Below are 57,671 nucleotides of genomic sequence, written 5' to 3'. Positions count from 1 at the left end.
CCTGGAGCAAGTGGCGCCGGAAAAAACCGCGCCCAAGCTCGCAGCCGTCGCGACTCCACGCGGTTAAGGGATACGACTCAAGATGAATTTTTCCAAGTTCTTCATTTCGCGGCCGATCTTCGCAGCGGTGCTCTCGCTGTTGATCCTGATCGCTGGCGCGATCTCGCTGTTCCAACTGCCGATCAGCGAATACCCGGAAGTGGTGCCGCCGACCGTGGTGGTGCGTGCCAACTTCCCTGGCGCCAACCCCAAAGTCATCGGCGAAACCGTCGCCGCGCCGCTGGAACAGGCGATCACCGGCGTCGAGAACATGCTGTACATGTCCTCGCAGTCGACCGCCGACGGCAAACTGACCCTGACCATCACCTTCGCCCTGGGCACCGACCTGGACAACGCGCAGGTGCAGGTGCAAAACCGTGTGACGCGCACGCAACCCAAGCTGCCCGAGGAAGTGACGCGCATCGGTATCACCGTGGACAAGGCCTCCCCCGACCTGACCATGGTGGTGCATTTGACCTCCCCGGATCAGCGTTACGACATGCTTTACCTGTCCAACTACGCCTTGCTCAACATCAAGGACGAGTTGGCGCGCCTGGGCGGCGTGGGTGATGTGCAGCTGTTCGGCATGGGCGACTACTCCCTGCGCGTCTGGCTGGACCCGAACAAGACCGCTTCGCGCAACCTGACCGCCACCGATGTGGTGACCGCGATTCGCGAGCAGAACCGTCAAGTGGCCGCCGGTGCGCTGGGTGCGCCGCCTGCACCGAATGCCACCAGCTTCCAGTTGTCGGTGAACACCCAGGGCCGCCTGGTCACGGAAGAAGAGTTCGAGAACATCATCATTCGCTCCGGCGATAACGGTGAAATCACGCGCCTCAAAGACATCGCGCGGGTCGAGCTGGGTTCGAGCCAATACGCCCTGCGTTCGTTGCTCAACAACCAGCCGGCCGTGGCGATCCCGATCTTCCAGCGCCCAGGCTCGAACGCGATCCAGATCTCCAACGAAGTGCGCGACAAGATGGCGGAGCTGAAGAAGAGCTTCCCCGAAGGCATGGACTTCAGCATCGTCTACGACCCGACCATCTTCGTGCGCGGCTCCATCGAGGCGGTGGTGCATACCCTGTTCGAAGCGCTGATCCTCGTGGTGCTGGTGGTGATCCTGTTCCTGCAGACCTGGCGCGCCTCGATCATTCCGTTGGTGGCGGTGCCGGTCTCGCTGATCGGTACGTTTGCGGTGATGCACCTGTTCGGCTTCTCGCTCAACGCACTGTCCTTGTTCGGCCTGGTACTCGCCATCGGCATCGTGGTGGATGACGCCATCGTGGTGGTGGAGAACGTCGAGCGCAACATCGAGCTGGGCCTGGAACCGTTCCAGGCGACTGAAAAGGCCATGAGCGAAGTGACCGGGCCGATCATCGCCACGGCACTGGTGCTGTGCGCCGTGTTCATTCCCGCGGCCTTCATCAGCGGCTTGACCGGGCAGTTCTACAAGCAGTTCGCCTTGACCATTGCGATTTCGACGGTGATCTCGGCCTTCAACTCGCTGACCTTGTCCCCCGCCCTGGCTGCCGTGTTGCTGCGCAGCCATGACGCGCCGAAGGATCGCTTCTCCAAGGTGCTCGACAAGCTGTTGGGGGGCTGGTTGTTCCGGCCGTTCAACCGCTTCTTCGAAAAAGCCAGCCATGGCTACGTCGGCACCGTGCGCCGGGTGATCCGCGGCAGCGGCATCGCGCTGTTCCTGTACGCTGGCCTGATGGTGCTGACGTGGTTCGGGTTTGCCCACACCCCGACCGGTTTCGTACCGGCCCAGGACAAGCAATACCTGGTGGCTTTCGCCCAATTGCCGGACGCCGCGAGCCTGGATCGCACCGAAGACGTGATCAAGCGCATGTCCGACATCGCCCTGAAACAGCCGGGCGTGGAAAGCGCCGTGGCCTTCCCGGGCCTGTCGATCAACGGGTTCACCAACAGCCCGAACAGCGGCATCGTGTTCGTGACCCTCAAACCGTTCGACGAGCGTAAAGACCCGAGCATGTCCGCCGGTGCGATTGCCGGTGCGCTGAACGGCAAGTACAGCGACATCCAGGAAGCCTACATGGCGATCTTCCCACCGCCGCCGGTACAGGGCCTGGGCACCATCGGCGGGTTCCGCCTGCAGATCGAAGACCGTGGCAACCTGGGTTACGAAGAGCTGTACAAAGAAGTGCAGAACGTCATCACCAAGAGCCGCACCACGCCGGAGCTGTTCGGCCTGTTCACCAGCTACACGGTCAACGTGCCCCAGGTCGATGCCGCCATCGACCGCGAAAAGGCCAAGACCCACGGCGTGGCGATCAGCGACATCTTCGACACCCTGCAGATCTACCTGGGTTCGTTGTATGCCAACGACTTCAACCGCTTCGGCCGCACCTACCAGGTCAACGTGCAGGCTGAGCAGCAGTTCCGCCTGGATGAAGACCAGATCGGCCAGTTGAAAGTGCGCAACAACAAAGGCGAGATGATCCCGCTGGCGACCTTCATCAAGGTCAGCGACACCTCCGGCCCGGACCGCGTAATGCACTACAACGGCTTCATCACCGCGGAAATCAACGGCAACGCTGCACCGGGCTACAGCTCCGGCCAGGCCCAGGCCGCGATTGAAAAACTGCTGAAGGATGAACTGCCCAACGGCATGACCTACGAGTGGACCGACCTGACGTATCAGCAAATCCTCTCGGGCAACACCGCGCTGTTCGTGTTCCCGCTCTGTGTGCTGCTGGCGTTCCTGGTACTGGCCGCCCAATACGAAAGCTGGAGCCTGCCGCTGGCGGTGATCCTGATCGTACCGATGACGCTGCTGTCGGCCATCACCGGGGTGATCATCTCGGGCGGCGACAACAACATCTTCACCCAGATCGGCCTGATCGTGCTGGTGGGCCTGGCCTGTAAGAACGCGATTCTGATCGTAGAGTTCGCCAAGGATAAACAGCAGGAAGGCCTCGACCCGCTCGCCGCGGTGCTGGAAGCCTGCCGCCTGCGGCTGCGGCCGATCCTGATGACCTCGTTCGCCTTCATCATGGGTGTGGTGCCCCTGGTGCTGTCCAGCGGTGCCGGTGCCGAAATGCGGCATGCCATGGGCGTGGCGGTGTTCTCCGGGATGATCGGGGTGACCTTCTTCGGGCTGTTGCTGACACCAGTGTTCTACGTACTGATCCGTCGCTATGTGGAGCGCCAGGACGCGCGCAAAGCGGCCAAGGCCTTGAAGCTGGAGACACAGCAATGAGTGTGAAAGTCTTTCTGCCGAGCTTGCTGGTCCTGGCGCTGAGCGCCTGTGCCGTGGGCCCGGACTACACAACCCAGACCCCGGAGGCGGCCAATATCACGGCTGCCGCCGATGCCAAAAAATACGACCACGGGAAATTCGAAGGCATCTGGTGGCAGCAATTCGACGACCCGACTCTGAACCAGTTGGTGACCCAGTCGCTGAGCGGTAACCGCGACCTGCGTGTGGCGTTTGCCCGCCTGCGGGCCGCACGGGCGATCCGCGATGACGCCAGCAACGACGCGATGCCGACCATCACCAGCCGCGCCAGCAGTGACCTGGCCAAGGGGCAAATCCCTGGCCAGACCACCAAGCGCGTCAACAGCGAGCGTTATGACCTGGGCCTGGACATGGCCTGGGAGCTGGACCTGTTCGGCCGCATCCAGCGCAACCTGGAAGCCACCGACGCCGACCAGCAAGCGGCCGAAGCCGACCTGTACCAGTTGCAAGTCACGCTGATTGCCGAACTGGTGGACGCCTACGGTCAACTGCGCGGCGCGCAACTGCGTGAACGCATCGCCCTGGACAACCTGAAGAACCAGCAGGAGTCGCGCACCATCACCGTCAGCCTGCGCGATGCCGGTGTGGGCGACCAACTCGACGTGGAACGTGCCGACGCCCGCCTCGCGGCGGTGGAAGCCAGCGTGCCGCAACTGCAGGCCGAACAAGTGCGCGAGCGCAACCGCATCGCCACTCTCCTCGGCCAGCGCCCCGACAAGCTGAGCGTGGACCTGAGCCCGAAAGACTTGCCGGCGATTGCCAAGGCGCTGCCGATCGGCGATCCAGGGCAACTGCTGCAACGGCGCCCGGACATTCTGAGTGCCGAACGCAAACTGGCATCCGCCACCGCGCGCATCGGCGTGGCCAAGGCCGACCTGTTCCCACGGGTCAGCCTCAGCGGCTTCCTCGGCTTCACCGCCGGGCGCGGTTCGCAGATCGGTTCATCCGCGGCGAATGCCTGGGCCCTCGGCCCGAGCATCACCTGGGCCGCGTTTGACCTGGGCAGCGTGCGTGCGCGCCTGCGCGGTGCCGATGCCGAGGCCGATGGCGCCCTGGCCAACTACGAGCAGCAAGTGTTGCTGGCGTTGGAAGAATCCGAGAACGCCTTCAGCGACTACGGCAAGCGTCAGCAACGCCTGGTCTCGCTGATCCGCCAAAGCGAATCCAGCCGCGCCGCCGCCGACCTCGCCGCGATCCGCTACCGCGAAGGCACCGTGGACTTCCTCGTGCTGCTCGACGCACAACGCGAACGCCTGGCCGCCGAAGACTCCCAGGCCCAGGCCGAGGTTGATCTGTATCGCGGGATTGTTGCGATCTACAAGGCGCTGGGTGGCGGTTGGCAGCCGGATACGGTGGTCGCTACGGCCAAGTGATGTAAAGAGCTCCTTTGGTTGGTCGCATCCAGCCAATTTTTAGCCCCGTGGTCCGTTTGGTCATGGGGCTTTTTTTTGTGTCGCAGTTACTGATGTAGCCACTTATACAAGATGTCAGCGGTGGCACTCATTAGAAAAAGCACTCCAACAAGCAGGGTTCCCTGAAGCAATCGCTTGAGGTTACGAGGAAAGGCTTGTACCTGCTGCCAATCCACTGCACCTCGTTTTACGTTCCACTTTGGTAGAACAACCGCTGCGGTGACGGCAGATAGTCGAATCATTCTTCCTCGAATCGAATTACCCCAAACACGTTGATTGGGTGTGATAAGACTGCATTTGTTTAGAAGATATTCCATTTCGTCGAGTCTTCGATAAGCCAGGTATATCAAAACCACAAAGGCGATGAAGACCAAAAAAAACAGAGTCAAATCGAACCAGAGCTTCAGCGGATGATAAATAAAACAATCAATACTCATATAGTTTCTCTCCTAAATGCTCGCCCAGATCCCCTCCACGACTGCCCATGACAGCGCCTACGGTCCCGCCGCCGATCAACAAACAACTTAATGATAGCGGTCCTGTAGTGGGCCCCAACACAACGAAACATAACGTGGCCGCCGCATAGCCCCCCACTAAACCACCAGCAACCCCGCCTACTAACCTACTCGTTTCCACATACTTAGCCTTCGTACACTGCTCCTCCCTCCCCGTGGAACAGGCTTCCTTGATCTCCAGCCCAGTGGACGCAGCGCTCAAAGCAATCCCCAACGGCGTCCCTGCCTTGAGCACTTTCGCCACCCTGGAAATCCGCGCAATCCTCTCGGCATACCGGCTGATCTCTCCAGTATGCAAATAACTCTTGGTGGAAATACCGAGCATTTTCTTGATCGAGCCTTCATTACGCAAACCCGTGCCGTAACGGGCAAACCCGCGCAGTTGTGCCTCCAGTTTGGCGAACAGCGTTTGGCGACGCGCCAAAAACTCATCCCGCGCTGCGCCACCGCCTCGGCGCAATGCCTGTTTATGCAGGGCATCGATTTCTTCCAGGGTTTTGACGATCGCCTTCAAGTGGTGATTCCACGCATCTCCCGCCGTGCCGATACCGAGCGACGTGTAGCCGAGCAGTTTCTGCAACAAATCGTAGTTTTGCAAAGCAAAGGCGTCGCCCCCTTCGGCCATCACGCTATGGCGGATACGCCAGGCGGATTGCATCAGCAGATGCTCTTCCGGCTTGCACAACACCGTGGAGTCATCACCGATGATGACCAACTGCCCCGGCAGCACCACAACGTTCCGGATATGGGTATTGAGCCTGTCGAACTTGGCTTCGGCGTGCTGGCTCAAGCGCAATCTTGCCTTGAGTTCAACTGAGGTTTGTTGCCAATCATTGATAAACGCGTAGGGCTGAGACATTAAAAACCTCTCAGCAGCAGTGGGCGAAGGGAACCGGTTGATGTGAGCCTGTTGCTTGCCATGCATGCATTCCTGATTGAATGAAGATGGCGTCGTAATCTAATTAACGGCTCAAGCGCTGTCGCGGATTTACCAGATAAATTCGCGCATCGTCGATCAACTTGGGAAATGGACTTCCCCTCGCCTACCAATAGCTGTCAGACACTTCCTAATAGCTATTCCAATGGAATATTTTCGTTAACCAATATGACTGCGGCAACGCAAATGACGCGAAACGTTACTAGTACCAGACAATGTAAAGAGTCTCTTTGGTTGGTCGCATCCAGCCAGTTTTTTACCCCGTACTCCATTCGATCACGGGGCTTTTTTGGCTCAACAACTTAAGAAAAAACATTCCTACTGAATACTATTTCATTTACGCAGCCAAAAAAACGACGCCGCACATAAAGACAACGACGATGACGAAATAGATACCACGAAACAAGTTTTTCAGGCTGCGAGGAAACTCCTGGACTTGCTGCCAGTCAATGACACCGCGCTTCAGATTCCATGTTGGCAGTAATACGGCTACTGCAACCGCAGATAACCGCATCATTCTTCCTCGCGGCGAGTTGCCCCAAAACTGAGAGTGGAAGGTAACGAGACTGCATTTGTTCAAAAGGCGCTCCATGTAGTCGAGACGTCGGTAGGCCAGAAAAACGCCTATTAGTACAACGATATTGATAGAGAGTATTAACGCCACCAGAAACCAAAACATAACGCGAGAATTTAAGAAATAGTCAATACCTAACACTATTTGCAAAGCCAAAAATAGGTACCAAAGGCAAAGAAAACCACACCAACGAAGAGCATTCCCCTGAACAGGTTTTTAAGGCCACGAGGAAATTCCTGAACTTGCTGCCAGTCAATAACGCCGCGCTTCAAATTCCTCTTTGGCTGTAGTACTGCCACTGTAATTGCAGACAACCGCATCATTCTTCCTCGCGCGGAGTTTCCCCAAAACCGGGAGTGAAATACGACGAGACTGCATTTATTCAAAAGCCGCTCCATGTATTCCAGCCGTCGATAGGCCAGGAAAACACCTATTAGTACGACAACGACGACCGAAACACACAAGGCTAATTCAATCCAAAAAAAGATGAGAGGATTTAGAAAGTTGTCAATACTCATAGAGTTTTTCACCCACCATTTCCCCACCTCTGCTGCCAATCCCCGCCGCCCATTCGATCACGGGGCTTTTTGGCTCGGCAACTTAAGAAAAATATTCCTACTAAACACTATTTCATTTAGGCAGCCAAAAAACGATGCCGTACATAAAGACAACGACGATGACGAAATAGATACCACGGAACAAGTTTTTCAGGCAGCGAGGAAATTCCTGGACTTGCTGCCAGTCAATGACACCACGTTTTAAGTTCCGCTTTGGCAGCAATACTGCTACTGCGACCGCGCCGAATCGCATCATTCTCCCTCGCGGTGAGTTGCCCCAAAACTGGGCGTGAAACACAACGAAACTGCATTTATTCAGAAGGCGCTCCATGTATTCCAAACGCCGATAGGCCAGAAAAACATAGATCAGCAAGGCAACGCCGAGTGAAATACACAACGCTATTTCAAACCAGAAAATGATATGAGAACTTAGGAAATCGTTAATATTCATAGATCTTTTCACCCACTAATTCCCCACCCCTACTGCCAAGCGCGCCTCCTGCGACGCCGCCCACCGCGCCACCGATTAATAGACAAGCCAGCGAACCTGGACCCGTTGTTGGTACCAGTACGGCAAGACACAAACTCGATCCAATCAACCCTCCGGCAGCGCCTAATGAAACGCCTCCTGCCAGCTTCCCCACCTCCACATACTTAGCCTTCGTACACTGCTCTTCCCTCCCCGTGGAACAGGCTTCCTTGATCTCCAGCCCAGTGGACGCAGCGCTCAAAGCAATCCCCAACGGCGTCCCTGCCTTGAGCACTTTCGCCACCCTGGAAATCCGCGCAATCCTCTCGGCATATCGACTGATCTCCCCGGTATGCAAATAACTCTTGGTGGAAATACCGAGCATTTTCTTGATCGAGCCTTCATTACGCAAACCCGTGCCGTAACGGGCGAACCCGCGCAGTTGTGCCTCCAGTTTGGCGAACAGCGTTTGGCGACGCGCCAAAAACTCCTCCCGCGCTGCGCCACCGCCTCGGCGCAACGCCTGTTTATGCAGGGCATCGATTTCTTCCAGGGTTTTGACGATCGCCTTCAAGTGGCGATTCCAAGCATCCCCCGCCGTGCCGATACCGAGCGACGTGTAGCCGAGCAGTTTCTGCAACAAATCGTAGTTTTGCAGGGCAAAGGCGTCGCCCCCTTCGGCCATCACGCTATGGCGGATACGCCAGGCGGATTGCATCAGCAGATGCTCTTCCGGCTTGCACAACGCCGTGGAGTCATCACCGATGATGACCAACTGCCCCGGCAGCACCACAACGTTTCGAATATGGGTATTGAGCCTGTCGAACTTGGCTTCGGCGTGCTGGCTCAAGCGCAATCTTGCCTTGAGTTCAACTGAGGTTTGTTGCCAATCATTGATAAACGCGTAGGGCTGAGACATTAAAAAACTCTCAGCCGCAGTGGGCGAAGGGAACCGGTTGATGTGAGCCTGTTGCTTGCCATGCATGCATTCCTGATTGAATGAAGATGGCGTCGTAATCTAATTAACGGCTCAAGCGCTGTCGCGGATTTAGCCGGTGGATTTGCACGCGGTAGATCAATTTGGGAAATAGACTACCCCTCGCAAGCTAATCGCTGTCAGACACTTCCTCGCATCTATTCCAACAGACTGTTTTCGTTAAATAACATGACCACAGTAATGCAACGGGCACGAAGGCCATCAGCGCCTTCTGATGTAAAAATCTCCTTGGATTGGTCGCATCCAGCCAATTCTTTGCCCCACGGCCCATTCGGTCACGGCACTTTTTTAAAGTAGGTACAAGAGTGGCCCGATATAAAAGTGTACGTTTCGACTAATGAAGGATTTCACTATGGCCGTTTTATTGACCGCGGAACAAATGAGGTACACCAAAGCGTCTAACCCGTTCCAGATAAAGAACCCGAAACAGGTTATCAATACATTCACGATAACGGAAGAATCAAAAGCTTCGGACACGTTGAAGCTTCGAAAACAAGAGTTGATTGATGATCTGAAAGCATTTTTGAAAGACTACGACATGACATCGATCACCACCAACGAACTAAAAAAGTCGGCAGACGGTTTTATGAAAACGACGTAATTGATGGCGAGGCGTTTCATATGTTCATATCTGGTCTGGGTGCTTTTGATGCCAACGGCCAGCAAGCTGAAACAGACGTAAAATACAAGGCAATCGCCTTATTTAACGAAAGCTGGACGATTGCCTTTCGTTTCTTGAAAGCCATCCCAACGTGAAGCGGTCACAAGGCATCCCCGAATATGTTCGAGGCATGTTCGCTGCCAATCATGCAATCAATGCACGGGCATTTTTTGTTAATTCTTCCCGCAGTGATCTCTCGATAGAGGAGCGTGCCTGAGTTTGGCTCTTTATCCCGTACACCCACTCCATCACAGGCGATTTGTCTCGTTCAAAATCAAACTACGATAATGCCCCGGATTCGACCCGATCCATTTACGAAACGCCTTGTAGAACGAACTGGCATCGGCAAATCCCAATCGCGTGGCAATTTCGGCAAAGCTGATCTGCGGTTCGGCCAGCCAGACAATCGCCAACTCTTTGCGCACGCTGTCCTTGAGCCCCTGATACGTTTGCCCCTCTTCCGCCAAGCGGCGGCGCAGGGTCGAGGCGGAGATGCACAGGTTGGCGGCCAGGCCGTCGGTTTCCGGCCAGATGTCGGGCGGCATCTGGCGCAGGTCGTGCTTGATGCGCGTGGCCAGGCTGTCGGGGTCGCGGTATTTGACCAGGATATTGGCCGGTGCGTGGCCAAGGAAACGCTTGAGTTCTTCGGCGCTGCGCTTGATCGGTAGGTCGAGGCAATCGGCGGAGAAGATCATGCGCGTGCGCGGCCGGTCGAAACGCAGGTTGTCGGAGAACATCACCCGGTAATCGTCACAAAAATCCGGTTGTGGACAGCGCAGTTCGATGGCCAGGATCGGTATACGCCGCCCCGCGAGCCAACAGGCGACGCCGTGGACGATCATCCAATAAGTGAAATAGCTGAACGCCCGGCGCGGCTCGGGCTCGGTTTCGAGCAGCACGATTTCCGCCAGGCTTTGCTGGCGCACCAGTTGGGCAGGCAAATGCTCGAACATCAATGACAGGAACGCCAAGCCGGTTTCCAGCCCGGCCGCCACCGTCGGTTGAGCCATGGCCACGCGGCACAGAAACGCCAGGCTGCCGGACTTGAGCGGGCGCGGGTCCATGCCAAAAAACTCATCGTCCAGGCGCCGCGCCAACAGGCGCCACAACCGAGCGTAGGTCGTGGCCGAGACACGTGCACCAGGCTGCAACAGCAGCTCGGGAGCAATGCCCGCCTTGCTCAAGGCCTCAACGCTCGCTGCTCCCGACGCGCAGCTCTGCAACAGGGCTTCGCGCACAAGATGGATGGAGATGGTGTCTTTTTCCGACATGGGTGTGGGGCAATCCAACGGCACAAAAGGTGGGGTGCATCATAAGGGCGCTTGAGCTTTGCCACCACCGTTCAGCCGCCGTTCAGTAAAGGTCAATGTTTCTTGTTTGGCAATGAGTATCATTATGTTACAACTTAGCTTCCTATCCAGTTTCCCTGCGGTGTCGAATGCTTGTTCCCTTTCTCATCATGTTGCGCGAAGGCATTGAAGCCGCATTGATCGTTGGCATCATCGCCAGTTACTTGCAACAGACCGGCCGTGGCCAGTGGATGCCCGCCGTGTGGGTCGGTGTCTTCCTCGCCGCGGCCCTGGCCTTGCTGGTCGGTGGCGGCCTGGAACTGATGAGTGCCGAATTTCCGCAAAAGCAGCAGGAATTGTTCGAAGGCGTGGTCGGCCTGGTCGCCGTGGGCATACTCAGTTCCATGGTGTTCTGGATGCGCAAGGTCGCACGCTCGATCAAACATTCGCTGCACCAATCCCTCGACCATGCCCTGGCCGGCTCGCGCCACCAAGTCACCGCGCTGATCCTGATGGTGTTTTTCGCCGTGGCCCGTGAAGGCCTGGAAACCGTGTTCTTCCTGTTGGCGGTGTTCCAGCAGAGTGAAGGCCCCGGCGCACCGCTGGGTGCCCTGCTCGGCCTGGTGCTGGCGATCATCGTCGGGTTCCTGATCTACAGCGGCAGCATGCGCCTGAACCTCGGCGCGTTTTTCCGCTGGACCGGCCTGTTCATCCTGGTGGTGGCCGCCGGCATCCTCGCCAACTCCGTGCAGGCCCTGCATGAAGCCGGCGTGTGGAACCACCTGCAAAGCGTGCTGTTCGATGTCAGCGCGACGTTGCCGATGGATGGCCCGGTGGGCTCGGTACTCGCCGGGATGTTCGGCTATCAGGATGCGCCGACCGTCAGCACGCTGGGGGCCTACCTGATCTACCTGGTGGTGGCCCTGGCGATGTTCTTCCTGCCCGCGGCACCCGCCAAGCCGGTCGCCGCGCCCTCTTCCGTTTCTCACCCGTAAGGACCGTCCCTTGTCCAACCCAACTCCTCAACCGGCCTCGCCGCCACGCGCCCTGCGCTGGGCGGTAGCCGGCTCGGCGATCGTGATGATCGCCGCCGGCGGCCTGTTCTACTATGCCTCGCAGCTGGCAGCGACCAAGCGCCAGACCCACCAAGATGAAACCGTCGTGACCATTCACGGCCACGCCTGCGAACCCAACGCGCTGACTGTTGCGGCCGGGCGCGCGAGTTTTCGCATCATCAACCGCTCCGACCGCGCGGTGGAATGGGAGATCCTCGACGGCGTGCTGGTGGTCGAAGAACGCGAAAACATCGCGCCGGGCCTGAGCCAGGTGATCAATGCCAATCTGTTGCCCGGCGACTATGCAATTACCTGCGGCCTGTTAAGCAACCCGCGCGGCACCTTGCACGTAACGCCGACGGCGGCATCCGACGCCCAAGCCAAGGCCAAGCCGTCGATGGTGGCGTTTATCGGGCCGTTGTCGGAATTCCGTGTGTACCTGAGCAGCCAGGCCAGCGCTCTGATCAAGGCCACGACCGCCTTGCAACAAGCGATCGACGCCGGTGACCTGGCCCAGGCTCAGGCGCTGTATGTGCCGGCCCGCGAGGCTTATCAGCGTCTCGCCGCGGCGTCGCAACGCCTGGCGCAACTGGACAACGCGATCAACGCCCGCGCCGATTATTTCGAAAAACGCGAGCAGGACCCAGCCTTCAGCGGCTTCCACCGCCTCGAATACGGCCTGTTCCAGCAACGCAGCCTCGATGGCCTGGCCCCGCTGGCGCAGCGCCTGGTGAGCGACGTCGGCACCCTCAAACAACAATTGCTGGCGCAGTCGCTGCCACCGGAACAACTGGTGAGCATCGTGGTGCGCAACCTCAATAGCCTGGCCGACGTGCGCGCCGTCAGTGGCGAAGAGGAGCGCTACAGCCATATCGACCTGAACGGTTTCGCCGCCAACCTGGATGCCGCGCGCAAGGTGGTCGACCTGATGCGTCCGCTGCTGAGCAAGTCCGCCGCCGACCTGTTGCCAAACATCGACACGGCCCTCGCCGCGTTCGAGACGGCGCTCGATGGTTTGAAAGTCGACGGCCAATTCAGCCGCTACGACCGTGTTACCGCCGATCAGCGCAAGCAGATCGCCGACAAGGCCAAGGTACTGGCCGCCGCACTCGATGGAATCGACCCCGCCCTTGGCCTCTCCGGCCTACAGTGAAGACGACCGCATACATGAGTGATTTACCACCGTTAGACCTTCAACGCCGTCGCGTCCTGCTGGGCATGGCCGCCACCGGTGCCGCGCTTGCCGGCAGCACCTTGAGCTGCCCGGCCATGGCTGCTGCCGCCGAGCAAGTGACCACCGCCCCGCGCAGCGACAAGACCCAGGACCATCACGATTTTTTCGGCAAGCACCAAAGCGGCATCGTCACCCCGCGCCCGGCCTGCGGCATGCTGGTGGCCTTCGATGTCCTGGCTGCTGATCGCGACGACTTGGAGCGGCTGTTCCGCACCCTCAACGAGCGCATCAGCTTCCTGATGACCGGCGGCAGCGTGCCGCAGGTCGACCCGAAACTGCCGCCCACCGATTCGGGCATCCTCGGCCCGGTGGTTACGCCGGATAACCTGACCATCACCGTATCGGTCGGCGAATCGCTGTTCGATGAGCGTTTCGGCCTCAGCGCAGCCAAACCCAAGCGCCTGATCCGCATGGTCGGTTTCCCCAACGATGCGTTGGAAGCGGCGCAGTGCCACGGCGACCTGAGCCTGCAATTTTGCTCCAACACCCCGGATACCAATATCCACGCCCTGCGCGACATCGTGAAGAACCTGCCCGACCTGCTGCTGGTGCGCTGGAAGCAGGAAGGCAGCGTGCCGCCGCAGGCGCCCGCCCGCCCCGGCGAGCCTGCGCAGAGTGCGCGCAACTTCCTGGGCTTTCGTGACGGTTCGGCCAACCCGAACTCCAACGATGCCAAGACCATGGACCAAGTGGTCTGGGTGCAGCCCGGCAGTGACGAACCGGCCTGGGCGGCCAATGGCAGCTATCAGGCGGTGCGGATCATTCGCAATTTTGTCGAGCGTTGGGACCGCACGCCGCTGCAGGAACAGGAAAGCATCATCGGCCGCATCAAGCCCACCGGCGCGCCCATGGGTGGCCAGCACGAAGCCCAAGTGCCCGATTACAGCAAAGACCCGCAAGGCAAGCTGACCAAGCTCGATGCCCATATCCGCCTGGCCAACCCGCGCACCCCGCAGACCCAGGCCAACCTGATCCTGCGCCGGCCGTTCAACTACTCCAACGGCGTCAACAAAAACGGTCAGCTGGACATGGGGCTGCTGTTCATCTGCTACCAGGCCGACCTGGAAAAAGGTTTTATCAGCGTACAAACCCGGCTCAACGGCGAGCCCCTGGAGGAGTACCTCAAGCCAGTCGGCGGCGGGTATTTCTTCACCTTGCCGGGGGCAACGGGACCGAAGGATTTCATCGGGCGCACGCTACTTGCTGCAACGCACGTTCAACCCCCTGCCAACACTTAAAGCGGAAACTGTCCCATGAACAAGTCGACTCTCGCGCTGTCGCTGTTAATCACCCTCTCGCCCCTGGCGGCCTTCGCCGCCACGGCGCCGCTGGACCTGGTAGGCCCGGTGTCGGACTACAAGATCTACGTCACCGAACAAATCGCTGAGCTGGCGACCCAGACCCAGGCGTTCACCGACGCGGTGAAAAAAGGCGACCTGGCCACCGCCAAGCAGCTGTATGCGCCGACCCGTGTGCACTATGAAGCCATCGAACCGATCGCCGAGCTGTTCAGCGACCTCGACGCGGCCATCGACTCGCGGGTCGACGACCACGAAAAAGGCGTGAAGGCCGACGACTTCACCGGCTTTCACCGTATCGAGTACAGCCTGTTCGCCGAAAACACCACCCACGGCCTCGACGCCTTGGCCGACGGCCTGAACAACAACGTCAAGGACCTGCAGACGCGCGTGGCCGGCCTGACCTTCCCGCCGGAAAAAGTCGTGGGCGGCGCCGCAGCCCTGCTCGAAGAAGTCGCCGCCACCAAGATCTCCGGCGAGGAAGACCGCTACAGCCACACCGACCTGTATGACTTCCAGGGCAACATCGACGGCGCGAAGAAAATCGTCGACCTGTTCCGCGGCCAGATCGAGAAACAGGACACGGCCTTCCTGGCCAAGGTCGACAAGAACTTCGCCAGCGTGGACACGATCCTGGCCAAGTACAAGACGGCGGACGGCGGTTTCCAGACCTACGACAAGGTCAAGGAAAACGACCGCAAAGCCTTGGTCGGCCCGGTCAATACCCTGGCTGAAGACCTGTCGACCCTGCGCGGCAAACTGGGTTTGAACTGAGCCCTCTAGGTCTCGCTCAACGGTCGGTACCCTTCCAACGGCGTACCGACCGGCAAGCCGCTTTCAGGATTGGCCGCATACCAATGCGCGCCCATCTGCACCGCTCGAATGGGCACGCCTTGATGGTGCCCATTGTGCGTTGCCACCGCGCGATCTATTGCCGCGTGTACGCCGAAGAATGTGCGCAACTTTTCCTGCGCCGCGAGCATGTTCGCGAACGCCGACACGTTGGGCGCGCTGTTCAACGCGCGAGGCAAGGCGAGCACGCCTTTGGCACTGTTGACCAACAGATCGGCAGCGCCATCTACCGGATTCAAAAACGCGCTGACCACGCTCACGCCCTTTTCCAGCACGCGGAATGCCTTGGCGCCAAAAGGCGCGACAACCTTGGTGGATTTGACCAACGAGCGCACCGCCGTTCCCGCGCCACCTAGAAACGCACCGGCCGTATCGATCAACAAGCCCCGCGTACCCTCGATGATATTGCCCTTGGCCAGGTCCACGATGGCCCCGACAAACGGAATCATGCTCAGCAAAATACTGTCGTTGCGTTGCGACACTTCTCGTTGTTGCTCAAGGGGTAATTGGCCCTGGGCATACTTGAGCACACTGTCGCGGTGATGAATGAAATTGCCCTGCAGGATCCGGTCGACAATCGCTTGGCTGCGGGGCGATGCAAAGCTGTTGGGCACCGCCGCGCTCACGCGGCCATTCGCAGCCGCGGGAGCGGCCGGCAAGGTATCACCGAGCTTATCGATAATGATGCCGGCGGACGAAACGTCCGAACGCGGCAAGGCATCGGAGGTGTAGGCGGTGAAGTCGAACGGCTCCACTGCGCCGTTCTGCAACAGGACCGTCGAGGGCGCCCAACGTCCGTAGGTGCGCTGCGTCTCTTCGAGGGTGCCGCCCAGCACCAGTTGCTCGGGTAAGTCCGTGCGCTTAACGATCATCATCTTGGCCGGGAACACTTCAAAGTAGCTGATCTGCCCGTTGTAGTCACAGCGGATCAGCGTGCCTTTGCGCCCTCGTCGCGCTTCGACTTGCGCGGATGTCTGGTCCAGCGTGGGCACCCCGTCGATCTGTTCGCGCAGGGTAAACAGCTCGACGGCGCCATACTCCAGGGCCTGGCGATCAGCCAGGGGCAAGTTGGCGATCATGCGCTTGGTGGTAATGCCCAAGCCTTGCTTGAGGCTCGCCAGGTAGCCGTCGACTTCGCTCACCACTTGCCCCGGCAGGCTGGGCAAACGGTTGATCCTGGCATTCAGGGCGCGCACGTTTTTGACGATGGCGGCTTGTTCGGTGCGACTTGGGCGTGTATTTGAAAAGGGCGTTCTTGCAGCGCCAGTGGCGCCGGGAGTGTCAGCCTCCAGCAGCATCCAGCGGTCCCTGACCAGGTCGCCGGTCATATAGGTCTCGATCAGCGAACGGATCTTGGGTTCCGAGACCTTCATGTTGCGGCGCTCGTCCGGGTCCGCAACGTAGACCTGCAACGCTTGCAACTGGGGCCCGCTGAGTTCCGGGAACACCTTCTGCAGGTTCGCGACCGCCTGGTCCCGGCGTGTCGGCAGCGGCGTCTTGAACGCCATCAGGGCCTGCAGGAGTTGCTCGCGCTGGGCCTGAAAGGCTTCACTGGCCTGCTGGTAGTGCTGCGGTGTATAGCGACCGTCGGCGGTCTTGGCGTAAACCCCTTGCATCAAGCCCCAGTCCAGCAACACGTCGACGCCGTGGTTATCCAGCACTGCCGCCTCGTCGGCAGTGCGTGCATCCAGTCGGGCAAGCGCCATGATTTCCGGGTAACTCATCGCCCGCGAGCTGCCCGCGCCGCCTTGACGTTCGGCAAAGGTCACACCCAGGCGCAAATCCGCCCATTCCGCAGACCCCATGCGCAGCGTGGAAGGAACATCCCGAATCAGAAACTCAGGGGCGGCAGCGGCCAGAAACAGGTGGGCCAACAGGGGCGCGACCTTGGGGTCCAGTGAGGTTTTTTTCCACAGGTGCGTTTCGATATCCGTGCGTACCGAGGCCAGCGTCCGCCCATTGTTGGCAGGTTGGTAGATGTCATAGCCGGCAATGGTCCCGGGGCGTCCCGGGGCGTCGGGGTCGATTTGCAGCATGATGGCCGCCAGCACCCACTGCTTGGCTTCGAGCGTCGAGAGTTGATCGCTGCCGGACGCGCCCTGGAACTGGCGATTGCGCGCCACGGCCCTGCCCCAGTTCAACGCCACGGGGCTGTTCAGGACCTGCTCGAGGAAGCGATCAGCGTCGGCGCGCAAGGTGCCTGCGCTGTTGAGAGCAAGCACCCCGCGGATATCCAGGACACGCAGCAGGTTCACCGCAGGCTTGTTGCCAGGAGTATCGTCATCGCTCAACTCCGCCACGAAGCGTTTGTCGGCGTCGGACAAGACGCCAGGGGCCCACTGACGCGCGATCAACTGCGTATAGTCCCCCAGCGCCGGCGCTGGCGGCAGCGCAGCGTCGAGCCAGCGCAGGATATTGCGCACCTCCCGCGCCGTCTTCGGCACCGACAACCCATGGGACGCCAGCACCTCGCTGACCGTTGCCTGGTCGGCGCCGTCAATCGCCAGCGACGAGGTGCGGCTGATCGGCGTTTGCACGTCGGCCAGCAGCACCTCGTCTTCATCGGAGAGGTGCCGCACGCGCTCACTCAAGGTGCCCGCCAGATGCACGCGCTCGTCCATCACGTCGATGACTTTTCTAGCCCTCAGGTTGCGCTGCTCCAGGCGCCCCTTGACCTCCGGCGACAAGGCAGACCAATCCGCCGTCGAGAGTGCCTGGCGCACGGTCTGCAGTTCGTCGGCGGTGTGCGGCGGGGGAATACCATACCCCTGCAACACCGCGTTGCGAGACAAGCCTTCGCTCTCAGGATGCACATACGCAAGCCCGTTGCCGGCCACATCCAGGGCGGCAGCGGCGGCGCGCAGCCTGGCGCTGACCTGCCACCATCCCGAGGTGTCGTTCAAGGTGAAGGTCTTTTGTGTCGCTACCCCACTGTCGACGACCCAACCGCTGACCGAGTCGGGTTTGACCACGACGGTATCCAGGGCCATCCCTTTGCTGGCGACCCAGGCCCGCATCTCGGCGGTATTGAAGGCACTGCGCAGCGCCTCGAAGCCTGGACGAATCGTGGCGCCATGGGGAATCTGGACGCTCGAGTCCGCTAACTGACGCAGGGCCGAGGTGCTCAACGCCGTGTGTAACTGATGATCGGCATCCGCCGACGTGGCCGGGGCTGGCTGCAAGGTCCATGGCGGCGCCGCGCTGGCCGGTAGGTCGGATGGCGCCGCGCGCCGGTTGCGCACAACGGTTTCGGGGATGATGCTGCCAATCGGCGCCGGCGCGGCGCTCAGCGCCAGCGGAATTGGCGAACGGGCATGAAGGATTGGGGAGACGGGCGACATTTCTAGTTCCTCTCTACCAGTGAATGGCAAGAGTTCTTGTCCTTAAGAACTGTCGAGAGAAAACATACCCGCCTGGGCCAGCGCTGCGTGTAGGCGAACTCTCAAGGCTTTGAAGGCAGCAAGAGAGTTCGTTGCGCGATGCCCGCGTTACAGAATGCGATACAACAACCGCTCGATCCGCACGCGGCTGACGCGGCGCAGGAACTTGCCGACTGCCTGCGGGTAATCCACCAGGGTCTGCAACTGCTGATAACCTTCGATGCGCGTGGTGTGCTGGAAAATCTGCGCCAGCTCGGTGCGCCGGGGTTCCAGCCACTCGCTCTTGGGGTCATCGATCAGCAAGGCGTTTTCCAGGTCAAGGCGGAACGCGCGTGGGTTGAGGTTGTTGCCGGTCAGCAACGTATAACGCTGGTCGACCCACATGCCTTTGAGGTGGTAGGTGTTGTCGCCGTCGCGCCACAGGTGCAGGTTCAACTGGCCGCTGTCGATCATCGGCTGATGGCGCTTGGCAAAGCGGCGCAGGCTGATTTCGTAGAGGTACGGCAAGGCCGCGATCACCTTGAACGGCTCGCTGGGCGAAATGTAGAAGTCGTTGGCAGTCTTGTCGCCGACGATGATGTCGATCTTCACCCCGCGCGCCAGGGCGCGGTTGATTTCCCGGGTCACCGGCAGCGGCAGGTTGAAGTATGGCGTGCAAATGGTCAGTTGATGCTGGGCGCTGGCGATCAGTTCGAGGATCACCCGGCTCAGGGGGTTGTTCTTACCGACACCGAGCAAGGGGCTGACAGACAGGTGGCCGTTGGGCAACTGGCCGCTGGTGGTGTCGTAGGCCGCGTGCTTGAGGCGGCTGCGCAGGTCGCCGATATCGTTGCGCAGGCTGCGGGTCGTCGGCGGGTTGGGCAAGTCGAGGCGATGCACGGCCTTGGATGCCATCAGCCCGTGCTCCACCAGGTGTTGCATCGAATCCGCCAGCGGTGCGCTGTGGATCAGGTGGTAACGGTCGAAACGGTACTTGTCGAATTTGTGCAAATACACGTTGTTCAGGCTGGCGCCGCTGTACAGCACGCTGTCGTCGATCACAAAGCCCTTGAGGTGCAACACGCCGAACAGTTCGCGGGTCTGCACCGGCACGCCGTAGACCGGCACCTCGGTGGCATGGCTTTGGGTCATGGCCTGGTACCAGGCGCTGTTGCCCGGCTGTTTACCGGCGCCGATCAACCCGCGCTGGGCGCGCAGCCAATCGACCAGCACCACGATGTCCAGCTCCGGGCGTGCGGCCTTGGCGGCGTGCAAGGCGTCGTAGATCTCCTGCCCCGCCTCGTCCTGCTGCAAGTACAGGGCGACGATATAGATGCGTTGGGTAGCCTGGGAAATTTTCTCCAGCAGGCAACGACGAAACGCAGCGGCGCCGGACAGCACCTCAATCGCCTCGGTGGAGAGTGGGAAAGCGCGCAGTTTGGGCAACAGGGAACGTTTGAAGAACGACGGCATAAGGCTCGCAATGGGTCGAATCCGAAGAGGCCCAGAGCTTACACCATGGGGGTGCTCAGGTCTCGTTGCCAGTCAGTGAAAAACCTTGTTGCGAAAGAAGAACGATCGTTCTACTGTATGACACATGAACGATATTACCCGCGACATTATCCTCGACGTCACCGAGAAGCTGATCTATCGCCACGGCATCGCCGCCACTGGCATGGACTTCCTGGTGAAAACCGCCGGTGTCTCCCGAAAGAGCATCTACCGCTATTTCGCCAATAAGGACGAACTGGTGATCGCGGCCCTGCAACGTCGCGACGCGCGCTGGATGCACTGGCTGCGGGCCGAGGTGGAACGCCGTGAAGACAGCGGCGAGCGCCTGCTCGCAGTGTTCGACGCGCTCAAGGCCTGGTTCGGTTCGGCGGACTTTCGCGGCTGCGCATTCATCAACACCAGCGGCGAAACCGGCGACCCGCAAGCCCCGGTACGCCTGCTGGCGAAGGCGCATAAACACAAACTCTTCGAGTACCTGCTCGAACTGTGTCAAGCCCATGGCACGCCCGAGCCGCAACGGCAGGCCGCGCAACTGCTGATCCTGATCGATGGCGCCATTACCGTGGCCCTGGTGACGGGCGATGCCACCGCGGCGGATACGGCGCAATCCATGGCACGAACGTTATTGGGGCTTTAACCCCACAGGCATCGCAACTTTCGATCAACCCTTATTGTTTTAAGGAGCCGCCCAATGTCATCCCCTGCAGAAACCCGCCCACCTCTGCCGCCGTTTACCCGCGAGTCGGCCATCGAAAAAGTCCGCCTGGCCGAAGACGGCTGGAACTCCCGCGACCCGCATCGGGTGTCCCTGGCCTACACCCTGGACACCAAATGGCGTAACCGCGCTGAATTCGCCTACAACCGCGAACAAGCCAAAGACTTCCTCAGCCGCAAATGGGCCAAGGAGTTGGATTACCGGTTGATCAAGGAGTTGTGGGCGTTCAGCGATAACCGTATCGCGGTGCGCTATGCCTATGAGTGGCACGACGACTCGGGTAACTGGTTCCGTTCCTACGGCAACGAAAACTGGGAGTTTGACCAGCACGGCCTGATGGCCAACCGTTTTGCCTGCATCAACGACATGCCGATCAAGGACAGCGAGCGCAAGTTCCATTGGCCGCTGGGGCGGCGTCCGGACGATCATCCGGGGCTGTCGGAGTTGGGACTCTAGCCTGTAGCCGCAAGCGTGAAGCTTGCGGCTTATTGCTCAATCCTGGTTCAAACCCACTCGGTACAACACCCCATCATCCTCATCGGTCAACACATACAAAAAGCCATCCGGCCCTTGCCGCACGTCGCGAATTCGCGCATTCAAGCCGCCGAGCAAGCGTTCCTCATGGATCGCCTTGTCGCCGTCGAACTGCAGGCGAATCAGCTCCCGGCTGGCCAGGGCGCCAATGAACAGATTGTGTTGCCATGCCTGGAAGCGGTCGGCATCGTAGAATGCCATGCCGCTGATCGCTGGGGATTTCTCCCACACATGGTGCGGCGCCACAGTACCGTCCACCACCTTGCCCTTGGCCTCGGGGATCGGTGTCAGCGAATAGTTGATGCCATGAGTCGCCATGGGCCAGCCGTAGTTCTTGCCGCGTTCGATGATGTTGATTTCATCTCCGCCACGCGGCCCGTGCTCGTTTTCCCAGAGCGTGCCATTCCATGGGTTCAACGCCAAGCCCTGCGGATTGCGCTGGCCGTAGGACCAGATTTCGGGGCGCACACCCGGTTGCCCGACAAAGGGGTTGTCATCCGGCACGCGGCCGTCCGGGTAGATCCGCACCACCTTGCCTTGCAGCTTGTCGAGGTCCTGGGCGGTGGGCCGGTCGTTGTTTTCACCCAGGGTGACGAACAGGTAGCCGTCGCGGTCAAAGGCCAGGCGCGAGCCGAAATGATTGCCGGTGGAGAGCTTGGGCTCCTGGCGCAGGATCACCTTGAAGTCGCGCAAACCGCTCAGGTCATCCGCCAACCGCCCGCGACCGACCGCAGTGCCGGCTGTGCCGCCCTTGCCGCCGCCTTCGGCATATGACAAGTACACCAGGCGGTCCTGCTTGAAGTCCGGCGACAGCGCCACATCGAGCAAACCACCCTGGCCCTTGGCCCAGACCTCAGGCACGCCGGTCAGCGGCGCCGACAATTTGCCATCCGGGCTGACGACCCGCAGGTGGCCGGGACGCTCGGTGACGAGGTAGCCCTGTTTGTCCGGTAAAAACGCCACGGCCCACGGATGATCCAGGCCTTTGGCGATCGGCGTGGCGCTGATGCTGCCTTGTTCGCTGGGAAACTGCTGGGCTTCGGCGGCATACAGCGTTGTCAGCGGCAATAAGGCGCTTGCGCAACATGCGGCAAGCAGGGTTTTGCGTAGAGACATAAGACGGGGTCCTTACCGGCGCTCAAGGCCGGCGATTGCCGTTGGCGTCAACCGTGGGGGCTTTGGTTTCCGTCGCCGGGCGGCTGGGCGCAGCCTGGCGTTGCGGATAGCGATTGCCGATGCCGCCGTTTTCCAGGGTCGGCGTGCGCGTGGTCGGCCCGGTCTGGATGCCGCGAATCGCCGGCGCATTGGGCTGGGTGCCCTGCATACTGTTGGGATTGGCCCGGTGGATCGGGCTATTGTTGGCGTCATTGCTGCCGGGCAGGTTTTGCGCCTGGGCACTGGCGCAAAGTGCCAGGCCTAGCGCCAACGCTGCAAGATGTCGCACACAGGTGATCATGACAAAGCCTCTTGGGACGAGGAGTACGTGCTTTCGATACCACGCTACGCTTTGGGTTCGCCTTTGGTAACTAAATAGTTTCTCATCAGATGTAACACGTTCTGTCCGAGCATCCGCGCACCGCAACTTCCACGCCAGCGATCGCACGGGTGCAAGGTGTGTAAAAAGCCAGCGAAAAGGCCTCTTGAGCCGACCAAGGTAGGGAGCACGATATGGCAAAGCCCCTGAGCGAATACAACCGCAAACGCGACTTCAAGATCACCGCCGAACCTTCCGGCGCCGCGTCGGGCGCGCAACGCAATGCATCGGCGCTGACGTTCGTGATCCAGAAGCACGACGCACGCAATCTGCACTACGACTTGCGCCTTGAGCTCGATGGCGTGCTCAAGAGCTGGGCGGTGCCCAAGGGCCCCAGCCTCGACCCCAGCCAGAAACGCCTGGCGGTGCAAGTCGAAGACCACCCCTTGAGCTACGGCAGTTTCGAAGGCCGCATTCCGGCCGGCCAATACGGCGCCGGCGATGTGATCGTCTGGGACCGTGGCATTTGGCACCCCCACGACGATCCACAAACCGCCTACGCCGCCGGCAAACTGGAATTCACCCTGGCCGGCGAAAAACTCTCAGGCGATTGGGTCTTGGTACGCACCCACCTCAAAGGCAGCGGCGACAAGGAACGGTGGCTGCTGATCAAGGAAAACGACCGGCACGCCCGCCCGGCCAGCGACTACGACATCACCGAAGCCCAGCCGCAAAGCGTGCTCAGCGGTGCCTGCGTGGGGAACGCCAGGCCCACGCCCGCGCCGCAAAAGACCGCCGCGTCGGTCACCCTCGCCGGTGTGCAGATCACCCATGCCGAGCGCGTCATCGATCTCGCCAGCGGCACCCGCAAGCTGGAACTGGCGCAGTTTTACCAGAGCATCAGCGAATGGCTGCTGCCCTTCCTGCGTCACCGCCCCGTTTCCTTGCTGAGGGCGCCGGAGGGCATCGACGGCGAGCAATTTTTCCAGAAGCACTCGGAGCACCTGGCGATTCCCCATATCAAGCAACTGGACCAGCGCCTGGACCCTGACCATGCGCGCCTGATGCAGATCGACAGCCTCGCCGGCCTGATCGGTGCGGTGCAAATGGGTACCGTCGAACTGCACACCTGGGGTGCCACCTCGGACAAGATCGAAACCCCGGACCTGTTCGTCCTCGACCTCGACCCCGATCCGGCCTTGCCGTGGAAAGCCATGCTGGAGGCGGCGCAGTTGACCTTGTCGGTGCTCGACGAGTTGGGCCTGCAAGCCTTCGTCAAGACCAGCGGCGGCAAAGGCCTGCACCTGATGATCCCGCTGGCGCGCCGCGATGATTGGGCCACCGTGAAAGCCTTCGCCAAAGCGATCGCCCAGTTCATGACTCAACGCCTGCCGGAACGCTTCACCGCCACCTCCGGGCTGAAGAATCGACAGGGCAAGATCTTCATCGATTACCTGCGTAACGCGCGCGGTGCCAGTACGGTGGCGGCCTATTCAGTGCGCGCACGCCCCGGCCTGCCGGTGTCGGTGCCGGTCAGTCGCGAGGAGTTGAAGGGGTTGCGCGGTGCCCAGCAGTGGACGGTCGCCAACCTGCAACAGCGGTTGCAGGGTTTGAAGGGCGACCCGTGGGCCGGTTATGCCAACAGGCAAAGGCTCAGCAAACAGATGTGGGACACGTTGGGCGCGACGCCACCGCAGTGAGTCGCGCCACGTCGAGGTTCAGATCAGGATGAAGATCAGTGCAAGCACCGCGAAGATCGCCCACTTTTCCAGGTAGTAGCGCGTGCGGTTACGCTTCTTGAGTTCCTTGCCGCGCAGGCGGATTTTGTACAAGCGGCTAAACGCACGGTTCAGGCCGCCGGTCTTGTCGCCCGCGTCGTTCGGCGCGCCGGCGGCGGCCATCACCGTGCGGCTGAACCAGCGGTTGAACGCGGCCGCCCAGCGGTACTTCATCGGCCGCTCGACGTCACAGAACAGAATGATGCGGTTCTTCTGGGTGGCGTTTTCTGCGTAGTGGATATAGGTCTCGTCGAACATCACAGGTTCGCCGTCGCGCCAGGAGTAGTTCTCGCCGTCCACATTGATGTAGCACCCCGGATCGTTGGGGGTATCCAGGCCCAAGTGGTAGCGATAGGAACCGGCGTAAGGGTCGCGGTGGCGCACCAGCTTGGAGCCCGGCGGCAACTCGGCGAACATCGCGGCCTTGACCGAGCCGATGCTCTGCAGCAACTCGGTGGTGCGCGGGCACAGCTTCATCGCCGAGGGGTGGCTGTCGCCATACCATTTCAGGTAGAAGCGCTTCCAACCCGACTTGAAGAACGAGTTGAAACCGACGTCGTCGTATTGGTCCGAACGCTTGATCGCGCCCGCCTGCATCAGGGTATGGGCTTCCTGGCGGATTTCTTCCCAATGCTCCTGCAGTGGGCTCAGGTCCGGGAAGTCGCTGGGTGAGAGATACGGTCGGCTGGGTAGCTTGGAGAACAAGTAGAGAAAGCAGTTGATCGGCGCCAGGAACGTAGAGTGATCGCTGAGCTGGCGTCTCAGTTTATGCCGCACCCGGCCACGCAGGTGGACATACGCAATAGAGGCAACGTAGAGGAAAACAATAATGAGTTTCAATGGATTTCGTCACAAGTCAGGAGAAAACAGGCTGCTCCTGCGGGCCCACGACGGCCGAGGTTGGATAGCAGCACATGAAATCACAATTCACATATAGGCGGCACGACCGGCGGATAGCCCTTCGGTTCATAACCATCGCCCGATATTTAGCCACAATTTGTAACTAAAGGTTAACTAAGAATTGTGAAAAGCTGTCCACTGATTGTAATTGGAGGGGGCACGGGGGCTTGTCATGGGACAAGCCCTTGCGCATTAAACGTTACGGCAGCGGCTGATCATCCTTGCGCTCACGGCGGGAAAATCGCCCGTCTTCCAAGCTCGAATAAGGCACGGTTTCGCGCCGGGTCAGCACAAAATGGCGGACCAGTGCGACGAACAAGCCGAGGATCAACCCCGCGACCAGGCTCAAGGCGATCACCAGGGCTTTTTTCGGTTTGATCGGCGCCAGTGGCTCCTGGGCGCGGCGGTCGACGGTGACCAGCTTGAGGTTGCTCATGTCGATGTTGAGGTTACGCAAGCGCGCAACTTCAGCACGAAGCGGTTCAACATCCTGCAGGAAGATGTCTTCATTCCCACGCTTGCGCAGCACTTCAACCTCACGGTTGACCTCCAGCAGTTGCAACTCCTTGCCGATCTCGGCGACGCGAGGGTTGGTAAAGTCGTCGCTGGTCCGCTGTTGTAGCGCAACGCGCTCGGCCTCCAGGGCCTCGGTGCCGAGGAAGTAAAGCGGGATTTTCTGGTTGTTGACCTCGGTACGCATCACCTGGCTCGAACCGCCTCGTGCGGCATCCGCCATGGACGATGGCGTGGTCGGCGTTTTGATACCCATGGACTTGGCGATGGCAATGGCTTCCGACAGCTCTGCCAGGCGGTTGGTACGCTCCATTTTCATCTGCAGGCGCAGGGCACTGAGTTCATCTTGCAACTGGGCGCGCTTGAGTCGGTCATCTTCCAACAGCTTGGCGATCTTCGATTCCTTATCGGTATCGTAGTTGGCGCGCGCAGCGTCGATCTTGCCTTTGAGTTCATTCAGGCGGTTGTTGACGATCACCTTGAGGTCCGCACCGACTTGTTCGCGCTCCGCCGCAATGGCGTAGTCGACAAAGCCGTTCAGAATCGTCACACCGTCCACATCGCTCGGGTACTGCAACTCCAGGCGGATATAACTGCTCAACGAGTCTGACTTTTTCGGGTCTGGCAGAATCAAGTTGACCGAGTTGCGGTTGAAGTCTTCAAAACTCTGCTCCAGGCTTTGCCCAGGCTTCTGGAACGCAGTGAACAATTGCTCATGGGATCTGAAAAAGCCCAGCCTCGCCTCATAAGAGTCCAACTGCGCGCCCACCTTCGACAACGCATCGGCCGGTGGCAACTTGTAGACTTCGGAACGGTTCAATGCATCCAGTTCATTGATCGCCGCCGGGCGCAAAACACTGCTGACCTCATATGTCCGCGGCGCCAGGAAGGCATAGCCGACGCCGAGCACGCCCGCCAGAATCGTACACCCCACTACCAGTTTTTTTTGCTGCCAAATCGAGTGGAACAGTTCAAGCAGGTCAATTTCGTCTGAAGAGCTAGAAACAGTATGCGGGGAAGTTCGATTCAAAATGAAAGCACCTTAAAAATGATACTAAACGGCCATCACCGTCAAAAACCTGAATACCCCAGTAAAGAATCAGGGACAACGCCCTGAAGCCCACAGAGCAGGCTAACCAATCGCTATCTGACCACTCAGTCAGACGAAAAATCCCACGCTATTAAAGTTTGTTTCCCTTCATTCAAGCAATCATTGCCACTGGCGTTCATCAAGTAGGAATATTCTTGTCACAAGAGTAGTCAAAAGTTTGTTAAATAGCTGCTCTCACTCGAAAAAATCGCGATAAAAGCCTGATAACACGAAGCTTCCTACGGATAAACCTGTATATACCCGGCTTTTTCTGACCGTTCGGTCGCGCTATTCAGTGCTATGCGCCTCAACAAAAAGGAATTTGTATGACATCCATTTCCGACTCGGACTACCAAGCCCTGCAGGGCACATGGCAGCAGATCTCGCTCGAAGACAGCGGCGTGCTCAACCCGCCCGACGCCCACAGCGCCCCCGGTGCAATCACCACCATTACCGACGATCACTTTGAAGTGCTCACCGTTGATGGCGAACGACTACTGGCCGGCCGATTCTTCCTGGACAGCACCACCCATCCCAAAAGCATCACCTGGATCGATGCCATGGGGGATGACGCGGGCAAGCTGCTGCCGGCCAGCTACCGCCTGGAAGGAGACGAGTTCGTATTCATCGCGGCGGATGAAGGCATGCCGCGACCGTGTGTATTCAGCACCGGCCCCGGGCAGACAATGCGTACATTCGTGCGTCGATCCTGAGCCCCGCGCCCATCTGAACTTGCGACGGGATTTTCACAAGGCATTCACCTTCCGGTCTATAGGGTGAAGCCTACCTACTCCAGTGAATCCCTTAGCCCGCCTCCCCCGGCGGGCTTTTTTTTACGCGCAAAACAGCTCAGGGCAGGCGCTTGGTCGCCGTCAGGGTAAAACACAGCGGCAACTGGGCCGCCTGATCCTCGTATTGGTCGTAGAGTTCTTCGCGATTTGAATGCGGGTATTCTTGCAGATGAGCGATCTGCAACCGCGCCGCAATCGCTGCGCTGACCACACTGCCCAGCGTGTGTACAAACCAGTAGGACGTCGGCCCCGCGACCGCGCTCTGCCCTTCATAGACGATCGACTCTTGCAGCACAAAAGGCTCACGCTGGAAGTACGAACTGGCAGGCAGCAGCGGATTGGCTGCCAGCGGGTCGAACACTTCCAGGAACGGGTGGGTTTCGTACATCACCAGAGTGCCGCCGGGCTTCAGCGTTGTGGCGACCTGGCGCATGAACCGCGCCACATCAGGCATCCAGCCCAATACGCCGATGGTCACCAGGGCGATATCGAAGCGTGCGTGCAAACGCTCGGGCAAATGGTGGATCTCGGTTTCGATGAATTCCGGGCTGTAGGGTGAGAGCGCCGCCAGCTCCCGAGCCTGATCGAGAAAGGCACGGGATTGGTCCACGCCGACGACCGTGCGTGCGCCCAGGCCGAATAACGACAAGCTTTCGCGGCCGTTGTTGCAACACAGCTGCACCACGTCTTTGCCGGCAACACCGACATCTTGCAACAAGGCGGTGAGAGTCGGGTCCAGGCACGAAAAATCCGGTTCGGCGACCGAGGCCAGCAGCGTCCTCCAGGTATCCGTGTCTTTGTGCAGCCGGGCGGATTCGTCCCAGGCGTCCTTGTTACTGGCAATCGCCTGTTGGGCTGAGGGCATGTCCATTGCGTCTCCAGAAAGTCGGTTACAGCGAGCTACGGAAAATAAGCCAATTGCCCGTCAGATGAAACCCTCGCCTGTGGCCGAACTTATCTCTCGGCCCAGGTCACCAAACCGCCGACCTCGGTCATCTTCGTACCCTCACAGGCACAGACGACGGGTCAGGTCATTCAGCAACCATCGGCCTGCTTTACCTAAAGAGCGATTTTGCATGTGCGCGGCATAGATCGTAAGTGTGTCTGGTGTGCGTTGAAGTTCGGCGGTTAACTCAAGCGGCCGGAGGCGCCCTGAAGCCAGATGATCCGCAATCAGATGCTCGGGCATTCGGCACCAACCGAACCCGGCGAGTAAGAAATCCAGGCGCCGTGCCAAATCGACAAACCGCCACTGGTGACTGCCCGTCACCCCATAGCTAGGGCCGTCGGGAGAAACCGGATCGGAAAGCACCAGTTGCACATAGGGCTTGAGGTCTGCCCGTGTTGCCCGGCGGCCTAACATGGCCAAGGGATGCCCGCTGGCGACGACTGGCCTCAAGTCGACGCTGAGCAGCGCCAGCGCGGTGATATCGTCGGGCACCGTCGGGATCAATGTGCAAAGCGCCAGTGCCGCATCGCCGTTGCGCAATCGGCGCTCAGCGCCGCCTAAGCCTTCTGTAGAGAAACTCACGGCCAGATGCGGAAAAGCCTCACGGAGCGCGCCAAGGCTTTCGATGAGCGGGGCGCTGGGGACTAAAGGGTCTATGGCGAGCGCCAACTCCGGCTCAACCCCTGCTGCAGTACTTGCAGCCATTGCTTCAAATTGGGCAGCGCTCGCCAGCACGGCGCGCGCTTGAACCACCAGCACTCTACCGACCTCAGTGAGCCTTGGACGATGACCGCTGCGATCAAACAGCCTCACACCTTGAACTGACTCAAGCGTGGCAATCGATTGGCTAATGGCAGATTGAGCGCGCCGCAGGTGACGTCCCGTGGCCGAAAAACTGCCTGTATCGGCAATGGTTACAAGGATCCGCAATTGATCCAGGCTGAGATTTCCGATCATGCTCCATCACTTAAACAGATGGACTCAATCATATTTACATCACTCCTGCTTATAGATCGCATTGGGTAGAGTGTGTCGCACATCGCCTACCGCGACAACGCAAAACATACCGCCCCCTCACCGCGCAGGAGTTACTTTCATGTCCAGGCTTCTCACCATTGAAACCAGCCCACGTGGGGATGCTTCGATTTCCCGACAGCTCACTCGCCGCTTCGTGGCCGCATGGGAAGCTGCGCACCCTCGGGGCGCCATCAAAATACGGGATCTAACGGACACCCCGCTGACCTTCGTGACAGCCCCCTGGTTACAGGCTTACTTCACCCCCGCCCCCCAACATTCGCCTGAAATGAAAGCGGTGTTGCAACTATCCGATGAACTTGCGGCCGAGTTGCTGGAAACCGATCACTTGGTTATTTCAACACCCGTCTACAACTATAACGTCCCTGCGGCACTCAAGGCCTGGGTCGATCATGTGGTGCGTAAAGGCCTGACCCTGGGCGTTGATGGCAAAGGACTGGTGACCGGTAAAAAAGCAACAGTGCTGCTCGCCTCGGGAGGTGTATATACCGACGACTCGCCGATTAAAGACCGTGACATTGCGACTCACTATTTGAAACTGATCCTGAACGTCCTGGGTATCACTGACGTAACCTTTATCGCGGCCGGCGGCGCTAAAACCGTAGATCTCGGAGAACTCAGCATGCACGACTTTCTAGAGACATTTGATCATCAAATTCAAAAGTCGCTGGTTTAGCCAGCCATACGACTCTGCTCTATCGACTACGCGTGGTTAAACGGGGATTCACTTATGCGGCAGCAATTGAGCGATCCGCATTTCGTCCAGCCAACAAGTTGCGGTTCCGACTGGAGCTTTTATCCGACCGATAATTACTGATCTCCCTCAACTTAGGCGTGGCAACCGACCAGGCTCACCGTCAAGGGCAGCGATAAACGTTTCCTGAAAGGGTTACGTTGGTTTGCTCCAATCGCTTGTCCGAACCGGTTTGGCCCGCTCGCTCAGTGAGCAGATAAACCCGATTGCCCCCCATCGCTGCGGCTTTATTTTTCAGATCGTTACGGGCTCCGGTCTCCAGGTTCGCGTTCCCAGTGATGCTGCCAAACAGAAAGTCGCCCTGACTACCCGTAACATCTCCCAAGAACTGGCACTCGGCGCCAGGTTCGTTATGAGTGACGCGCACGGTGTTGGCGGCGGGCCCCACTATCGCCGTCGGTGCGCAACCGATCAGTCCAAGCAACACAGTGGACAAACTGACACTAATGAGGATACGAGGGAGATGCATGGACATGGTTCCTGTCTTACCAAAATGACATTGCCCTTTTGGATAACCTGCCAGGGCTTTAAGCCTGTGCAGTATCAAGTTTTGCTGGAACAGGAACTGTATTAATAAGTAATTTTTGCGTGTGAATCTGTAAACAATCGCTGTACGAACGGAGCCCCAGCCCTACCCTCACGGCGCCCTCCCCCTCAAATACGCGAAGCGCACGGATATCTGCTTGGACGGTGCGTGAAACGCCGTTGGTTTTTCCCGCCACCGACGCACTCGCAGAGCGTGAAGCAGACGACCGAGCTGCACTACAGGGGACTCCAACACCGAAAGCATTGAACATCCGTCGTCGACCGCCATACAACTGTCGTCACACCTATGCGACAATATGCAGTATGTCTGGCATGAACCCCGCCTTCATTTCCCAGCAGCTCGGCCATCGTGCGCAGATGCTGCTCTCGACTTATGCGCGTTGGATCAACCCAAGCTCGGACTGGAGCGAATCGGAAGAGCTCCAGATTGGTCCCAAATTGGTCCCAGCTCAAATAAGCGCACCCTAAGCTATTGATAGGTAAAGTAATTGATCTCCACAGCTAACATCACCATGCAGTTCGGCGCCAAGCCGCTCTTCGAGAATGTCTCGGTCAAATTCGGCGCCGGTAACCGTTATGGTTTGATCGGTGCCAACGGTTGCGGCAAGTCGACCTTCATGAAAATCCTCGGTGGCGACCTGGATCCGTCCGGTGGCCAGGTCATGCTGGAACCGAACGTGCGCCTGGGTAAACTGCGCCAGGACCAGTTCGCCTACGAAGAATTCACCGTGCTCGACACCGTGATCATGGGTCACGAAGAACTGTGGAAGGTCAAGGCCGAGCGCGATCGCATCTACTCGCTGCCGGAAATGAGCGAAGACGACGGCATGGCCGTGGCCGAGCTGGAAACCGAGTTCGCCGAGATGGACGGCTACACCGCCGAATCCCGCGCCGGTGAACTGCTGCTGGGCCTGGGTATTCCCCTGGAACAGCACTTCGGCCCGATGAGCGAAGTGTCCCCCGGCTGGAAACTGCGCGTATTGCTGGCCCAGGCGCTGTTCTCCGACCCTGAAGTGCTGTTGCTCGACGAACCGACCAACCACTTGGACATCAACACCATCCGCTGGCTGGAAAACATCCTGACCCAGCGCTCCAGCCTGATGATCATCATCTCTCACGACCGTCACTTCCTGAACAGCGTATGTACCCACATGGCTGACCTGGACTACGGCGAGTTGCGCCTGTTCCCGGGCAACTACGACGAGTACATGACCGTGGCGACCCAGTCCCGCGAGCAACTGCTGTCGGACAACGCCAAGAAAAAAGCGCAGATCTCCGAACTGCAATCCTTCGTCAGCCGCTTCTCGGCCAACGCCTCGAAAGCCAAGCAGGCCACTTCCCGTGCCAAGGCGATCGACAAGATCCAGCTGGCCGAGGTCAAGCCTTCGAGCCGTGTGAGCCCGTTCATCCGTTTCGAACAAACCAAAAAGCTGCACCGCCAGGCGGTCATCGTCGATCGCATGGCCAAAGGCTTCGACGGCAAGCCGCTGTTCAAGGACTTCAGCTTTCAGGTTGAAGCCGGCGAGCGCGTGGCGATCATCGGCCCGAACGGTATCGGCAAGACCACCCTGCTGCGTACCCTGGTCAACGAACTGACGCCGGATGCCGGCAGCATCAAGTGGACCGACGCCGCCGAACTGGGCTACTACGCCCAGGACCACGCCCACGACTTCGAAGACGACATGAGCCTGTTCGACTGGATGGGCCAGTGGACACAGGGCGAGCAAGTGATCCGCGGCACCCTGGGGCGCATGCTGTTTTCCAACGACGAGATCCTCAAGTCGGTCAAGGTCATCTCCGGTGGCGAACAAGGTCGCATGCTGTTCGGCAAGCTGATCCTGCAAAAGCCGAACGTGCTGATCATGGACGAACCGACCAACCACTTGGACATGGAATCCATCGAAGCGCTGAACCTGGCACTGGAAAACTACCCGGGCACGCTGATCTTCGTCAGCCACGACCGTGAGTTCGTATCGTCCCTGGCCACCCGCATCATCGAGTTGAGCGCCAACGGCGTGATCGACTTCAGCGGCACCTATGACGACTACCTGCGCAGCCAAGGCGTGGTCTTCTAAGCACCGCGAGCAGCTGTTAGCGACAAGAAAAAGCCCCGTCCACTGCGACGGGGCTTTTTTGTATCTGTCGGCCAGCCGGGTTGATAGTTAGGGTGCTTTCTTTTCCCCCGAGCCCTTGCGATGATGCCCTCACCGCCCGCCCGCGAACGAGTGCTCATGTCTGCCGCCGCCCCGAGTTCACTGTCGATCACCCTGCAGATCGTCTCCATCGTCTTCTACACCTTTATTGCCTTTATCTGCATCGGCCTGCCGATCGCGGTGATCCCAGGCTACGTACACGAGCAACTGGGTTTCAGCGCGGTGGTGGCCGGGCTGACCATCGGTTCGCAATACCTCGCCACCCTGCTCAGCCGCCCCATGGCCGGGCGCATGTCCGATAACGTGGGCACCAAACGTGCAATCGTGCTCGGCCTGGGCGGCATCCTGGCCAGCGGCGGGCTGACGCTGCTGGCAACACTGCTGCAAAGCCTGCCGCTGTTGAGCCTGGGCATCCTGATCGTCGCTCGTTTGTTGCTCGGCGTGGCCCAGGGCCTGATTGGCGTGGGCACCATCAGTTGGTGCATGGGCCAGGTCGGCGCCGAGCATACGGGGCGCTCGATTTCCTGGAACGGCATTGCGTCCTACGGCGCCATCGCGATTGGCGCGCCGCTGGGCGTGGTAATGGTCGCCGAATACGGCTACAACAGCCTTGGCATCGCCCTGTCGGTGCTGGCGGCGCTCGGCCTGGTGCTGATCCGCAATAAACCGTCCGTGCCGGTGGTCCGCGGCGAGCGCCTGCCGTTCTGGGCGGTGTTCGGGCGTATCGCCCCGTTTGGCGCCAGCCTGTGCCTGGCGTCCATCGGCTACGGCACCCTGACCACCTTTATCACCCTGTACTACCTCAATCGCGGCTGGGCAGGCGCGGCCTATTGCTTGACGGTATTTGGCGTGTGTTTCATCGTTTCGCGCCTGGTGTTTATCTCGGCCATCAGCCGCTTTGGCGGCTTCCGCGCAGCGATTGGGTGCATGATCATCGAGACCCTGGGCCTGACGCTGTTGTGGCTCGCGCCGTCTACCGGCGTGGCATTGATCGGTGCAGGGCTGACCGGCTTCGGTTTGTCGCTGGTGTACCCGGCGCTGGGCGTGGAAGCGATCAAGCAGGTGCCCAACAGCAGCCGTGGCGCGGGGCTGAGTGCCTACGCCGTGTTTTTCGACCTGGCCCTGGCGATTGCCGGGCCCTTGATGGGGGCGGTGGCGTTGAACCTCGGCTACGGCTGGATCTTCTTCTGCGCCGCACTGCTGTCACTCAGCGCCTTGGGCGTGACTTTGCTGCTCAAACGTCGCGCTTACTGATCCGCCGTCTGCAGGCCGGCACGGGTGGATCGCCCGAGGGTGTGAGCGAAAAAGCGCCCGGCTTCGGAGGTCAGATCGCGGTGAATGCCTTCGCGGTCGACGCCATCGGCATCGGTGCAGATCGCCGGCATCAGCGCCAGTTGATCGCTGTCGCAGGGCGCCATGAACACGAAATGCCCGGCCCCGGCCAGCAATTTGAAGTCCGGCGGTTCGGGCAGCTTGCGCGCCAGGGCGGCGGCGTTCTTGTCCACCGCCACCAGCTTGTCGCCATCACCGCTATAGAGCAGCACCGGCACGTGGACGTCGGCCAGGGTGTGGCGCCCGAACATCAAGCTCAACGGCGCCATCAACATCAACGCGTGAATACGTGGGTCGGCTTGTGGCTGCAGGTCATCACGGTCCACCACCAGCTCGCCTTTGGTGGTGCAGGCGTCGCGGTCTTCCGGACGCTCCTGGCAATAGCGGCGCAGGCGGTCGAAATCGGGCTTGGCGCCCGCCAGGATCAACGCGGTTTCGCCACCGGCCGAGTAGCCGATGACACCCACTTGGTCGACGTTGACGAACGGTGACAGCATCGGGTCGCCCAGGGTCGCGGTGATCGCTTCGGAAATCTGGATCGGCCGCCCATACAGGTTGCTCAACGTGCCCAGGCGGCTGTGATCCTTGTAGTTGTCGCCGGGGTGCAGCACCGCCACGACTACAAAGCCCTTGCGCGCCAGGGAGGTCGCCAGGTCATGCAGGGCCAGCGGCGTCCCTGTGTTGCCGTGGGACAGCATCAGCATCGGGAAACGGCCGATAGCGATCTTCGAATCTTCCGTGGCGGCCACGTGATACCCACCCACCCGGGTGGTGTGCTCAACGTCGGTGGACGGATAGAACGCGATGGCATTCATCGGCTGCAGATCCAGCGGGTCGAGAAAACTCATGCGGTGGAAGCCCACACTCCAATGCGGGTGCGGCGCAGGCGCGGCGTGCACTGAAACCAGGCCGCCAAGCAGGGAAAGAACCAAAACAGCACAAAGACGCATCATGAGGATGTCCACCTTTGCTGCGCGATAACCGGCATGTCTATTCAAGATGTCCATGGTTCAAGGTACTCGCACCGAGTGATAAACCCATGCGTGCATAACCTGGGCCAAAGTAAAGACAGCGGGCCAACGAAAAAACTCCGTACTCCGGTCGCGTTCAGGCGAGCAGAATACAGAGTTTAGGCGCCCGGCTTCAGATTGAAACCGAGCAACAGCGAAATTTACACAAGTCTTACGCGGCGGCGAACAATTGTTCGTTGATGACAACGTTCGCGTCGCTCAGGGACTTGCTGCGGAACTCATCGCCATACGCCAGGCCCTGGGCGCGGACGAATTCGATGTCGGTGATGCCGAGGAAGCCCAGCATGACTTTCAAGTATTCCTCGTGGGCCACGCCGGTTGCCTGGCCAACATGCAGGCCGCCGGACGTGGAGACGATGATGACTTTCTTGTTGCCGCACAGGCCTTCCGGGCCGGCTTCGGTGTAGCGGAAGGTCTGGCCGGCCACTGCAATGCGGTCGATCCAGGCCTTGAGCTGGGACGGGATGGTGAAGTTGTACATCGGTGCGCCCAGCACCACGGCGTCGGCGGCGAGGAATTCAGCCAGGGTCGACGCGCTGAGGTCGGCTTCGTGCTGCTGCGCGGCGTCGCGCAGTTCGGCCGGCGTGCCCAGCGCAGCCAGGGTGGCGCCGGAGAAGTGGTTGATGCCTTCGCTGGCCAGGTCACGGTAAGTCACTTCCACACCCGGCTCGGCCGCTTGCCAGGCCTTGACCACGCCGGCACTGAGCTGGCGCGAAGCCGAGTTGTCGCCGAGGATGCTGGAATCGATGTGCAACAGTTTCATGGGTAAGCTCCAAATAAGATCAGCGATGCGAATCAGATGGTGTTAAGCCTACGCATGAAACCAATAGCCGATAAGGTAGTTGAAATGCGATAGTTCGTCCTACTGACAGGACAATAGGCTGAGCATGCAAGACCTCAATGACCTCTACTATTTTGCCAAAGTCGTGGAAGCCGGCGGCTTCGCGGCGGCCGGGCGCCTGCTGGGGATTCCCAAGTCACGCCTGTCGCGGCGGATCGCCGAGCTGGAAGAACGCCTTGGCGCGCGTCTGCTGCAGCGCACCACCCGGCAACTGACCCTGACCGCCGTCGGCGAGCGTTACCTGCGCCATTGCCAGGCGATGCTGCTGGAAGCGGAAATGGCCGACGAGGCCGTGGCCAGCATGTCCAGCGAACCCCGCGGGCGGCTGCGGGTCAGTTGCCCGGTGGGCATGGCCCAGCACATCCTGCCGGAGCTGGTCGCCGGGTTTCTCGCCGCCCACCCCCAGGTGCAGTTGGAAATGACCCCGGTCAACCGCCGCGTCGACCTGGTGGCCGAAGGCATTGACGTGGCGTTGCGGGTGCGCGAGCTCGGCGATGAAGACCCGCTGCTGGTCACCAAGCGCCTGCGCCAGGCCCAGACGCTGCTGGTCGCCAGCCCGGACTTCATGCGCGGCCGACAGGTCGACAACCTCGACGACCTCAAGCAATTGCCGGTGCTCGGCGCCCTGGAAGCCGACCGCATGGTCCACCTGCGCCTGCTCGACCCCCAAGGCAACGCCGAAGACCTGGTGATGGAAGCCCGCCTGGGCATCGATGATTTCATTGTGCGCAAAGCCAGCGCACTCAAGGGCCTGGGCTTCACCGTGCTGCCGATGATGTATTGCGAAGAAGAACTGGCCAGCGGCCAACTGGTGCAACTGCTGCCGCAATGGTCGCTGCCGGGCGGCTGGTTGCAGGCCGTGTACCCGCATCGCCGTGGCGTGCTGCCGGCGATTCGCGCGTGGATCGATTACCTGGAAGAAGGCTTTAAAAGCTGTGGAGACCGCCTGTTATGAGCATGACCGAAGAACAAGTCGCGCACTTCTGCCTGAGCCTGCCCGGCGCGCGGGAAGACTATAAATGGGGTGGCGTGCGAGTGTTTTCGATTGCCGGCAACAAGATGTTCGCCTTGCAGAACCTGCGGGGTGACTCGTTGGCGTTCAAGGTCGACAAGGAACTGTTCCTCGGCCATGTGGACCGCCCGGGCATCCACCCGGCGCCGTACCTGGCGCGCGCGCAGTGGATCATCATGAACACGCCCTACCCGCTGGGCACCGAGGAGTTGCGTGGCCTGTTGCAGCGCTCTCACCAGTTGGTGGTGAGCAAGTTGCCCAAGCGCACGCAGGTCGGGTTGTTGCTAGAGGACTGACCCCAGCGTGCCGCTGAGGAACAACTGGTCAAGCCAGAACACCTGATGCAACAGCACGATTGCCCAGAACAGCACCTGATACGAGACCTTGCGCGTCTTGTGCCGGAACACCTGCTGGGCAATCAGCGCCCCCGGCCATCCGCCCGCCAGCTCGACGGCGTGCAGGATGTTTTCGGGAATGCGCCGAGCGTCGGTGCGCGCCTTGTGCTTGTCGCTCCAGTACAGCAAAAACGCGATCACGCTGACCACGCCATAGGCCGCCAGCGGCAGCACGGTCTCGCCGCGATGCCACACCAATACCGAGCCCAATAATGGCGCCGCGCACAACAGCGCAAAGATCAGCGCCTTCAGGCGTGGGTGCTGAATCATCATGCCTTGGCCGCGGACCAATCGATCCAGCCAAACTGCCAGGTCGCCAGGATCAGCAAGCCGAATGCAATCCGATACCAGGCAAATGCCGCATAGCTATGGCTGGCGATGAACTTGAGCAGGCCCTTGACCGCAATCATCGCGAAGATGAACGAGGTGACAAACCCGATGGCGAACACCGGCAGGTCAGCCGGCTGGAACAGGTCACGGTACTTGTAGCCCGAATACACCGCCGCACCGACCATGGTCGGCATGGCCAGAAAGAACGAAAACTCGGTGGCGGTCTTGCGCGACAGGCCGAACAGCAGGCCGCCGATAATGGTCGAGCCAGAGCGCGAGGTGCCCGGGATCATCGCCAGGCACTGGGCAAAACCGACCTTGAGCGCATCCTTCCAGCTGATCTCATCGACGCTCTCGGCATGCACTTCATGCTCGCGCCGCTCGGCCCACAACATCACGATGCCGCCCACCACCAACGCCGTGGCGACGGTGATCGGGTTGAACAGGTAATGGTGAATCAGATCAGCGAAAATCACCCCCAGCACCACGGCCGGCAGGAACGCGATCAGCAGGTTGACGGTAAAGCGCTGTGCATTGCGCTGGGTCGGCAAACCGGTCACCACGTCGAGGATCTTGCGGCGAAACTCCCAGACCACCGCCAGAATCGCGCCGAGCTGAATGATGATGTTGAACGCCATGGCGCGTTCGCCGCCAAAGTCGAGCAAGTCGGCGACGATAATCTGGTGGCCGGTACTGGAGATCGGCAAAAACTCCGTCAGCCCTTCTACCACGCCGAGTATCAACGCCTGTGCGGCGGTCCACAAATCCATACTTCCCCCAAAGGTCTTGCGCTAAGACAAGCCTCGTTAGTCTTTTTAATGGTTCACTGACGTTGAGCGCACTAAAGGCCCGGTGTTGATATTCAACGCCGGTCTGCAAAAATTCCGTGAAAAATCAGGCAGTACTCAGGTTTTTCGATTTCGGGCCGAAAGCCTATCAGACAAGGCGTAAAAGTCGATGCAACGCCGAGAATTATAAAAAGCACGGAGTGACAGGACGATGAACAGTTTACGCAATATGTCGATCAGCCGCCGTCTCTGGTTGATCCTGGTAGTCGCCGTGTTGATGCTGTTGGCCCTGGGTTTGCTGATGCTCAAACAGATCCATGACGACCTCTATCAAGCCAAAAGCCTGCAGACCCGACACGTCGTACAGACCGCCAGTGGAATCCTGACGTTTTATCACGGCCTCGAAACCAGCGGCGTCATGCCCCGTGAAGCGGCACAGAAACAAGCCCTGAGCGCGGTGCGCGGCCTGCGCTATAACAAAGACGAATATTTCTGGATCAACGACCTGACGCCGGTGATGATCATGCACCCGGCCAACCCCAAGCTCGATGGCCAGAACCTCTCGTCGATTCGCGACCCGGACGGCTTTGCAATATTCAACGAGTTCGTGAGCCTGGCCAAGGCCAAGGGTGCCGGTATCGTCAATTACCGCTGGCCGAAGCCGGGTGCCGATACGCCGATAGAAAAAACCTCGTATATCCAGTTGTTCGAACCGTGGGGCTGGATCATCGGCTCCGGCGTGTATGTGGATGACGTGCAAGCCGAATTCAACGCGCAAGTGTGGAAAGCCTCGGGTGTCGGCCTGGGCATCGCCGTGGTCATGGCCCTCCTGGTCTCGTTGATTGTGCGCAGCATCGTGCGCCCGCTGCAGGCCGCCGTGAATGCCATGGCCAATATCGCCAGCGGCGAGAGCGACCTGACGCGCAGCCTCGACACCCATGGCCGTGACGAAGTCACCCAACTGTCCCAGCACTTCAACAGCTTCACCGCCAAGCTGCGCCACGTCGTCGGCCAGTTGCAGATGTGCGCGAATGCGCTGGGCCAGTCCTCCACTGAGCTGGGCAACAACGCCAGCCAGGCCCACGACCGCAGCCAGCAACAGTCGCAACAGATGGAACTGGTGGCCACCGCGGTCAATGAAGTCACCTACGGCGTGCAGGACGTGGCCAAGAATGCCGAGCACGCCGCCAGCGAAATGCGCGATGCCCAGGCCCAGGCCGAGCAAGGTCAAGTGAACATCGACAGCAGCTTGCAGCAGATCGACCAACTGTCCACCACCATCAGCCAGGCCGTGGAAGTGATTCGCACCCTGTCGAGCGAAAGCACGCAGATCGGTGGCGTGCTCGAAGTGATCCGCTCCATCGCTGACCAGACCAACCTCCTCGCCCTCAACGCCGCCATCGAAGCCGCGCGCGCCGGTGAGCAAGGCCGCGGGTTTGCGGTGGTGGCGGACGAAGTGCGGCTGCTGGCCCAACGCACGCAGAAATCCACTGCTGAAATCCAGGTCATGATCGAGCGTCTGCAAGGTCACTCGGAAGCGGCGGTCAAGGTCATCAGCGACAGCCACAGCGCGTCGCAACTGACCATCGAACAGGCCGGCCAGGCCGGGGCCAGCCTCACCGCCATCGGCCAGGCCCTGCGCAACCTCAATGGCCTGAATGCCTCGATCGCCAGCGCCACCCTGCAACAGGCCCACGTGGTCGAGGACATCAACCAGAACGTGACCCAGGCCGCCGGGTTGTCCCACAACACGGCAGTGGCGGCCGAACAGTCCAGCGTGGCCAGCGCACACTTGCGCGGGTTGAGCGAGCAGCTCGACGGCCTGCTGCGTCAATTCAAAGTCTGACGCCACTCAAACTGTGGGAGGGGGCTTGCTCCCTCCCACATTTGCCTTCCTGTGTTTTGAAGATTGGTTACAATCCCCGCCCTTTCCCTCTCTCCCAAGGAACCACCATGTCCGGGCTTGAACTGTTCGCCGCCGCGCTGGGGGTGATCGCTGTCTGGCTGACGGTCAAACAAAACCCCTGGTGCTGGCCCATCGGCCTGGTGATGGTGCTGCTCTACACCTGGGTGTTCTACGACGTGAAACTCTATTCCGACATGCTGTTGCAGGTGGTCTACGCCGCCCTGCAAGTCTACGGCTGGTGGCAGTGGACCCGACGCGCCGGGGACATCAAGCCAGGTCGCCAAGTCACCAGCCTGGGCTGGTCCGCGATCCTTACCAGCCTGGCTATCGGCGCGGTCGGCAGCCTGTTGCTCGGCGCCGCCATGGCTCACTGGACCGACGCCGCCCAACCCTGGCTCGACGCCGCCCTCACCGGTTTCAGCCTGGTGGCGCAGATGTGGATGGCGCAAAAGCGCGTGCAGTGCTGGCCATTGTGGATTGCCGTGGATGTGATTTTCGTCGGGCTGTTCCTCTATAAAGGCCTCTACCTCACCGCCGCGCTCTATGCGCTGTTCACCGCGATCGCCGTGCAAGGCTGGCGCGAATGGCGCGCCGACCCGGCGTTGCGCGCATGAAGGTGGTGGTCCTGGCCGGCCCCGAATCCAGCGGTAAAAGCTGGTTGGCCGCGCAGTTGCAAACGCAGTTCGGCGGACTGATGGTGGGCGAGTACGTGCGGCACTTCATCGACCACCATCAGCGCGACACCACGCTGGCCGACATCCCGGCCATCGCCCGCGGACAACTGGCCTGGGAAGATACCGCCCGCGCCGAGCGCCCTGCGCTGCTGATCCTCGACACGCACCTGCTGACCAACAGGCTCTGGAGCCAGACCCTGTTCGGCGACTATCCGACATGGCTTGACGACGAACTGCTGGCCCGCCACTACGACCTGCACCTGCTGCTGTCCCCCGACGACGTGGAATGGACCGCCGACGGCCAGCGTTGCCAGCCGGAACTGGCCGACCGCCAGGCGTTTTTCCAGCACAGCCTGGATTGGATGCAGCAGCATCGCCAGGCCCTGGTGGTGATCAGGGGAAATTGGGAAGAACGCCGCGCCAAAGCCTTCGCGGCCGTCAAACAGATACTGTAGGAGCGAGCTTGCTCGCGAAAAACGCAAGAACACCGCGTTAATCCAGAATGCCCGCGTTATCGTTGACGCTCTTCGCGAGCAAGCTCGCTCCTACAGTGAGTTGCAGCGCTTAGTAGCCCAGGGACAGGCCGGTATTGCGACGCGGGTCGTTGGCCCCATAGAAACGGTTGTTGCCGACCGGCTTGCCGTCCAGGGATGGCGCGCCCACCAGGATCGCCGCCAAGTGGTTGGCATCCTGTGGCCCGGCAAACTTGTGGCCCCAGCTCTCAAGGATCTTCTGCGTATCCGGGCTGACCGCGAAGGTCTCGAGGTTGGTGGTGTCCGGCATCCACTGCTGGTGGAAACGCGGCGCGTCGACGGCCTCCTGGATGTTCATCTTGTAATCGATGACGTTGAGAATCGTCAGCAAGGTCGCGGTAATGATGCGACTGCCGCCCGGCGTACCGACCACCATCACCGCCTTGCCATCCTTGGTCACGATGGTCGGGCTCATCGACGACAGCGGCGCCTTGCCTGGTGCGATGGCGTTGGCTTCACCCTGGACCAGGCCGTACATGTTCGGCACGCCGACCTTGACGGTGAAATCGTCCATTTCATCGTTGAGGATCACCCCGGTCTTGCTCGCCATCACGCCGGCACCGAACCAGTCATTGAGGGTGTAGGTCACCGAGACCGCGTTGCCCCACTTGTCGACGATGGAATAGTGGGTGGTGTTGTTGCCTTCATGGGGCGCTACGCCCGGTTTGATCGCCTGGGAGTCGCCGGCCTTGTTCGGTTCGATGGCGTCACGCAGTTTCGTCGCGTAGTTTTTGTCCAGCAGGTGTTCGATCGGGTTCTTTACGAAGTCCGGATCGCCGAGGTAGCTGTTGCGGTCCACATACGCGTGGCGCATGGCTTCGATCTGGTAATGCAGGCCCTGGGCCGAGTGGTAGCCCAGGTCGGCCATCGGGTAGCCTTCAAGGATGTTCATGATCTGGCAGATCACCACGCCACCGGAGCTCGGCGGTGGTGCCGAGACCACGTGGTAGCCCCGGTAGTCGCATTCGATGGGCGCCAGTTCACGGGTCTTGTATTTGTCGAGGTCGGCCTGGGTGATGATGCCTTTGCCGGCCTGGCTGGAATCCACCAGCGCCTTGGCGACCCAGCCTTTATAGAAACCGTCGCTGCCCTTGGCGGAGATTTCCTTGAGGGTCTTGGCCAGGTCTTTCTGCACCAGCTTCTGGCCGACCTGCAACGGCTGGCCGTTGTGCAGGAAGATTGCGCGCAGGTCCTTGTCTTTTTCGAACTCGCCGGTGGCGGTGTGCAGCAGGTCGATATCACCCTGCTCCAGCGCGAAGCCGTTTTCCGCCAGCTTGATCGCCGGGGCAATCACCTGGGCGCGCTTGAGGGTGCCGTATTTGCTCAGGGCCAGCTCCATGCCGGACACGGTGCCGGGGACGCCGACGGCCAGGTGGCCCTTGGCGCTCAGGCCTTCGACGACGTTGCCGGCCTTGTCCAGGTACATGTCGGCGGTGGCGGCCAGCGGGGCTTTTTCGCGGAAGTCGAGGAAGGTCTTGCGCCCGTCGGCCAGTTGCACGGTCATGAAGCCGCCGCCGCCCAGGTTACCCGCCGCCGGGTACACCACTGCCAACGCGTAGCCCACGGCCACGGCGGCATCCACCGCGTTGCCGCCGGCCTTGAGTACATCCACACCGACATGCGTGGCCAGATGCTGGGCCGTTACCACCATGCCATTTTCACCGGCCACCGGGGCCTGGGAGGCGGCTTGCACACCGCTGACCGTCAATACCAGCGCAGTGGCAATCAAAGTACGGCTGAAGGGTTGGTATTTCATCCTTGGCTACTCGGGTTATTGAGATGCACCAAAATAGCCCGACTTGGATGCAATCCCCAGCGCAGTGGCGTTTTTATGACAGAACCTGTCGGTCACGGAACGATTCAGCGCTGGCCTCGACGGCCAATGGCGCTAGAATCGGCGCCATTCTTCACCTGACTCTCCGACACGAGCCTCCCCATGAGCTTTGATTTCGACACGATCCACCCCCGCCTCGGCACCGGCAGCACCAAGTGGAACCGTTACCCGCCCGACGTGTTGCCGATGTGGATCGCCGACATGGACATCGCCGCGCCACCCGCCGTGCTTCAAGCCCTGCACCAGCGCCTCGACCAGCAGATTCTCGGCTACAGCGTGGCCGGCCCGGACGTGCGCGCGGCCATCGTTGCCGACCTGTGGGCCAAATACGCCTGGCGCGTGCAGCCGGACGAATTGCTGTTTCTGCCTGGGGTAGAACCCGGTTTCAATATGGCGCTGCATGCCTTCGTGCAGCCCGGCCAAGCGGTGGTGCTGCAAACCCCCAACTATCGGCCGATTCGCCTGGCGCCCGGAAACTGGAACCTGCCGCGCATCGAAGTGCCGTTCAAGCTGGTCAACGCGCAGTACATCACACCGATGCCGCTGCTGCGCCAGGCGCTGACAGGGGCCGGCGCATTATTGCTGAGCAACCCGCACAACCCGGTGGGCAAAGTCTTCCCCCGCGAAGAACTGCTCGCAGTGGCCAATGCCTGCCTGGAACAGGGCGCGCTGATCATCAGCGATGAAATCCACGCCGAGCTGTGCTTCGACGGCCGTCGCCACATCCCCACCGCCAGCCTCAGCCCGGAAATCGCCCAGCGCACCATCACGCTGATGTCCGCGAGCAAGGCCTACAACGTGGCCGGCCTGAAGACCTGTTTTGCCGTAGTGCAAAACGCCGAGATGCGCGAGCGCTTCAACCAGGCGCGTTGCGGCATGGTCGACAGCGTCAGCCCCCTGGGCCTGGAAGCCACCCGTGCGGCCTACAGCCAATGCAGCGACTGGCTCGAGGCGTTGCTGCAGTACCTGCAGGCCAACCGCGACTACCTGCTCGACGCGGTAAAAACCCGCCTGCCCGGCGTGGTCATGCATGCGCCTCAAGGCACCTTTCTGGCGTGGCTGGATTGCAGCGCCCTGGGCCTGGACGACCCGCAACAGTTCTTCCTGGAACAGGCCAAGGTCGGTTTGAGCGCGGGGATCGAATTCGGCGATGACTGCCAGCAGTTCGTGCGCCTGAACTTCGGCTGCCCGCGGGCGTTGCTGGAAGAGGGTCTGCAGCGGATGGAACGCAGCTTGCTCACCCGTTAAAACTGACTGGCCCCTTCCCGGGGCCAGTCGTTCGATGGTGTTGGCCCACCCTTGGGCGTGCGTCAGGTTTGAGGATTACCAGTTTCAACCTTCACGCTGCTCACCTGCACAGTCCGGATGGATGAGCCCGCTTGGCGTGGCGCATTTATCACCATAGTCACACCGTCGTTGGTGATGAACACTGGTCGTGCCCGATCATCCTCCGTATCGCTGGAAAAGGCATTGTTGAAGACAAGTGCGCGGCTATTCCACGGCGTATCGCCGCTCGTATCAACGGATAAATCACCGGAGGGCGAAACACGCCAGCCAGAGAGTTGCGCAGCTGAATAGTCCAACCTGACGATACTGTTGCCCGGGTCCTCGATAATCACGTTCTCGACCGCTCTGTTCACGATATAGGTATTGTTGCCGCCCTCTCCCGTGATGCGGGCACCACCATTGATGACAATAACGTTCGCGCCGTTGCCGGTGAATAACACATCTTTTTGACCGTTGAGCGTGAACATATGGTTCTCATCATTACCCTGGATAAAACTTTGCCCTCGTTCAACCGTAGTCACATTGGAAAAAGACTGGAAATGCGCGATTTTCTTCACCCCTTCCGTATTCGATTCCTGGGTTTTTATCGAGATCGTATTCGTCTTGAAGTTAACGACGTGCCCCGCGTATCGGGCTACTTTGTCCGCTCCATCTTCTTTATAGGGGGTCGTTAGAGCGCCGGAAAATGACAGCGTATTACGTCCTCCGCCGCCATTGAGTGACGTCTGTCGAGGACTGAAACCATCCTTATCGGTTGTGGAGACTTGTTCAGCCTGTGCCAATGTCTGGCGCGCATCAGCGTTGAGCACTACTGTATCGTCTGCGTTCCCCCCGCTAACGCCTTTTTTGCCTGCGCCCAATAAAAAGTAGTTCGGTTTGGTTTCTATCCCTGTCACCCAATCATCCCCGTCGCCCATATCCCAAAGCGTGGCCTTGGTCTCCCCGGGCAGGCCTTCCACGGCGTTTATAGGCTTACCGTTCCATGATTTATGACCTGAAATATGATCATTACCCCCCGCGATTTCGACATGAGGTACCTGACCATTGACCGGGATCAAGTTCAACAGCCAGGTAATAGGTGAATACCAAAGTGAGGGCGTGAGCGGGACCTTACCCGGTACCAGTTTGGCCTCAACATCGGCAGAACCGTACACCACGCGTTCAAAATACTCTTTACCTGGACCGTCCAAAAACGCTTGATAACGAACCTTGCTCTGCTGTTCGTGCTCGTCGGCATATTTCTTTTCCAGATAGGGTTTTATGACATCGAATCCGGGTTCAAAGCCCAGAAACGACTTAACACCAATCGTGAATTTTTGCCCGTCGGTCAGCGGCGTATATTGATCAATTTCCTCTACAGTACGGACAGCGGAGTAAATCGATTGAGCAGCCATCAAGACCCCCGCAACGATGAGTCCGGCCGGTCCGGCAGCAGCGGCGCCCGCCATAAATGCAACGCCCAAGGTGATCGAAGTAACAGCCCCAGCGACTGAGAACGCACCGTTAACGTAGTGATCCTGAGCTTCTTTACCGGTACTGGCAGCCGCTTTATTGAACGAATCGACGGCATTGTAGATATCAAAAGGAACCGTGATGGTCGCAGCAACCCCACCGCCGACCCTCCCAACCATCTTTCCAATACTGGAGGATTTAAAGTTGACTATTGTCGGTGCCACACGACTGGCGGTCTTCTGCGCCACCTTATTGAGACCCGCCTCCACGCCCATCCCGACATATTCAGCCGCAACACTGCCCAGACCAACGGCCCCTTCCGTTGTATCGCCATTCTGAAGACTCTCTATAGAACTGCGCAGCGTTTGGAATGTGCCGAACGCCTGAAACCCCAGTCCCGCGGCGTTATTTTTTGCCCCCGACTTGCCGGGCGTTTCCGGGGAGAAAAAATCGCTGGGTATAGGCTTTTTACTTTGCTCAAGTTTCTTTATCTGGGCATGTTGTACAGATAAATCCCGCACTGAGTTTTGCAGCGATTCAAGTACAGGTCCGCTGTTTGCCGAACGGAACAGCGGCGCACTGTCGGTACTGCGGTGAGCGCCGATCTCAGCGATTACGTTTGTCACGCGATCGCCGACGTCACTCGAACTCCCTTTCAAATGAGCCTGAAATTTTTCAAGGTCGATCTGTACTTTGTTGATCAGTTGGTGACTATCCGCATCGCCGGGCAGCGGATTTTCAATAGGCTTGCCATCGATACTGGCGCCCATTTTATAAAGTTCGACACGACTTACGTTCAACTCACCAATGCGTACAGGGGGATGACTTACATCAAGTTTTTGCAGGCGCTCGACTTGCGCCGGGTCAATCGGTGCGGCGGGGGTGGACGGTGTAGAAGAAACGCTTTGTGGCGCGTCGCGTGGCGGGGAAAGCAGTTTGTCGAGCGAGGCCTGCGCCTGGCTGTCGAGTTTTCCGTCGTAGAGTCGCGCAGTAAAGCTTTGCTCCATAAAATCCAGGGGAGTTCTGCTCGCACGCGTACTGAGTTGATGGCCGCTTTCGCGAAAAGGCTCTTTGTTGTCTATTGTCGCGAGAAATTCATTGGGGTGGGCTCTGTAGTGGCTAAGCAACCCGAATTTTCCGGCAATGAGTGCAGCCTGCTTCTGGGCTATACCGTCCCCGCCATTGGCCTTTGCTTGATGACCCACTCTATCAGCGACAGTGTTGTTACTCGCGGAAGGCGATGCAAAAAAGTCATCACCAATGATCAACGTGGGTTCGCGACCTAAACGTATCTGTGTTTCTGCTTGATCGCCCGGCCTGGCAATGACCACGGATATATCCGTACCTATCAACTTCCAAGTATTCGGGTCGCTCTGGTCAATCGTCTGCAGGGCGGTACTGATACCGTCCGCCACTTGCTTTGACCTGCTCGGGTCACTGTTCGCATCAGTGGTGATATTAATTTTCGCATACGGGCGGTACTCAGTTTTAACCTGTTTTTTTGGTCCGAGCTTATCCTTAGCCAGCCCGATACGGTCGTTTTCCATACGCTCAAAAACGGAGGGAAATTTAACGGGCGCGGCGGCCTCATTAATTGCATTTATCAGTTTTTGCTCAAGCGCCTTCATCGCCGAGACCTGATAAGAGTTTGGATGATTTTCGATAAATTGCTGCACATGGCCCAAAACGGCTTTCGTCTGGTGATACTGGGACATCCCTTTGGAAACGTGCAGTTTTTCCAGCCCCGTTACGACCTGCTCATAGTCCACCTGTACTGCGGGTTCCGGAGTCGACGTCTGGCCCCGAAAATGTTCAGCCAACGGCAGGCGGGAAGTATCAATCACCTTAATTTTTTCAAGATCGCCCAAAGGGGCGTCGTACATAAACCTGACGTCGTTTTGGGCAGGAGAGACATCAGAAATATAATCGGGATCAAACACACTGATTTTGTATTTCGGAGAACTAAAGTAACCCCCCTCCTCCATGGGTTTAAAAGAGCCTTTAAGTTCAGACCCTGCAAATACTTTTTTCAACCCCTCCTCAAAAAGCTCATAAGAAGAAAACTCCACCAACCCGTAATTCGGCTCTGCGAAGTAGTAAGTTCGATTATTATTGGAGTCCACCATCACACCGGCACTGACACGATGATTTTCCCCGCTGATCAGCAGCGTTTGAGTGGTTTTCGATTCCAACAGTCTAGGTGCAATATCAGTATACGGACCCAGTACGGACTTTTTGGGATCAGCTGCAAGTTCAATGTATTTTGTTTGTTCATGGACTTCAGCCAGCTTGTTGAAAAACTCCCGCGATTCAGGATCGTCCGGATTGGCAACCGCCTGGAAAACATTTCCCAAAAAAACATGTTGTTTGCCCTCAGCGACGGCCAACGAAAGAAGATGTGAGATACCTGAACATTGCCCTGGCGACAATCTGTTGATCATCGAAAGATAGTAACTTTGAGACATCGGCGTTACCTTCACGCCTTTGCCCGACATCACTTTCGAAAACAGACTGACATTGGCTTGAGTATCACCGATAACGCGCTGTTCACTCAGGCGTTGTATCGCCCCCAGTTGTTCGGGTGTTGTGGGGTGATCCACCGCCAATCGAAGGAGTTCCAAGTCGCTCATTGGGGCTGAATAACCTGGCAGAGAAACGGACGAGGGTGTGTTATAGCCTTTCAAGTAAGCGCTGGAATCAGGACTGGCCTTGGCCTGTACTACCTTATCATGAACTACTTTTAATACATCCTCATCCTTAACCACAATGGAAACAGGAGACGTTGGTTCCGTATCCTCACGTCGTACACGGCTATGCCCGGGTGACATTTGTAGGGTGTCATGCGGAGCTGAAGGATCTCGAGTAAGTTCATCGTCTAAACGAAACGACACACCCGCAGAAGAAGATATATTCATGAGTAATTCCGGTATGATATTATCGACTTAACCTCCCTGTATAGATGAATGCCCTGATCGGAAAACACTAGCAAAGCAAAAAGCATTCAACTGTCAGACTTATCTGTTTACCGTCATTATCGTTTGAAACAATACATTTCGACTGAACGTCTGAAACTCAAACACTAAAGAATACGCGCGACCAATGCCCTTGTCCCCTTCCACCCAAGATCGGTACGCAGCTCCATACGCGGCTCAAAAACAGCGCCAACAGTAAGAAGGTCGAAACCCACAACGACACTCCCAAACTGTTTGACTACCGGCAGCGCCCCCTTACTAAGTTCCAGGCATTTATCTTATTTTATGCCCTGCACCAACGCTCATAAAAACCATGCACCCTTTGAATACTCCGACAGGCTCAACTCAGCCAGGACTTCGAGTCCCTCTGCGGCGTAGTTGCCAACCAGAACACCGGCGACCAGAGCCTCGGCGTCAACAGCGCCGCCCCGACAAAACTGGACGATCACACATCCCTCGACCAGCCCTTGGGTGATCCGCTACGGAGACTGATTTGCGGCCGCCATCGCCGGCAAGCGGGCGCCTACAGTGAATTACGCAAGTCTTTAGAGTTTGGCGATGGAAACTTCAGTCGATTTCACAAAGGCAATCACTTCACTGCCCACCTTCAACTCCAGGTCACGCACCGAGCGCGTGGTGATCACTGAAGTAACGATGCCGGACGCGGTCTGCACGTCGATTTCCGACACCACTTCCCCCAGCAGAATCTCCTTGATCACGCCCTTGAACTGATTACGCACGTTGATCGCTTTAATGGTCATGTCGGCTTTCCTTTTGGCTGTTAGGTCGATCTGCACGAATGTGCAGAGCCTCAAAGTGCGCCACCCACAAAAACATTAAAAGGAATATATAACTATTTGTTTATTCCATATGGGTATATCAAAGCTATTTCACCGCCAACAGTCGATCAACAGCTTGCCCTCCCCACTACAACCTTCTCCGCTCGAAACCACGTAAACATGCGTGGGCTGGCCTTGCAACCACGCGAAGCCGTCAGCCTGCTGGGCCCCAGTGTCTGAAACCTTCCGTCGAAACGAAACAAAACAACTGCCACATTTTTGATCGCCAGTGTCTTCAAGTGAGTGTGACCCAATACCGCGTCCGCGCCTGCACCTCGAACCCTAGACTCGAGGCCAGCAGGCTGAGGATGCGGTCGGTGTCATCCAGGCGAAAACTGCCCGTCACCCGCAACGTCTCCAGGTTCGGCGCCCAGCGCAACACGCCTGGGCGATAGCGCGCCAGCTCACGCAGAAAATCCCCCAGCGCCTGGTTCTGTGCAGTCAGCACGCCGTCGCGCCAGCCCAGTTGCAGCACATCGAACGGCACCCACGCACCGAGCCCGCCGGCGCTCAATGGCACTTGCTGGCCGTCCTGCAACGTCGCCAATTGCCCGTTCACGTCGCGCACCTGCACGCGGCCCTTGAGCACCGACACCCGGCAGCCGGCAGCCAGTTGGCGCACGCACACCTCGGCCTGACTGACCCGCACTTCGCCGTAGCGCGTGCGTAGCGTCATCGCGTGTGCGCCCGGCACGTTCAGCGCCAGTTCGCCGTCCACCAGCGTGATGCGCCGTTGCGCCGGGTCCACATCCACGGCCGTGGCGGTATTCAGTTGCAGGCTGCCGCCCTCGGCCAACGGCAGGCGCCTGCGCTCGCCGGTGGCGGTGTGCAGGTCGGCGCGCCAACTATCTATAGGTAACTGGCGACTGATCAACCAGGCCGTCGGCACCAGCGCCGCCACGCCCAACGCACGCTTGAGCAACGCCCGCCGCCCCACTTGCGGGCGGTCGAGGCTGGCCATCGCCAACGCCTGGGGCAGCGCGCTGAAGCGCTGGCGCAGGGCCTGGGCTTTCTGCCAGATGTGTTCGTGCTGCGGATGACTGTCGCGCCAGTGCTGCAACGCGGCATGATCGCGTTCAGTGGCCGCCCCCGATTCCAGCAGCGCCAGCCATTGCGCGGCCGCTCGCGCAACCTCACGGTTCACAGGTCCACCAGCAGGCAATGTTCATAGGCTTGCGCCATGTAACGCTTGACCGTGCGCTCCGACACCTCAAGTCGCTCGGCAATCTCCCGATAGCCCAGGCCGTCCAGCTGACTCCAGAGAAACGCCCGGCGCACCAGTGCAGGCAAGCCGTCGAGCAATTCATCCAGGGCTTGCAGGGTTTCCAACACCAGCCAGCGCTGCTCGGGAGATGGCACGCAGGCTGGCGGCAGGTTGCCAAGAGCCGTCAGATAAGCCTGCTCAAGGCTGCGTCGCTGATGAAAATTGACCAGCAGGCGCTTGCCCACCGTCACCAGATAGGCCCGCGGTTCCTGCATCTGCGCGAGCGGCTGGGCACTGGCGAGCACCCGCACGAAAGTGTCCTGGCTCAGGTCAGCCGCATCCCAGGCATTGCCCAGGCGCCGCCGCAGCCAGCTTTCCAGCCAACTGCGATGGTCGCGATACAGGCTCGATAACGTCGGTTCGGCGGCGTGCGAAGGGACAACAGCATCATTCATGGCAAGCAACCTGCGCAGCGCGATTGAGTCTCAAATGAGATTAATTCTAATTAATATCGCGACGAGACACCATGACTTTCAACTGAATGTTCATGCGGACTGTGCCGCCCCTTAGGCCTGCCCGCGCCCTACTACACTGCTTGATGCCCAAATCGGAGCCCGGTACGACCGCGAACTGTCTCTGCCATTTCGACCATGGTTCGCGAGTACAACAAAGCTAAACCAATCAAACAATAAATAAAGGTTGCTGAATACATCACGTCATCCACCCTAATAAATCATCTGGTAGCCGAACGCCTAATAATATTTGCCTGCTACGCCTTCCAAATTTAATAGAGCGCATTTCAACCAGTAACAAAAAAATCAAAACCACGTTTAAAACGCTTCTCGCAACAATTCCCCTATAGTGAACAACAGCATTTTTTGGCATCGTACATATACTGCGCACAAACAATGCCAGCACCTATATCTCTAATACACTCACCCTTACAACCGAACATCTATCATGCCCAATACTTCAACATTCCCCACCCGCACACCGCTACAAGCGCCCCATTACTTTCCTCGTGTTTCCGAGCACGAACCGGAAGCGGAAGATGACGCAGGGAAGGATAAAAAAATGTCGCTCGACACTACTCAAGCCGGAAGAATTATTTCTCGAAATGGCGCGACCTGGCACGATAAAAATCGAGACAGCCATACAACTATCTACTACGAATTCGGTCTCAAGGACCCAGTTCATCAAGCAGACATCCACACCAACTTTACCGAAGAGCAAAAAGACGGCCTTAGAAAGGCAATGCAGAGTTGGTCAGATATCGCCAATATACGCTATAAAGAAAACCCGCCGAAAGGTGAGTGGCTGGGCGATACAAAGTTTTATAGTGATAACCCCGACGCGGAAGGCTTACTTGCGGTACGCAAACATTTAGGTCATGGCATTGGGGGAAAGGCAGCTATCGGAACAGCGGATGTTTGGTTGGGATTAAGAAATCCAAATGAAAACCTGAGCCCCAGGTCGGTGGGTGGTTTCGTTGCCATGCATGAATTTGGGCACAATCTAGGACTACCCCATCCTGGACACTATAACGGGAGCGCCAACTACACAAAAGATGCCCTCTACGCTGAGGACACCAGAGGCCACTCCATCATGAGTTATTTTGAAGAACAGGAAAACGGCCAACACTTCAGCGGCGGCCACCCGTGGACACCCATGATGGATGACATAAGCGCGATACAAAGAATCTACGGTTCCAACTACACCACTCGAAATACCGATACGACTTACGGCTTCAACTCTAATACCGATCGGGATGCTTTGACTTTCAAATCGACGGATGACCGCCCCGTTCTCTGCATCTGGGATGGCGGCGGGAATGATACCTTGGACTGTTCGGAGTTCACGGCAGACCAACGCATCAACCTAAACGAGCAAACATTCTCCAATGTGGCCGGACTGAAGGGGAATGTCTCCATCGCCAAAGGCGTTACCCTGGAAAACGCCGTTGGTGGCCACGGCAATGACCATCTGATCGGCAACACAGCCGACAATAGGCTCACCGGTGGCGCGGGTGCGGACAGACTAACGGGCGGCAAAGGGAAAGATTTTTTTATCTATAACACCACATCAGACTCTACCCCGGAAAACCCAGACTTTATTACCGACTTTATAAGCGGTATTGACAGTATTGACGTGTCCACTTTACTGAAAAAAAGTGGCGTAAATAGTCTCAACTTCGTCACTCATTTTTCCGGGAGAATTGGTGAGGCAGCGCTTGGCTTCGATGAGAAGCTGAATGAAGGCACTCTCACGATAGACCTGACAGGCAAGGGTCAAGCTACTTTCCTCATCAAGACCCATGGAAAGATATATCCGGCAGACGTAGTACAGGTCCCCTCGACATACAAACCCGTTGACGCATCTCCCCCGCGCATCAACCCCGACGGAGGACGCACCGATGGTTACGTGCCTCCGGCACCGATCGTCGTACCGCCCTCCGTCAGTGTCGTCATTGGCACTAAAGACAACGATGTCCTTCGTGGCGACCATGGGGACAATCTGATAACCGGCGGTGCTGGCGCAGATACGCTCGTGGGCGGATCAGGCAGGGATATTTTTGTATATGAGCACGCCAGTGACTCCACCATTCAACGACCGGACCAGATACTGGATTTTAAAACCGGCGTTGACACGATTGACGTTTCCAAAGCGCTTGAAAAGGCCGGTGTTCACAGTTTGAATTTTGTCACTCAGTTTACCAGGCGCTCGGGGGATACGGTTATCCGTCATAATTCAACAAGCAACGAAAGCACTGTTGGGATAGACATGACCGGAAACGGAAAAGCGGACCTATTTATTCATACCCAAGGCAAAATCAACGCCGGTGATATTTTAAGCAAAACAATATAATAGCAACAGCACACATAGAATATCTCAATACACTAGGTTACTCAACCCATGACTGACTCATTAAGCACTCGCACGCCTAACCGTTTGACAAACTCATCACCCGATATCCACACACGCCCAATAGCACCGATCGTTACTGAAAAAGCGTCCCTGACCACAGAGGACGCTGTAAACCTGATAATTAAAGAAAAAGTGCATGATCGCCACTTAGACGGGGTCACTAACATTCTTTACGAGTTCTTCTCAGAATCCAAATCAGATCATTTCCACTATCACTCACCTACCGAGTTCAACGCCAATCAAAAACACCAGACCCGGAGAGCCATCCAAGCCTGGGAAGACCTGGCCAACGTAACATTTACAGAGCTTCCAGAACCCACCTCATCAAACGATACCCGAACGATAGTGGGAAAACACAAACATAATGACCACAGAATAGTATTTGGACAAACTGAACACATAAAAAGCGGTGGCATTATTTCGAACTATCCCGGCGCCCCCCACGCGTCCCTTGCTATACTGGGCGCATCCACAGTAGATTCTGACTTTGATCACAACGATGTTAAGCGTGGCGTATTAACCACCCTGATTGGCGGAGCGTTAGGACTCGGTACGCCATTTCAAACCAGAACAACACAACACGTCAACAGTTCCGGCGAACCGCAGGATTCGGCATTTCACACCAAGGACAACCTCGACTACACGATAATGAGCCCCCACATAGGCGTTCAATCAAAGAGCGACCGCCCCGCAGCCGCCATGATGCACGATATTGCCGCCGTTCAAAAAATGTATGGCGCCAACTTGAAAACACGGAACACGGATACTGTTTACGGTTTCAACTCCAATAGTGGTCGCGACTTTCTTAGCCTCAAGTCTGATAAAGACAAAGCACTATTCTGTATCTGGGACGGTGGTGGCAATGACACCCTCGATTTTTCCGGTTTTTCCCAGAACCAAAAAATCAACCTCTACGAACGATCGTTTTCCGATGTGGGGGGAATGAAAGGCAACGTCTCCATCGCAAGGGGCGTGACCCTGGAGAACGCCGTGGGCGGAGCAGGCGACGACTTATTGATTGGTAATCACGTAGACAATCGACTAAAGGGTGGCGCCGGCGCGGACAGTCTGGAGGGCGGCAATGGTGCCGACACTTTCATCTATGATGACGTCAGCGACTCTACCCCCGAAAACCCGGATCTTATTACCGACTTCAGCAGCGGGACCGACAAAATCGATCTTTCCGGCGTACTGCGAAACAACAGAATCGGAAGCTTAAACTTTGTAGCGAACTTTACCGGCAAAGCCGGTGACGTCGTGCTGAGTTACAACGCAATAACCGGCCAGGGCAGCCTAGCAGTAGATTTGACCGGCAACGGCCAGGCGAGCTTACTGATTAAGACCGTGGGCCAGGTACGGGCGGGCGATGTTCTGGTTTCAACATTGCAGCAACCATCGGGACCCAATAATCCTGTTCCGCCCGCCTCACCAGAAACCCCACAAACAGCCCGGAATGAAGCATTACCTCTCTCTCAAACATTCAACAGCGGCCACACCGCACAAAACCAATCTGTCAGCCATGTAGCACTCCCTAACATAACGCCAACCTCCAGCATCGTTTCGCAAGTGGTCTCCGCCCATACGCCTGTCACGGTTGTTTCGGTGAATAACGAGCATTGGAATTACTACATCAATCTGCCAAAAGAGCCCAAAGACAACGACATCGTTATCGTTAACTCAACGGCACTTAACAAGAGCAAAATCATTGACGACAATACCGGCCAATTCAATTATTTAGGCATCATCAACCCTGGCGAAAAACGCGCGCTCAAATACTCCGCAGAGACCAAAACCTGGCAGCCTCAAGAGACCAGCGAAACGCAGTGGATTGGCTCAAAGATCTTGCTCGGCACCTCCCATGCTGTCGTTTCCCTGAATAGGCACAACTGGAGACCGCAGGCCAGGCTGCCTATCGAAGGAACAAACGGCGATATCATCAGACTGCACTCTGATGCGGATCTTCCGATAGATATCAAGACGTCCGATGTCACCGACCCTACGGTGTGGCAACTAACCAAAGGCGATGCCATAGACTTTCAGTACAACGCCAAGACCGGCTCATGGGAAATGCTGCGCCCAACAGGTCAGTTCTATCGCGCACAATCATTGGTTACTGGCGTGATGCCTCCTCCTTCCACTTATCGAACCTACGTGGAAGTAGCCAATGGCAATTGGCAGGAGTCAATTACTCTCCCAACCGAAAATGTGCATGAGGGCCATCAAGTTATTATAAAAACAACAGCCGACCAAAGCTTCAAAGTCAAGCATGGGCAAACCCAATACACTATCGGCCCGGGGGAGTCTGTTTCATTTAAGGCCGACAAGAACGGTCGGTATGCGAGAGAGCCGAAACCTGCAGACTACTATGCTCATTTAACGGTCAAATCCAAATTACATTATTTCAATCAAGATGGCGTGTGGAGAACGTGGTAACAATTTAATCAGCGTAAGTTGCCCCCCTCTCACAATACCCGCTCCATCTTGATGATCTCGAAGAATCACCGCGCTTTCCCCACGGCCGAACGTCCCCGCCGAAATTTCGAAAACCACTCAAGATGTAGAACTTTTCGGCGGTCGGGGCTCCTTTTCAGACGAGCCCTGGCGTCGTCCTGCGTAGCGAGGCCGATCAGCCGTTTTTTTCATTCCCTGGCGATTTCAAATGTGCCCAGTGAACCCCGGCGTTATAGCGGACCCGGCGCCTGGCAGCGACCTAAAACCGCACACGTTGTCCGTTGACCATGCTGATCACACCCCATATAGTGTGCCCACGCCAACAAACAACCACTACATAGTGTGCGAACTCGTAAAATTCTGACCACACTATGCGCAGTATTTCAATGCCTTGAAGCCTGCAAATCACTTATTTTTGGACGGGTTCACACACCGTCAGCACAGACCAGGAAGGAGTATTTCAATGCTGAGTTGGGATGAAGTCGACAACGAAGACACCGGTGCAGCGGTGATCAGAGGCGCCAACGCCGGCCACGCCACCGAAGCCAACATGGACCGCCTCGACGGTGCCGGCGCCGCTGCCGCCATCGAAGCCCGCGCCGTCACCGCCA

Annotated in this window: 49 protein-coding genes and 2 pseudogenes (1 of these 51 running past the window's edge); 26 read left to right on the top strand and 25 right to left on the bottom strand. The window is 58.6% G+C overall.

All coding sequences use genetic code 11. From position 1 onward, the window contains the following. The 3 genes in view from mexE to C8K66_RS00240 are tightly spaced (at most 15 nt apart) and all read left to right on the top strand, a layout consistent with a single transcriptional unit that may run on beyond the window. A protein-coding gene (gene mexE / locus C8K66_RS00250) for a multidrug efflux RND transporter periplasmic adaptor subunit MexE (RefSeq protein WP_046383238.1) crosses the window boundary here: on the top strand, positions 1-67 show its 3' portion. It extends 1,175 nt beyond the left edge of the window; the window shows 67 of its 1,242 coding nt (coding positions 1,176-1,242); its start codon lies beyond the left edge, outside the window; the stop codon is at positions 65-67. Between the two features lie 15 nt (positions 68-82). Then, complete coding sequence (locus C8K66_RS00245; RefSeq protein WP_046383237.1) at positions 83-3,262, top strand: efflux RND transporter permease subunit; 3,180 nt, start codon at positions 83-85, stop codon at positions 3,260-3,262. Further along, positions 3,259-4,674, top strand: a complete 1,416-nt coding sequence (locus C8K66_RS00240; protein WP_017847282.1) for an efflux transporter outer membrane subunit — start codon at positions 3,259-3,261, stop codon at positions 4,672-4,674. The genes C8K66_RS00245 and C8K66_RS00240 overlap by 4 nt, the downstream gene beginning before the upstream one ends. An 86-nt stretch (positions 4,675-4,760) precedes the next feature. Here the strand turns inward: C8K66_RS00240 and C8K66_RS00235 are convergent, their stop codons facing one another. From C8K66_RS00235 to C8K66_RS00210, 6 genes are all read right to left on the bottom strand, one after another. Beyond that, the gene (locus tag C8K66_RS00235) at positions 4,761-5,150 is read right to left on the bottom strand and encodes a hypothetical protein (RefSeq protein ID WP_079443682.1); all 390 of its coding nucleotides are present in this window, start codon (positions 5,148-5,150) and stop codon (positions 4,761-4,763) included. Next, positions 5,140-6,087: a hypothetical protein gene (locus tag C8K66_RS00230; RefSeq protein ID WP_108524254.1), complete on the bottom strand. Its 948-nt coding sequence runs from the start codon at positions 6,085-6,087 to the stop codon at positions 5,140-5,142. The genes C8K66_RS00235 and C8K66_RS00230 overlap by 11 nt, the downstream gene beginning before the upstream one ends. Positions 6,088-6,502: 415 nt before the next feature. Continuing rightward, on the bottom strand, positions 6,503-6,679 hold the full coding sequence (locus C8K66_RS31100; protein ID WP_241561578.1) for a hypothetical protein: 177 nt from the start codon (positions 6,677-6,679) through the stop codon (positions 6,503-6,505). Positions 6,680-6,879: 200 nt separating this feature from the next. Then, positions 6,880-7,257: a hypothetical protein gene (locus C8K66_RS00220; protein WP_057005533.1), complete on the bottom strand. Its 378-nt coding sequence runs from the start codon at positions 7,255-7,257 to the stop codon at positions 6,880-6,882. Between the two features lie 112 nt (positions 7,258-7,369). After that, positions 7,370-7,747: a hypothetical protein gene (locus tag C8K66_RS00215; RefSeq protein ID WP_017849623.1), complete on the bottom strand. Its 378-nt coding sequence runs from the start codon at positions 7,745-7,747 to the stop codon at positions 7,370-7,372. Continuing rightward, positions 7,737-8,684 carry a hypothetical protein gene (locus C8K66_RS00210; RefSeq protein ID WP_057005550.1) on the bottom strand — a complete coding sequence of 316 codons (948 nt, stop codon included), beginning with the start codon at positions 8,682-8,684 and terminating at the stop codon, positions 7,737-7,739. The genes C8K66_RS00215 and C8K66_RS00210 overlap by 11 nt, the downstream gene beginning before the upstream one ends. Before the next feature lie 430 nt (positions 8,685-9,114). On the opposite strand from C8K66_RS00210, the gene C8K66_RS31095 reads away from it, so the two are divergent. Both C8K66_RS31095 and C8K66_RS31090 read left to right on the top strand, forming a co-directional pair. After that, complete coding sequence (locus C8K66_RS31095) at positions 9,115-9,363, top strand: hypothetical protein (protein ID WP_231589909.1); 249 nt, start codon at positions 9,115-9,117, stop codon at positions 9,361-9,363. Positions 9,364-9,383: 20 nt separating this feature from the next. Next, a complete protein-coding gene (locus tag C8K66_RS31090; RefSeq protein ID WP_256381499.1) occupies positions 9,384-9,518 on the top strand; it encodes a hypothetical protein in 135 nt (44 codons plus the stop codon). Positions 9,519-9,671: 153 nt separating this feature from the next. Here the strand turns inward: C8K66_RS31090 and C8K66_RS00200 are convergent, their stop codons facing one another. Continuing rightward, complete coding sequence (locus C8K66_RS00200) at positions 9,672-10,694, bottom strand: AraC family transcriptional regulator (protein WP_108523977.1); 1,023 nt, start codon at positions 10,692-10,694, stop codon at positions 9,672-9,674. Between the two features lie 167 nt (positions 10,695-10,861). Here C8K66_RS00200 and efeU point away from each other — a divergent pair, with 167 nt between their 5' ends. Genes efeU through efeO (C8K66_RS00180) form a run of 4 tightly spaced genes read left to right on the top strand, consistent with a single transcriptional unit; the run spans position 10,862 to position 15,073 of the window. Continuing rightward, entirely contained in the window at positions 10,862-11,707 is an 846-nt protein-coding gene (gene efeU, locus C8K66_RS00195; protein WP_017847276.1) for an iron uptake transporter permease EfeU, read from the top strand. A 10-nt stretch (positions 11,708-11,717) separates the two neighbouring features. Continuing rightward, entirely contained in the window at positions 11,718-12,920 is a 1,203-nt protein-coding gene (gene efeO / locus C8K66_RS00190) for an iron uptake system protein EfeO (RefSeq protein ID WP_079443677.1), read from the top strand. A 14-nt stretch (positions 12,921-12,934) separates the two neighbouring features. Beyond that, positions 12,935-14,239: an iron uptake transporter deferrochelatase/peroxidase subunit gene (gene efeB / locus C8K66_RS00185; protein WP_046385265.1), complete on the top strand. Its 1,305-nt coding sequence runs from the start codon at positions 12,935-12,937 to the stop codon at positions 14,237-14,239. A gap of 15 nt (positions 14,240-14,254) precedes the next feature. Then, complete coding sequence (gene efeO, locus C8K66_RS00180) at positions 14,255-15,073, top strand: iron uptake system protein EfeO (protein WP_017847273.1); 819 nt, start codon at positions 14,255-14,257, stop codon at positions 15,071-15,073. 5 nt (positions 15,074-15,078) lie between these two features. Here the strand turns inward: efeO (C8K66_RS00180) and C8K66_RS00175 are convergent, their stop codons facing one another. Together C8K66_RS00175 and pssA are read right to left on the bottom strand one after the other, a co-directional pair. After that, entirely contained in the window at positions 15,079-18,492 is a 3,414-nt protein-coding gene (locus C8K66_RS00175) for a hypothetical protein (RefSeq protein WP_108523976.1), read from the bottom strand. Between the two features lie 147 nt (positions 18,493-18,639). After that, positions 18,640-19,983, bottom strand: coding sequence for a CDP-diacylglycerol--serine O-phosphatidyltransferase (pssA, locus tag C8K66_RS00170; RefSeq protein ID WP_017847271.1), 1,344 nt, complete (start codon positions 19,981-19,983; stop codon positions 18,640-18,642). A 124-nt stretch (positions 19,984-20,107) separates the two neighbouring features. Here pssA and C8K66_RS00165 point away from each other — a divergent pair, with 124 nt between their 5' ends. Together C8K66_RS00165 and C8K66_RS00160 are read left to right on the top strand one after the other, a co-directional pair. Then, positions 20,108-20,659, top strand: a complete 552-nt coding sequence (locus C8K66_RS00165) for a TetR/AcrR family transcriptional regulator (RefSeq protein ID WP_017847270.1) — start codon at positions 20,108-20,110, stop codon at positions 20,657-20,659. 54 nt (positions 20,660-20,713) lie between these two features. Continuing rightward, positions 20,714-21,193, top strand: coding sequence for a nuclear transport factor 2 family protein (locus tag C8K66_RS00160; RefSeq protein ID WP_046383231.1), 480 nt, complete (start codon positions 20,714-20,716; stop codon positions 21,191-21,193). 36 nt (positions 21,194-21,229) lie between these two features. On the opposite strand, the gene C8K66_RS00155 is transcribed toward C8K66_RS00160, so the two are convergent. Then, positions 21,230-22,387, bottom strand: a complete 1,158-nt coding sequence (locus tag C8K66_RS00155) for a PQQ-dependent sugar dehydrogenase (protein WP_108523975.1) — start codon at positions 22,385-22,387, stop codon at positions 21,230-21,232. 22 nt (positions 22,388-22,409) lie between these two features. Further along, entirely contained in the window at positions 22,410-22,727 is a 318-nt protein-coding gene (locus C8K66_RS00150) for a hypothetical protein (RefSeq protein ID WP_017847267.1), read from the bottom strand. 212 nt (positions 22,728-22,939) lie between these two features. On the opposite strand from C8K66_RS00150, the gene ligD reads away from it, so the two are divergent. Continuing rightward, positions 22,940-24,445, top strand: coding sequence for a DNA ligase D (ligD, locus tag C8K66_RS00145; RefSeq protein ID WP_108523974.1), 1,506 nt, complete (start codon positions 22,940-22,942; stop codon positions 24,443-24,445). A gap of 18 nt (positions 24,446-24,463) precedes the next feature. Here ligD and lpxO read toward each other — a convergent pair whose 3' ends face one another. Then, positions 24,464-25,363, bottom strand: a complete 900-nt coding sequence (lpxO, locus tag C8K66_RS00140) for a lipid A hydroxylase LpxO (protein WP_017847265.1) — start codon at positions 25,361-25,363, stop codon at positions 24,464-24,466. 259 nt (positions 25,364-25,622) lie between these two features. After that, entirely contained in the window at positions 25,623-26,966 is a 1,344-nt protein-coding gene (locus C8K66_RS00135; protein WP_108523973.1) for an LPS O-antigen chain length determinant protein WzzB, read from the bottom strand. Positions 26,967-27,352: 386 nt separating this feature from the next. Between C8K66_RS00135 and C8K66_RS00130 the strand changes: the two genes are divergently transcribed. Then, positions 27,353-27,739, top strand: a complete 387-nt coding sequence (locus C8K66_RS00130) for a TIGR03067 domain-containing protein (RefSeq protein ID WP_046383227.1) — start codon at positions 27,353-27,355, stop codon at positions 27,737-27,739. Between the two features lie 136 nt (positions 27,740-27,875). Here C8K66_RS00130 and C8K66_RS00125 read toward each other — a convergent pair whose 3' ends face one another. Together C8K66_RS00125 and C8K66_RS00120 are read right to left on the bottom strand one after the other, a co-directional pair. Next, positions 27,876-28,688, bottom strand: a complete 813-nt coding sequence (locus tag C8K66_RS00125) for a bifunctional 2-polyprenyl-6-hydroxyphenol methylase/3-demethylubiquinol 3-O-methyltransferase UbiG (protein ID WP_046383226.1) — start codon at positions 28,686-28,688, stop codon at positions 27,876-27,878. Positions 28,689-28,823: 135 nt separating this feature from the next. Beyond that, positions 28,824-29,723, bottom strand: coding sequence for a LysR family transcriptional regulator (locus C8K66_RS00120; RefSeq protein WP_046383225.1), 900 nt, complete (start codon positions 29,721-29,723; stop codon positions 28,824-28,826). A 139-nt stretch (positions 29,724-29,862) separates the two neighbouring features. Here C8K66_RS00120 and C8K66_RS00115 point away from each other — a divergent pair, with 139 nt between their 5' ends. Beyond that, complete coding sequence (locus C8K66_RS00115) at positions 29,863-30,477, top strand: FMN-dependent NADH-azoreductase (protein WP_046383224.1); 615 nt, start codon at positions 29,863-29,865, stop codon at positions 30,475-30,477. 181 nt (positions 30,478-30,658) lie between these two features. On the opposite strand, the gene C8K66_RS00110 is transcribed toward C8K66_RS00115, so the two are convergent. Continuing rightward, the gene (locus C8K66_RS00110; protein ID WP_199918374.1) at positions 30,659-31,030 is read right to left on the bottom strand and encodes a DUF4156 domain-containing protein; all 372 of its coding nucleotides are present in this window, start codon (positions 31,028-31,030) and stop codon (positions 30,659-30,661) included. Positions 31,031-31,285: 255 nt separating this feature from the next. Here C8K66_RS00110 and C8K66_RS31085 point away from each other — a divergent pair. The 3 genes and pseudogenes from C8K66_RS31085 to C8K66_RS00095 all read left to right on the top strand — a co-directional run. Then, positions 31,286-31,569 (top strand): annotated as a pseudogene (locus C8K66_RS31085) (site-specific integrase); the annotation flags it as partial. Positions 31,570-31,589: 20 nt separating this feature from the next. Next, the gene (locus C8K66_RS00100; protein ID WP_026140064.1) at positions 31,590-33,176 is read left to right on the top strand and encodes an ABC-F family ATPase; all 1,587 of its coding nucleotides are present in this window, start codon (positions 31,590-31,592) and stop codon (positions 33,174-33,176) included. A gap of 156 nt (positions 33,177-33,332) precedes the next feature. Then, the gene (locus tag C8K66_RS00095) at positions 33,333-34,508 is read left to right on the top strand and encodes an MFS transporter (RefSeq protein ID WP_057005542.1); all 1,176 of its coding nucleotides are present in this window, start codon (positions 33,333-33,335) and stop codon (positions 34,506-34,508) included. Here C8K66_RS00095 and C8K66_RS00090 read toward each other — a convergent pair. Then, positions 34,502-35,539: a dienelactone hydrolase gene (locus C8K66_RS00090; RefSeq protein WP_026140063.1), complete on the bottom strand. Its 1,038-nt coding sequence runs from the start codon at positions 35,537-35,539 to the stop codon at positions 34,502-34,504. The genes C8K66_RS00095 and C8K66_RS00090 overlap by 7 nt on opposite strands. A 229-nt stretch (positions 35,540-35,768) precedes the next feature. Further along, entirely contained in the window at positions 35,769-36,380 is a 612-nt protein-coding gene (locus tag C8K66_RS00085) for an FMN-dependent NADH-azoreductase (RefSeq protein ID WP_046383222.1), read from the bottom strand. A 124-nt stretch (positions 36,381-36,504) separates the two neighbouring features. Between C8K66_RS00085 and C8K66_RS00080 the strand changes: the two genes are divergently transcribed. Beyond that, complete coding sequence (locus C8K66_RS00080) at positions 36,505-37,413, top strand: LysR substrate-binding domain-containing protein (protein ID WP_046383221.1); 909 nt, start codon at positions 36,505-36,507, stop codon at positions 37,411-37,413. Next, complete coding sequence (locus C8K66_RS00075; RefSeq protein WP_046383220.1) at positions 37,410-37,766, top strand: MmcQ/YjbR family DNA-binding protein; 357 nt, start codon at positions 37,410-37,412, stop codon at positions 37,764-37,766. Before C8K66_RS00080 ends, C8K66_RS00075 begins: the two co-directional genes overlap by 4 nt. Here the strand turns inward: C8K66_RS00075 and C8K66_RS00070 are convergent. Further along, complete coding sequence (locus C8K66_RS00070; RefSeq protein ID WP_017847254.1) at positions 37,755-38,138, bottom strand: DUF1294 domain-containing protein; 384 nt, start codon at positions 38,136-38,138, stop codon at positions 37,755-37,757. The two genes, C8K66_RS00075 and C8K66_RS00070, sit on opposite strands and share 12 nt — an antisense overlap. Continuing rightward, positions 38,135-38,965 (bottom strand): undecaprenyl-diphosphate phosphatase, encoded by an 831-nt coding sequence (locus C8K66_RS00065; RefSeq protein WP_046383218.1) that lies wholly within the window; start codon positions 38,963-38,965, stop codon positions 38,135-38,137. Before C8K66_RS00065 ends, C8K66_RS00070 begins: the two co-directional genes overlap by 4 nt. Positions 38,966-39,194: 229 nt before the next feature. Here C8K66_RS00065 and C8K66_RS00060 point away from each other — a divergent pair, with 229 nt between their 5' ends. From C8K66_RS00060 to C8K66_RS00050, 3 genes are all read left to right on the top strand, one after another. Continuing rightward, complete coding sequence (locus tag C8K66_RS00060) at positions 39,195-40,829, top strand: methyl-accepting chemotaxis protein (RefSeq protein ID WP_046383217.1); 1,635 nt, start codon at positions 39,195-39,197, stop codon at positions 40,827-40,829. A gap of 107 nt (positions 40,830-40,936) precedes the next feature. Continuing rightward, positions 40,937-41,503 carry a nicotinamide riboside transporter PnuC gene (gene pnuC, locus C8K66_RS00055; protein WP_046383216.1) on the top strand — a complete coding sequence of 189 codons (567 nt, stop codon included), beginning with the start codon at positions 40,937-40,939 and terminating at the stop codon, positions 41,501-41,503. Then, positions 41,500-42,018 (top strand): AAA family ATPase, encoded by a 519-nt coding sequence (locus C8K66_RS00050; RefSeq protein ID WP_079445013.1) that lies wholly within the window; start codon positions 41,500-41,502, stop codon positions 42,016-42,018. The genes pnuC and C8K66_RS00050 overlap by 4 nt, the downstream gene beginning before the upstream one ends. Before the next feature lie 109 nt (positions 42,019-42,127). On the opposite strand, the gene ggt is transcribed toward C8K66_RS00050, so the two are convergent. Then, positions 42,128-43,852, bottom strand: coding sequence for a gamma-glutamyltransferase (gene ggt / locus C8K66_RS00045; protein ID WP_017847249.1), 1,725 nt, complete (start codon positions 43,850-43,852; stop codon positions 42,128-42,130). 180 nt (positions 43,853-44,032) lie between these two features. Here ggt and C8K66_RS00040 point away from each other — a divergent pair, with 180 nt between their 5' ends. Then, a complete protein-coding gene (locus C8K66_RS00040) occupies positions 44,033-45,178 on the top strand; it encodes a MalY/PatB family protein (RefSeq protein ID WP_046383215.1) in 1,146 nt (381 codons plus the stop codon). 62 nt (positions 45,179-45,240) lie between these two features. Here the strand turns inward: C8K66_RS00040 and C8K66_RS00035 are convergent, their stop codons facing one another. The 4 genes from C8K66_RS00035 to C8K66_RS00020 all read right to left on the bottom strand — a co-directional run bounded on the left by C8K66_RS00035 (position 45,241) and on the right by C8K66_RS00020 (position 52,139). After that, positions 45,241-49,584: a hypothetical protein gene (locus tag C8K66_RS00035; protein ID WP_256590871.1), complete on the bottom strand. Its 4,344-nt coding sequence runs from the start codon at positions 49,582-49,584 to the stop codon at positions 45,241-45,243. A 602-nt stretch (positions 49,585-50,186) separates the two neighbouring features. Next, on the bottom strand, positions 50,187-50,402 hold the full coding sequence (locus tag C8K66_RS00030; protein WP_003173733.1) for a molybdopterin-binding protein: 216 nt from the start codon (positions 50,400-50,402) through the stop codon (positions 50,187-50,189). 313 nt (positions 50,403-50,715) lie between these two features. Next, positions 50,716-51,624 carry a FecR domain-containing protein gene (locus C8K66_RS00025; RefSeq protein WP_108523971.1) on the bottom strand — a complete coding sequence of 303 codons (909 nt, stop codon included), beginning with the start codon at positions 51,622-51,624 and terminating at the stop codon, positions 50,716-50,718. Then, entirely contained in the window at positions 51,621-52,139 is a 519-nt protein-coding gene (locus C8K66_RS00020; protein ID WP_108523970.1) for a sigma-70 family RNA polymerase sigma factor, read from the bottom strand. The genes C8K66_RS00025 and C8K66_RS00020 overlap by 4 nt, the downstream gene beginning before the upstream one ends. 505 nt (positions 52,140-52,644) lie before the next feature. Here C8K66_RS00020 and C8K66_RS00015 point away from each other — a divergent pair. The 3 genes and pseudogenes from C8K66_RS00015 to C8K66_RS00005 form a co-directional block, all read left to right on the top strand. Continuing rightward, a complete protein-coding gene (locus C8K66_RS00015; protein ID WP_108523969.1) occupies positions 52,645-54,549 on the top strand; it encodes a M10 family metallopeptidase C-terminal domain-containing protein in 1,905 nt (634 codons plus the stop codon). 48 nt (positions 54,550-54,597) lie between these two features. Next, a complete protein-coding gene (locus C8K66_RS00010; RefSeq protein WP_108523968.1) occupies positions 54,598-57,042 on the top strand; it encodes a M10 family metallopeptidase C-terminal domain-containing protein in 2,445 nt (814 codons plus the stop codon). A 481-nt stretch (positions 57,043-57,523) separates the two neighbouring features. Continuing rightward, positions 57,524-57,671: pseudogene (locus tag C8K66_RS00005) on the top strand (ribonucleotide-diphosphate reductase subunit beta); the annotation flags it as partial.

This window comes from Pseudomonas sp. GV105 (assembly GCF_003058185.1).
GTDB classification, from domain to species: domain Bacteria; phylum Pseudomonadota; class Gammaproteobacteria; order Pseudomonadales; family Pseudomonadaceae; genus Aquipseudomonas; species Aquipseudomonas veronii.
The sequence above is the reverse complement of the archived record's forward strand: the minus strand, read 5'-3'. Positions and strand labels throughout refer to the sequence as shown.

Bases quoted from the DNA above. Each gene is read 5' to 3' on its own strand.
- C8K66_RS00245 (WP_046383237.1), top strand. From the start codon at position 83: ATGAATTTTTCCAAGTTCTTCATTTCGCGGCCGATCTTCGCAGCGGTG.
- C8K66_RS00240 (WP_017847282.1), top strand. From the start codon at position 3,259: ATGAGTGTGAAAGTCTTTCTGCCGAGCTTGCTGGTCCTGGCGCTGAGC.
- C8K66_RS00235 (WP_079443682.1), bottom strand. From the start codon at position 5,150: ATGAGTATTGATTGTTTTATTTATCATCCGCTGAAGCTCTGGTTCGAT.
- C8K66_RS00230 (WP_108524254.1), bottom strand. From the start codon at position 6,087: ATGTCTCAGCCCTACGCGTTTATCAATGATTGGCAACAAACCTCAGTT.
- C8K66_RS31100 (WP_241561578.1), bottom strand. From the start codon at position 6,679: ATGCGGTTATCTGCGGTTGCAGTAGCCGTATTACTGCCAACATGGAAT.
- C8K66_RS00220 (WP_057005533.1), bottom strand. From the start codon at position 7,257: ATGAGTATTGACAACTTTCTAAATCCTCTCATCTTTTTTTGGATTGAA.
- C8K66_RS00215 (WP_017849623.1), bottom strand. From the start codon at position 7,747: ATGAATATTAACGATTTCCTAAGTTCTCATATCATTTTCTGGTTTGAA.
- C8K66_RS00210 (WP_057005550.1), bottom strand. From the start codon at position 8,684: ATGTCTCAGCCCTACGCGTTTATCAATGATTGGCAACAAACCTCAGTT.
- C8K66_RS31095 (WP_231589909.1), top strand. From the start codon at position 9,115: ATGGCCGTTTTATTGACCGCGGAACAAATGAGGTACACCAAAGCGTCT.
- C8K66_RS31090 (WP_256381499.1), top strand. From the start codon at position 9,384: ATGTTCATATCTGGTCTGGGTGCTTTTGATGCCAACGGCCAGCAAGCT.
- C8K66_RS00200 (WP_108523977.1), bottom strand. From the start codon at position 10,694: ATGTCGGAAAAAGACACCATCTCCATCCATCTTGTGCGCGAAGCCCTG.
- efeU (WP_017847276.1), top strand. From the start codon at position 10,862: ATGCTTGTTCCCTTTCTCATCATGTTGCGCGAAGGCATTGAAGCCGCA.
- efeB (WP_046385265.1), top strand. From the start codon at position 12,935: ATGAGTGATTTACCACCGTTAGACCTTCAACGCCGTCGCGTCCTGCTG.
- efeO (WP_017847273.1), top strand. From the start codon at position 14,255: ATGAACAAGTCGACTCTCGCGCTGTCGCTGTTAATCACCCTCTCGCCC.
- C8K66_RS00175 (WP_108523976.1), bottom strand. From the start codon at position 18,492: ATGTCGCCCGTCTCCCCAATCCTTCATGCCCGTTCGCCAATTCCGCTG.
- pssA (WP_017847271.1), bottom strand. From the start codon at position 19,983: ATGCCGTCGTTCTTCAAACGTTCCCTGTTGCCCAAACTGCGCGCTTTC.
- C8K66_RS00165 (WP_017847270.1), top strand. From the start codon at position 20,108: ATGAACGATATTACCCGCGACATTATCCTCGACGTCACCGAGAAGCTG.
- C8K66_RS00160 (WP_046383231.1), top strand. From the start codon at position 20,714: ATGTCATCCCCTGCAGAAACCCGCCCACCTCTGCCGCCGTTTACCCGC.
- C8K66_RS00155 (WP_108523975.1), bottom strand. From the start codon at position 22,387: ATGTCTCTACGCAAAACCCTGCTTGCCGCATGTTGCGCAAGCGCCTTA.
- C8K66_RS00150 (WP_017847267.1), bottom strand. From the start codon at position 22,727: ATGATCACCTGTGTGCGACATCTTGCAGCGTTGGCGCTAGGCCTGGCA.
- ligD (WP_108523974.1), top strand. From the start codon at position 22,940: ATGGCAAAGCCCCTGAGCGAATACAACCGCAAACGCGACTTCAAGATC.
- C8K66_RS00130 (WP_046383227.1), top strand. From the start codon at position 27,353: ATGACATCCATTTCCGACTCGGACTACCAAGCCCTGCAGGGCACATGG.
- C8K66_RS00125 (WP_046383226.1), bottom strand. From the start codon at position 28,688: ATGGACATGCCCTCAGCCCAACAGGCGATTGCCAGTAACAAGGACGCC.
- C8K66_RS00120 (WP_046383225.1), bottom strand. From the start codon at position 29,723: ATGATCGGAAATCTCAGCCTGGATCAATTGCGGATCCTTGTAACCATT.
- C8K66_RS00115 (WP_046383224.1), top strand. From the start codon at position 29,863: ATGTCCAGGCTTCTCACCATTGAAACCAGCCCACGTGGGGATGCTTCG.
- C8K66_RS00110 (WP_199918374.1), bottom strand. From the start codon at position 31,030: ATGTCCATGCATCTCCCTCGTATCCTCATTAGTGTCAGTTTGTCCACT.
- C8K66_RS00095 (WP_057005542.1), top strand. From the start codon at position 33,333: ATGTCTGCCGCCGCCCCGAGTTCACTGTCGATCACCCTGCAGATCGTC.
- C8K66_RS00090 (WP_026140063.1), bottom strand. From the start codon at position 35,539: ATGATGCGTCTTTGTGCTGTTTTGGTTCTTTCCCTGCTTGGCGGCCTG.
- C8K66_RS00085 (WP_046383222.1), bottom strand. From the start codon at position 36,380: ATGAAACTGTTGCACATCGATTCCAGCATCCTCGGCGACAACTCGGCT.
- C8K66_RS00080 (WP_046383221.1), top strand. From the start codon at position 36,505: ATGCAAGACCTCAATGACCTCTACTATTTTGCCAAAGTCGTGGAAGCC.
- C8K66_RS00075 (WP_046383220.1), top strand. From the start codon at position 37,410: ATGAGCATGACCGAAGAACAAGTCGCGCACTTCTGCCTGAGCCTGCCC.
- C8K66_RS00070 (WP_017847254.1), bottom strand. From the start codon at position 38,138: ATGATGATTCAGCACCCACGCCTGAAGGCGCTGATCTTTGCGCTGTTG.
- C8K66_RS00065 (WP_046383218.1), bottom strand. From the start codon at position 38,965: ATGGATTTGTGGACCGCCGCACAGGCGTTGATACTCGGCGTGGTAGAA.
- C8K66_RS00060 (WP_046383217.1), top strand. From the start codon at position 39,195: ATGAACAGTTTACGCAATATGTCGATCAGCCGCCGTCTCTGGTTGATC.
- pnuC (WP_046383216.1), top strand. From the start codon at position 40,937: ATGTCCGGGCTTGAACTGTTCGCCGCCGCGCTGGGGGTGATCGCTGTC.
- C8K66_RS00050 (WP_079445013.1), top strand. From the start codon at position 41,500: ATGAAGGTGGTGGTCCTGGCCGGCCCCGAATCCAGCGGTAAAAGCTGG.
- ggt (WP_017847249.1), bottom strand. From the start codon at position 43,852: ATGAAATACCAACCCTTCAGCCGTACTTTGATTGCCACTGCGCTGGTA.
- C8K66_RS00040 (WP_046383215.1), top strand. From the start codon at position 44,033: ATGAGCTTTGATTTCGACACGATCCACCCCCGCCTCGGCACCGGCAGC.
- C8K66_RS00035 (WP_256590871.1), bottom strand. From the start codon at position 49,584: ATGAATATATCTTCTTCTGCGGGTGTGTCGTTTCGTTTAGACGATGAA.
- C8K66_RS00030 (WP_003173733.1), bottom strand. From the start codon at position 50,402: ATGACCATTAAAGCGATCAACGTGCGTAATCAGTTCAAGGGCGTGATC.
- C8K66_RS00020 (WP_108523970.1), bottom strand. From the start codon at position 52,139: ATGAATGATGCTGTTGTCCCTTCGCACGCCGCCGAACCGACGTTATCG.
- C8K66_RS00015 (WP_108523969.1), top strand. From the start codon at position 52,645: ATGCCCAATACTTCAACATTCCCCACCCGCACACCGCTACAAGCGCCC.
- C8K66_RS00010 (WP_108523968.1), top strand. From the start codon at position 54,598: ATGACTGACTCATTAAGCACTCGCACGCCTAACCGTTTGACAAACTCA.